Below are 43,234 nucleotides of genomic sequence, written 5' to 3' on the forward strand. Positions count from 1 at the left end.
TACCTCATTTCTATCGTTGATTCCATTATAACGAGGTTTTTTGATAAAAATACACAAAAACCCCGAATCATGGGGCTTTTTTTTAGTGTCCATGATTCGGGGTACAGTTCACCTATGGGATCTAGGTTTTTTTTTATAACTTAATTTGACATATACAGTCTAACTGTATAAAATCAAACTATACAGTTGAACTATATAGTTTAGCTATATATTTATCGTTACATTGGAGGTCTTTATGAATAGAGATAAAAATTTACCATTAACGGAAACGACGTATTACGTTCTTTTAGCTTTATTAGAGCCAGCACATGGTTATTTAATTATGCAAAAGGTGGAGGAACTGAGTAATCATCAAGTAAAAATCGCAGCGGGTACATTGTATGGGGCGGTTGAAAATTTATTAAAACAAGGGTTAATAGAATCGGTAAAAAGTGAAGATAAACGAAGAAAAGTGTATGTCATTACGGAACGCGGGAAAGAAGTATTGCATTTAGACTTTATGAGAATGCAGCACATTATTGAGGTTACAAAGAGTTTATTACACGTATAGTTAGGGGGAAACGATGATGTGGAGATTGAAATTCTTTTTAGACTTTGAGAAAGAGGAAAAATGGTTAGAAGAGATGGCTTGGAAAGGCTATCAACTAGAAAGCAATACATTTGGTTATACATTTAGATATACAGAGCCGGAAGATGCGACGATTAGAATAGACCATAGAGTATTTAGTAGAAAAAGTGAATTTATTAATTACTGCACGTTATTTGAAGATAGTGGCTGGGAGCATATAGCTGGTAATCGTTGGTCAGGTACGTACTATTTTAAAAAGGTAAATGAGGAAAGTGAAGATGACATTTTTTCAGATCAAATGTCACGAGCAGGGAAATATAAACGTCTATCTAAAACATTTTTAGAATTAGCTATATGCTCTATTCCGATATTAATCCTATTTATGTTTAATGACACGATTCGTTTAGGAGCACTTGCAAATCCGAAAGAACTATATTTTACGCCAGGACTATGGGATAAGCAAGGTGTATCATTTCTATGGTCATTCTTATTTGAAACACCATTTGCATTGATGAGAGGCTTTGCATGGTTGTTTATTCCTACTGCAATTGTTATGTATTTAATTTGCTCATATAAAGCACATCGGTTGTATGAAGAGAGAAGATGAAAACAAGCACTTATCAAGTAACATTAAGATAGGCAGAGAAGTATATATTTTTTCTACCAATATGTAGTTCCATTAGGAGATTGCTTATAATGGAATTTAATACATACACAGTAATGCTTATGTTCTTAGCCATTGTCTCAAGCAAGGACTTTTAGGTGTTATTACTACTATTGTTCTTTTGTTAATCGCTGTATGGACTACAAAAAGACCTCATACAGACAACCAGCACAAGTAAATTATTGTATTTCTCAATAAACAAAAATAACTTAACATGGTAAAATAATAGTTGGATGGGAGTCCAATACATATTATTAAAATTAAGATGGTTCAAGTCGGAGGAAGGCACCTTAGGGTGTCTTTTCTTTATTTTGCTAATGAATAGATTGTCCTCTTCTATATAACTCTTTAAAATATAAAATGTGCCATCTTTGCCCTTCCCTTAAGAAGGGAGGGACAGGAATGAAAAAACGTAAAAAAAAGGCGACCAAAAAGGCAAAATCCCAGTCTTTTGTAAGTAATCTAGCATCGTGGACGACAGTACTGAGAAATATTCATTACTTCTTCACGCAAAGCCAGTTTGTAAAACATATAATTCAATTCATCAAAGAACAAATTGGAATGTAAAAAAGTGCTGCTATGATTAGCAACACTCAACTCAAAACTAAAGTAGATGGAACACTGAGCTGAAAGTACTGACCATACTTTCTTCGCACAAGACCAAAGTGATTTAGAAGCGGCAAAGGTGTCAGTGTTCTATCTTCTACTAAGATTATATTTTATTTTGTCCATAATAGACCTATATATACGTTAATAAAAAAGAAATACCCCAGCGACCAACCGGGGTATTTCATGACCGATAGGAATGAAAAAACTTGGCGACCAAACCTAGCTTTTGTGTTATTCCCATAAAATTTAAAAACTAAGCAACATCTTGTTGCACTTTTATTGTATCATTATCTTTCTCTTATTGTAATACATTAGATTATTTTTTAGATAAGAGTCCAATACATATTATTAAAATTAAGATGGTTCAAGTCGGAGGAAGGCACTTTAGGGTGTCTTTTCTTTTTTCTAAAAGAGAGTTTTGCTTTCAAGAAGATACATTTTCAATGGATTACTACCATGAGTATATAGATAAAGTCCATCAAAACATGTATGTTCATGAATATGTAAAATTACATAAAATTTCCGAGAAAAAGAGAGTATACTTTCTTATTGTGTAATAAAGATAAAGCTCGCCTACGGAAATAGGCGAGCTTTTTTAACATATAAAGAAAAGACAACTTTTCAAGTACCTTTCTTTGAGTTGAAACATTTTACTAGGTTAAGTTTTGTGATGATTATTTCTTTTCATTTAAATGAACTAGAGTAGTACATCACTTTAGTTTTAAGCATCCTTCTCAACAAATATGAATATTTTCATTATCCTTTTCACTACAAAGGGTAGTAATTTAGAAGCTAAAAATGCAAGCACGAAAGCAATTGCCCATGTTTTTATCCATGATTTGAGAAATAAAGCTGTATACCCAACATTCATTGAAACCATGACGAAAGAGATAATACTAGATATACCTAAAATCATAAAGAGATTAAAAATTATCGGTTCAAATTTTTTATTGATTTTCAAAATTAACACCTATTTTCTATATATGCTTTGCTGTCCGATTTCACCAACATCTAATCTTACAGTTTGAAATCTATGTTGTCCAGCTTGTTGTACTTTTCTGCAATAGCAATTATTGAGATGTTAACTAGTTTGTCTGGGATGGGAACTCATGATATTGCTATCAAGCTAAGGTTGTATAAATGAACACTTTATCTTTTTTATAGCATTGAAGTTCATTTTGGGGGCGAATGTAATATTACATCATTAAAGTATTAGTTACACTTGAATCGCTGCATATCGCATGTCTTTTCCAATAGTTTTTTAGCAGAAGCAAGCAGCTCCAACGATGATTAATAAAATAAACAATACAACTAATAAAGCAAATCCTCCCGCGAAGCCATAACTATCACCAAAGCCGAGAACAATTCCTCCTTTAAATAGGAGGGGGAAAACAAAGGATCAATTATGTGTTTTAACGGATTCCATTTACTTTATGTATTTATGAATGGAGCAGGTTCTTTTCAAAATAGATTTATTGTTTGAAGGAGTTCAAGGGCAAAATAGGAGAATCTATATTGTTCTTTAAGAAGGAATAAATAAAAAACAAAATATCCAAAAATACAGATAGAAATCCGCTTTTATACCTTTCATTAAAATAATAATAGCATTATATATTGTAAGGAATACTTATCCTTAATTGTAAATGAAAGGGGGGATTGGTATGAGTTATGGCTATGATCATCCTCCTGAAAAACATCATAAACACCACAATGAAACTTTGTCAACGGGTGTATTACGTAGACATTCCGCTACGTTGTTTCTTACTGTGGAAGCTATGAATGTTGATCCAGATGATACTCATACAGTAACTGTTGAAATGTTTGATTGGTCATCGGGTTCTCCGGTATTGTTACCATTAGTAGACCCTTCAACACAGACATTGGCACCTAATCGACGTGTTACTTTTCGTTCAGCAGCTCTTCCTTCAGGTGTTTTTGCTTATGAAGTAAGAATCATTCGTTCGAAAGATAGAGATGTTGTTACGAATGTTTTTGGTCTTAGTGCAATAGTATTTAACCCACAAGAAGGAAATAATGTTTTACAACATGATTTAGCAAAATTAGATCTTAAATAGCTTTTATAAAAGTTTATTTATTGGACAAGATTAAAAAAGAGTAGGATTTTACATCCTACTCTTTTTTAACATCAATTATATTAAAATTTTAAAAGAAATCCTTCATCATTTTCACATCTTTAATATTCACTGTTACACCTTCAACCTTACCCTTCTTCTCATCTTTAGCAATCGTAATTTGCTCCTTATTATCAACCCACACAAGAAATTCTTCTTTTGTGTCATCTTTATATGTAACGGTAATAGTAGAATGTGCCGATTCTCGCTTTTTTTGATCTAAAGTGATTGTTTTAGGCGTGCCTTTTTGAACTGCGGAAACGATAGATTGTATCATTTCTTCGTTGTCTGTTTGAGATTTTGAAACGTTGTTATTTATTGTGCTAAGTATTTCAATGTCTGTAATATTTGCGGATTTTAATTGAAAGGTAGTTTGTGTATGTTCTTGCTTAGCTTGTGAAGCTTTATCTGTAGATAAGGTGCTTGTACAGCCTATTAAAGTGAAAGATAGAGCGGTTAGAGCGCATATAGATATAATTTTTTTCATAGTATCCCTCCTCACGTTTAATTGTAACAATTTTCTGTTAATTTAGGTAGTTATTGTAAGGAGAAGATGTTTTTAAAATGGTAAATGATGTTGTTCATTCTCTATTAAAAGCAAAATTCACATAACTTTTTTCATATTTTATGTTTAACATTTCGAAAATAGGTGTACTACATATAATATAACAAATAATTCATTTTAAAGGAGGAAGTTAAAGATGGAAACGAAGTATAGTAAACCTTTTGTATATGAATTTATTACGGAGAAAGAGGTCATGAATGCGGCGAATGATCTAGTGAAGAAAGGAATAGACCAAAAAGATATTTACGTATTAACACATGAGAAAGAAAGGACAGACAGAATTGCAGACAATGCAGACGTGAATACAATTGGAATAAAAGAGGAGGGGCTTGGGACAAGCATTATTAATGTCTTTCAAAAAACGGGAGATCAGTTAAGAAATAAGATGCAGGAGTTAGGGCTTAATGAAGAAGAAGCGAACTTCTACGAAGAAAAGCTAGATGAAGGGAAGATCTTGTTATTCGTTAAAGATTTAGAGAGAGTCGGTGAATGGTTACAAGAAAGAAGATGCACGTATTCTATTTAAATTTGTATCCTGTAAATCTATAAATCTATTACGAAAAGGAGATGGGAAATATGAGTGAGAGCGGACTAAAAGAACAAATTACTGGTAAAGTGGAAAAGACAAAGGGACAAGTAAAAGAAGGAATTGGTGAAGTTACAGAAGATAGAAAGTTGAAAAATGAAGGGAAGTGGGACAAGACGAAGGGAACGATAAAAGAAAAAGTCGGAAAAGTTAAACAAAAGATAAGTGATGGGTTGGATAATAAAGAATAATACATGTTTATCAAGCTTTGGTTACATACCAAAGCTTGATAAATCCAATATAAAACGAATATAGGAGGGTTAATTGTGGGACTTATTATTACGTGTATTGTAGGTGGACTTATTGGTGCGTTAGCTGGAATGATTACGGGAAAAGACTTTCCTTTAGGTATAGTTGGTAATGTGATTGCCGGATTAATCGGATCTTGGGTAGGTAGTGCGTTATTTGGTCATTGGGGTCCTGAATGGGGAGGCATCTTTATTCTTCCAGCGTTATTAGGTGCAATCGTCTTTATTTTAATTGTTACATTCTTCTCTAGAATGCTACGGAAAGCGTAAGGTCTATAATGAATAATAATCTTAAGTTTATTATATATAGCTATAAAGTTAAAAGAGTGATAAATATACATAAAAAAGCATCCAAATTAGTTTAATTGGATGCTTTTTTAATGTAATCTGCATAGGAATGAGCGGGAGATGAAGGTCCCCCGCTCATTGAAATTACACTTTCTATTATGTATTAAACCATCGTTACTTTCTTACAATTGTTTATTCTTACGACTTGCCTTGGTTCTATATGAGGTAAGTCCTCGCTATTACCTATATCCACTACAATCGTATTCGTTAGTATATTAATAATGGAACCAACTAATTTTGTAGCATGATCGTGTCGATAAGAAAATTGAACGAAATCTCCCTTTTTAAAGTTGTGCTCTTCCATAGATAGATCCCCCTAAAAATAATGTTTATACATTATACATACACAAATTTATAAGGTTTAAACATTTGGTATTATTTTTTACGTGTTAAGCCGAGAAAGGTGTGGAAAATTTATTTATAATAAAAATAAAAAAATATGTTTAAAACTAATTTTTATGGGTAATTAACATAGTAGTAGTTTGAGATAAGGGGGCGGAAATGATGAATTTGGGAATAAATATTTTGCAAAATGATGTAGGGTATACGGTACAGCTTAATGGTGAAATTGATGCATATACGGCATCAGATTTGAAAAATAAGATCATGCCTATTGCGAGCGAAAAAGAGGTTCATATGGTAGTAGATTTTACTGAGGTAGAGTATATGGATAGTACAGGTTTAGGTGTTTTTATAGCTCTATTAAAAGCGGTTAAGAAAAATAATGGAAAGCTAGAGTTTATTGGTGTATCTAAAAGACTAAAAAGATTATTTGATATTACAGGGTTAACAGAAATATTAAATTTGAATTCCGATTTTGAAAAAGTAGAAAGAAGGTGACTAGGGATGATGGAGAGATTTGAAAAGATAGAAATGAAAATTCCTGCAAAGGCAGAATATGTGGCTATTATTCGTTTAACGATGGCTGGTGTTGCGAATCGAATGGGCTTTGCTTATGACGATATAGAAGATATGAAAATTGCTATTAGTGAAGCATGTACAAATATTGTACAACATGCATACAAAGAAGACGTTGGAGAAATTGCAATTGTCTTTGGGCTATATGAAGATCGATTAGAAATTATGGTTGCGGATAATGGGGTTAGCTTTGATTTTAATAACTTAAAAAGGAAAGTTGGTCCGTATGATATTAGTAAACCAGTAGAACATTTGCCGGAAAATGGTTTAGGTTTATATTTAATCAATACGTTAATGGATGATATACAAATCATGCATGATGAGGGCATGACAGTTTTAATGACAAAATATATACAAAGAGAGCAGGTGGAGAATGATGGAAATCCAATCTCAACCTACGAATCTTACTAAAGAAGACGTTATGAAACTAATTGCAGAATTTCAACAAAACCAATGTGATGAAGCGCAAGAAAGGTTAGTTGAGCATTATAAAAATCTTGTCTATTCCATTGCATATCGCTATTCAAAAGGCGGGCCGATGCATGAGGATATTATACAAGTAGGCATGTTAGGGCTCTTAGGCGCAATAAGAAGGTATGATTATTCGATAGGGAATGCTTTTGAGCCTTTTGCAATACCTACGATAGTAGGGGAAATAAAGAAGTATTTGCGTGATAAAACTTGGGGCATTCACGTTCCAAGGCGAATTAAAGATTTAGGCGGAAAAATTAAACTTGCGATAGAGGAGTTAACAGATCACCTGCAACGTTCACCGAAGATTATAGAGATTGCAGACCATTTAGGACTATCCGAAGAGGAAGTACTAGAAATTATGGATGCGAAAAATAATTATCGAGTATCTTCCTTAGATGATGTAGTTGAAAATGCATCTGATGGAAGTTCGGTAGCGAGAATTGAATCTGTAGGTGAAGTAGAGCAAGGATATGAAGAGACAGAAAGGCGTCTCGTATTAAAAGATATTTTTAACGTATTAAATGAAACGGAAAAGAGTGTTATTCATTATATATTTGAAGAAAATTTAAATCAAAAAGATACAGGGGAACGGTTAGGTATTTCACAAATGCACGTTTCTCGTATTAAAAGACAAGCGATAAGTAAATTGAAGCAAGCCGCATTTTTAGATACATAAAAAATTTAAAATAATGATGTTTAAAACATGGGAAAAGGGGTACGTATTAAGTATAGGAGGAGATATAAAAATGTCACACGATGTGAAAGAACTAATCGAAGGATTGAATGAAGATTTAGCAGGAGAATACGCAGCAATTATTATGTATAACCATAATGCAGCAACAGTTTCTGGTATATATAGACAAGTGTTAAAACCTTTCTTTGAATCTGAAATTAGTGATGAACAAGGACATGCCCTATATTTAGCGGAGAAAATTAAGACGTTAGGTGGTACACCTACTACGATCCCTTTACCAGTGAAACAAGTAGAAGACGTTAGAGAAATGTTAGAAGAAGCTAGAAAGTCAGAATATGAAACAATTAAGCGTTATGAAAAGAGAAAAGAACAAGCAGCGAAATTAAATATGACAGAGTTAGTTGTAAAGTTAGAAGATATGATCGCAGATGAAACAAATCATATGGAAGAATTGGATCGTCTTTTAAGTGATAAAGCAATGGTGTTAAATTAAAAGTGGAAACTTATAGAGTGAAAGAACAAACTCTCATTTCTGGGGGTTTGTTCTTTTGCTATATAAAAAATATGTTTGAGTAGGAAATTTTCATTTTATAACTGAGTATGTAATACTAGAAAAATAGAAAATAATAATCGATTTACATTTTATATAAGAAAAGGGGAAATCACTTGTGTCCATTTTAATTGTAGATGATAATCCGGTGAATATCTTTGTAATTAAGAAGATTTTAAAACAAGCCGGATATCAGGATCTTGTATCACTTAATTCTGCACAAGAGCTTTTCGAATACATCCATTTTGGAAAAGATTCTTCCAGGCATAACGAAATAGATTTAATACTATTAGATATTATGATGCCTGAAATTGATGGACTTGAAGTTTGTAGGCGATTACAAAAAGAGGAGAAGTTTAAAGATATCCCTATTATTTTTGTTACAGCTTTAGAAGATGCGAATAAATTAGCTGAAGCACTTGATATAGGTGCAATGGATTATATTACAAAACCAATAAATAAGGTTGAATTGTTAGCGCGTATGCGTGTAGCACTACGCTTGAAATCGGAATTAAATTGGCATAAAGAACAGGAAGAAAATCTTCGGAATGAACTAGATTTAGCTACGCAAGTACAAAGAAACTTATTAAGTAGCCCATTAAGAGAAGAGCATATAAAAATCGAAGCAAGTTATTTACCTTCATTTAAACTAGCTGGAGATATGTATTACTGGTATAAAATCGATGAAAACCGCTACGGTATTATATTATTAGATGTGATGGGACATGGTGTATCCGCTTCCTTAGTTTGCATGTTCATTTCGTCTGTATTACGTGAAACGATTAAATGTTTAATCGATCCAGAACTCGTCATGAAAGACTTAAATAAATATATGACTCTTTTACATAATGAGAATGACAATATTCCATATTATTTTACAGCGATATACTTAGTAGTTAATACAGAAGATAGAACGATTGAATATGTAAATGCAGGACATCCTTCTGGATATGTTTTAGTTGATGAAACAAATGTAGTGGAACTAAATCGCGGGAGTTGTGCGGTAGGATTTTTTGATGAGATAAAAGTTGAAAAGACAGTTATACCTTTTGAGAAAAATGCTCAAATCGTATTGTTTACAGATGGTGTACTTGAAGCAATAGCAAATGATGAATTTGTGGCTGAAGAGAAATTACGTACTTTTACAGAAAGAAAATGGGGAGAGTTAGAAGAAGAGATAGAAGGGTTTTACAAGGAAGAACAGAAGGAAGCACAATCAGATGATATGTGTCTTATTATGATACAAGCGAATGCGAAATAAAAAGCGTATGAAATCCAAATAGAGGATTTCATACGCTTTTATTGTATTTTTTGATAGATTTGTTCGTGTGGATTAAATTGCGTATAATGCGGCATGATATCCGAGAAACGAAGAGTTTCTTTATTTCCTAAACATAGGAATCCATTGTGACTTAAACTTTCATAAAATAGTTGCTGTACTTGGTTTTGAAGTTTACTCGTAAAGTAAATTAAAACGTTACGGCAAAGGATAATATGAAATTCGTTAAAAGATTGATCGGTTACTAAATTATGTTGTGCAAAAATAATGTTTTGTAACAGTGAAGGATTAAAATAAGCAAAACGACTATCCGTTGAATAATAGTTAGAAAATGCTTGTGTACCGCCAGCTTGTAAATAATTTTTCGTATAAGTTTGCATTTTATTTAATGGAAGAATACCTTGTTTTGCTTTTTCTAACACATTTGTATTCATATCTGTTGCGTAAATAACAGCTTTTTCACTTAATCCTTCTTCATGAAGTAAGATGGACATGGATAATACTTCTTCACCAGTGGCACATCCAGCATGCCAAATTCTAATTTCAGGATGCTTTCTTAATTCAGGAATAACATGCTCTCTTAGCGCCTTAAAAAAGATAGGGTTACGGAACATCTCAGTTACATTGATCGAGAAATCATTTAATAACTGTTCTAAAACCCCTTCCTCATGAATTACTTTTTCAATTAACTTTGAAATGGTAGGGATATTAGAAATCTGCATTCGATTACAAATCCGCCTATAAATAGATGTGCGAGCGTATTGGCGAAAATCAAATCCTGATAGTTTAAATACCGCTTCTAATAGTAAGTCAATTTCTAAGTTCGTACGCTTATCCATATCTACTGATGGATCAAAATTATAATACTTATTTTCCACTGAAACGAAACCTCACTTATTTTATTAACCATACACTCATTACCGAATAGAGTTGATGTAAATTTAATGGTTTACTTATATAATCTGAAGCGCCAGCAGATAAACATTTTTCCTTATCATTTGGCATTGCTTTAGCAGTTAATGCGATAATAGGTATTTCATGTAACCCTAAGTTCATTCGGATATGTTCCATCGTTTCATAACCGTCCATATTTGGCATCATAATATCCATTAAAATAAGGTCGATATTTGTATTGTTTTTTAGTATTTCTAAACACTCTAGGCCGTTTTGTGCAGTAATGATATTGGCATGTTGTTTTTTTAATGCATTTTGTAATGCAAATATATTCCGATGATCATCATCGACAATTAAAATAGTTTTCTCTTGGAAGACGTTATTTGTTTCTGGAATCACGATAGTTTCCTCGACAACTTCAGCAGGAATAACTTCATCTACCGTTGCTGCGACTTCTAAATTAGATAACTGTATATCATGTAATCCATTTGGAAGGTTAGGAATATATACAGTGAAAGTACTACCTTCTCCTACATGACTTTCTAACGTAATCCAACCACCTAATAGTCTAGCAAACTCTTTACAAATAGATAAACCTAATCCTGTACCACCATACTTCCGAATCGTTGCGCCATCCGCCTGTTGAAAGGCTTCGAAAATAAGTTGATGCTGTTCTTTAGCGATACCGATACCAGTATCTTTTACTGAAATGGTTATCCAGTCTTTACTTATAGACTGCATATCATGACTCAAGTTGCTTGTTTCTATTGAATCGAAATGTAAAGAGACGGATCCTTTTTCCGTGAATTTAAATGCATTGGATAATAAGTTTTTAATAATTTGTTCAATCCGTTTTGCATCTGTATAAAACAGATCAGGAATCGTGTCACTGTCTTCAACAGTAAATTCAACATTTTTTTGTGCAGCGATATGTAAAAAGTTTTGCTGCATACTTGCTGCCATATCACTTATGTTCGTTGCTTCAAAAATGACATCTAGTTTTCCGGCTTCTACTTTCGATAAATCTAGTATGTCATTAATTAAAGTAAGTAAATCCTTCCCTGATGAATGAATGACGGTTGCCAATTCAATTTCATCATCGGATAAATGATTATCATGATTTTCTTTCAACATTTCAGATAATAGTAAAATACTATTTAACGGTGTGCGTAATTCATGAGACATATTTGCTAGAAATTCTGATTTGTATTTTGAGCTACGTAATAACTCACTTGCTTTTTCTTCTAATTCTGATTTAGTAATTTGTAAGTCAGCTGTCTTTTGCTCCGCCTCTTCCGTTCTAGACTCTAATTGTTCATTTGTAGTTCTTAATTCTTCGGCTTGCATTTGTAGTTCCTCAGCTTGCGTTTGCAATTCTTCTGATTGAACTTGTAGCTCTTCTGTCATTGCTTGTGATTCATGTAAAAGGGTTTGAATTCGCATACGTCCCATAATACTATGGATTGTTAAACCAAGGTTATCAACGGTTTGTTGAATTAAATCTTGATGTAAGTCTGAAATCTCAGTTACACTTACTAACTCCATTACTGCAATCACTTCATCCTCAAATAAGACAGGGATGACTAGTAAATTTTTAGGGCGTATTTCTAATAATCCAGTAGTAACGTAACGAAACTCTTCAGGTATGTCCCTAAGAATAAAACTTTTCTTCTCTAAAGCAGACTGTCCAATGAAACCTTCACCCATTTTAATGGATTGTTTTCCAATATCAATACCTTGATCGGCGAAAGAAGCTTTTTTCACAAAGTAGACAGTTTCTTCAACTTCTTCACGTACATAAAACGCGCCGCAAGAAGTTTGCGTTTTTTGTATAATGCCACTCAAAATTTTGTTACCTAACATCTCAATAGAAGATACACCTTGATACATTAAAATTAATTCTGCAATCTCCGTTTGTAACCACTCTCTTTTCGATATTTCGTCTAGCAGATGGTTCGTTGTATGAGCAAGATCTTTTATTTCATCATGTGTATTTACATGAATTCTTTCCGTAATTTTTTCTTTAGAAGAAATGGATTTAATAGCTTGAATTACATTTTTAATCGTTTTTGTAATGGAATTGGAAATATAAAGTGAAACGATAATGGCAACACAAGAAAGTAAGAACAATAAACTGTATAACCAAATCTCTAATTTATTATTTTCAATATCTAATTGTGCAGCTCTTTTTTTCGTTAATTGCTCCTCTACACTACGGAAGTCAGTTAGCTGCGACTGTAATGACTGAATTTGAGTTGTGTCGATTGCTTTTATGTTATTACTAGTATTGCTTGTAATTAGTGGGTGAATCTCTTTATTAATCCAACTAGTAATGTTTTCGTTAATCTGTCTTAATTTTTCTTGCTGAGAGGGGTTATCCTCTAATAGAGCAAAAAGATCATGATAATGTTTTTCGTAATCCTTTTCCGTAGCGTTAAGGGATTGAACATAATTTGCATCATTAGAAGTGATAAAGCCTTTCGCCTTATTTTCTATTGTTAGCAAGTCTTTTTCCACTTGGTTCGTTAAATTGAGAACTTTAAAATCGTGATCAATAATAAAATTACGAGATTTTTGTAAATTGGAAATCTGATTGTTTAACATAATAAAAGAAATAAGTAAAAACAAAATGATAACTAAATAACCAGCCATAATTTTGTAGCGAATACTAAATTTTGCTTTCGATTTCATTAAAAATTCCTACCTTCAAGGTTATTAAAAGTTTTCTATTTTAAAGAATGAAAAACGTAATATATATTATATCAGTTTTCATAAGGCCAAACTAGAAATCCCCCTATTGTATTAGGGGGTTCGTTTTGAATAGAGGAAATTATTTTGAAGTATAAAACTATATATGAAAAGTAACAATCGAGGGAATAGGGAGATAATAAAACCTTTAAGAAGGAAAGAGTGTTCTTAAAGCTCTTTTTGCATCTACTCCTTCAAATATAAATAATACAAGCTCCCTCTTTTTTACAGTAAGGAAAAATGATACTAATGTGCTTAAGTTTTTAATAGAAGTAAGTGTTCCTTGTTTACTTATAAATACATTTGTTTGAAATGTTGTCATTAAAGCATAAAAATGATGAATCTGCGTTATTGTAGGTGTTTCATTATAAGAAATAGTAGTAGAGTGAATGGCGTTCATCGTAATTTTCCTTTCCATATAATAAGCATAACAATATAAACGTACCCGTTTTAAAAAATGTTAAACATATAAAATTAAAAAAATATAATTATAGTTTTTTACGTTTAAAAAGGGATGGTAAGGGTATACATATACCATAAAGAGATTGACCGAAGATGGATTGTAAAGTTTTAGTCTATAAAAATATACTTGTACTTTAAATAAAAAGGAGACTGTTACATATGGATAAAATGATAACGGATATTACATTTGATTTCATTTACTTGTTAAGTAGTTCTCTTGTAGTCCTTTTATTGTTAGCGTTTTTCGTAAATGGGTATGTGAATAAAAAAATTAGTGTATATAAAAACGAAGAGTAATAAAGATACGTTATATAAAATTTTAGGAGGTTAATAGTTATGAATGTAGATAGAAAAATAGTAGGTGTTTTTCAAACAATTGATGATGCAGCACTCGTTATTAATGAATTAAAGGAAAAAGGATATTCGGCAGATAACATTTCAGCTATTGCGAAAGATCAAAAGGAAATTGAACATCTGGAAGAAAAATCGGGTGAAAAAGTGAATCATGAAACTGCACATAAAGCGGATATCTTTTCAGCGACAGGGCTTGTAGCAGGAGGAGTAGCAGGCGGACTCGGTGGTTTATTAACAGGTCTTGGTGTACTTGCTGTATCTGGACTAGGCCCAATTGTAGCAGCAGGACCTATCGCAGCAGCTATTGGAGGAGCCGGTATTGGCGGAGGAGCTGGAAGTTTAATAGGAGCATTTATAGGGTTAGGAATCCCTGAAGAACATGCTAAAAAGTATGAAGAATATATTTACGATGGAAATATATTAATTTTAGTAGATGCAAAATTAGATGATAAGTTAGAAATCTATGAAATATTTGATAAGCATAATGCTTATAACTCGGATTTCTTTAAATAAAATGTAAACAAAGTAAATATCGTTTTTGATCTTACAACTTTGGCGCGACCGAGGAGTCGTATGACTATAAGAGAGGAAGGGCTTATAGTAAAAGATCAAGTCTTACTATGATATTGAAAAGGGGAGAGGTGTCTTTTCGTGATTGTAAAAATATTAAAGGATAGTAGTAATAGTTTCCTTTGTACAGTTCAAAATAAAAACGGAGAGAAGTATGTGAAGAAATGGTTTCGTAAACATGAAAATAATGAAGAATTAGGGCGACCAACTTTTAAAGAAGTAGAACGCGACTGGAAAGAAAATAGAGAATCGTTTATGTATCCAAATGTTAAAGCGCTTTATTAAACATACTAGGCATTTTATTATTACAAAACTGTCACATTCCTGTAAGGTAATTCAATAGATTCGTTGCTTGTTCCATGCCATAATAAAGACATAAGAAAGCTAATCAAAAAATATAAGTTATAGGAGAGTGTCAGTCATGATTGTAACAACAACGTCTGGAATTCAAGGTAAAGAAATTATTGAGTATATTGATATCGTAAATGGTGAAGCTATTATGGGTGCAAATATTGTCCGCGATTTATTCGCATCTGTTCGTGATGTTGTCGGTGGTCGTGCTGGTTCTTACGAAAGCAAGCTAAAAGAAGCTCGTGATATCGCAATGGATGAAATGAAAGAACTTGCAAAACAAAAAGGTGCGAACGCTATCGTTGGCGTTGACGTAGATTATGAAGTTGTTCGTGATGGAATGTTAATGGTTGCTGTAAGTGGTACAGCTGTACGTATATAAGTAAATGAAAAACAGGCTCCCCCTTGAAGTTTATGCTTTGAGGGGATTTTTTTGTTTCATGACTAACGTTAAAATGAAGAAGAGTTGATGGAGTTTTATAAATGAGTCAAACGTTATTGTAAAAATGCTAGGATGCTCCTAGCATTTCGTGAGGGGTATTGTATGGGAATTTAAAATAAGCTGACACACTTGCTTATCTCAAATGTAGTATATATTGTTTTCAAAGGGAAAGGTAAGAAATACAACAATCTTTATATATGTTTAACGAAGGTGTTAACTTTATGACAAATAATAAAATTGTTATTTGAGGTAAGAAGAAAAATAATGGTATGAATAGCTTTAGAGAGTGTATAGTTGATAGAAATAAACGATTGAGCATGTAAAGCGTTGTATTACATAAAATTTAGAATGAATGGAGGCGATTACATTATGTTTTGGTTAGGGTGTTTTTTAGGCTATATTGTAGGTTCAGTTATTACATGTGCGCTACTTTACTATGGTTATAGATCTAGAGAAAATAAAAAAGCGGATATACGAGAGAGGGAGGAGAGGAAAATCAATAAAAAAGGTGTATAGGATGTGAAAGGTAAGGTGATAGTATCGATGCAAAAATAAAGGACAGTACATATTGTATATGACTACTATGTACTGTCCCGTTTATTCTTTTTGGATTAGGAAAAGTTGTTTCCTGTCTTACTATAAATTTCATAGGCGAAAAATCCAAATAAATAGCCTATGCCAGCTCCTAAACTAACGGAAAGCAGTGAGAAATCGGGGAAAAACATGCCGAAAATCAAACCGATTATACAGCCGACAAGCATTCCTATAGGTATGAAACTGTCTAATAAGTTTTGAGCTTCTTTTGATTTTTTCTTTCCTAATGTTTCTTCGTTATATTTACGTTCCATTCTCTTCATTACAAATACTACAATTCCACCAACTATTACAATAGGTGCGAGTGCCGAAATGAACCACATGTTAGAAGCTCCTTTCGTTTTTTAACTAAATTATACCATATATTAACATTTTTGATTTAAGCAGAGATAAGATCTTTCGCTTCACTTTTTCTTTTGTTCATAATTAAAGTTAATAGGAATAAAACGAAGCTTAAAAGTGCCATTATAATAAAAACTTGCGTATAACTATTAAAATAATCACGAGCGATTCCTGCTAGGACAGGAATGAATCCGCCCATAATATATCCTCCTGACTGCATCATAGCAGTCCATGCACTCGCATCTTCTGAAGTTTTTGTTTCATATAGCGGTAGCATAAGAGCGAGTGGAAATACACCGCCGAGCCCGATACCTAGTAAAATCGAAGGAATCCATGGTGTAGTTAATGGGTAAATCATAAGCGATAAACCTATGAGTACAAAGCATATGCTCCCTAATAACCAAAGTGCTCTGTTTTTATAATTATCCGCTAATGTCGGAATTAAAAAGCTACATATCATTTGAATCACTGTAAAAACAGTTATAAGAGTACCCGCTTGCTCGCTACTCACACCCATACTTTGATTTGCCGGCGCAAGCCAAGTCGTAATAGAGTAAAAGATTCCTGATTGTAGCCCGAAAAAGATTGTGAACACCCATGCTTTTTTATTTCTTAAAGGCAAGCCATTATTCTTTTTATTTTGTGTACGCGTATTCTTTTTTCGTTTCATAACTGGATACCAAAACATAATAGCGATAATAGTTAGTACACCCCAAAAAGCGAGTGCCATATTCCAAGATCCTTTTAACACATGTTGTAAAGGAATCGTTAACCCTGCACTTAAAGAAGCACCAGTTCCCATACCTACTGAGTATATGCCAATCATTAAGCCGATTTTCGTAGGGAATTTCTCTTTAATAAAACCTGATAGTAACGGACCTGCAAGTGCAATTCCAATACCGATAAATAAAGCACTCACGAATAATGTGGAAATAGAAAAGGTAAAAGCCCTCATACATGTTGCCAAGCCGATTAAAATAAGACAAGCCATAATTGATTTTTCTGCCCCATATTTTTTAATTACCTTTCCAGTCAGTAAGGCGAATGTCCCCATACAAAAAACAGGAATAGCTGTTAAAAAACTAACGGAAAAATTGCTTATATTTAAGTCTTGTCGGATTGTTTCTAATACAGGTGAAATTGATGTAATTCCGATACGCAAATTAATAGAAACAAAAAATAGTGCTAGTATATACAAATAAGTTCGTTTTTGATGTTTCAATTTCATTTTCTCCTCTCATAAACATCAGATGTTATTCAGTATATCATCTGATGTTTAAATGTAATAGATAAGGAGCTTATTTCAGCTCCAAATTTTGAACGGCGTATGTTCGTGCCTCTTCGGCATTTTGTTTTAAAATAGCTTGGAATAACTTTTCATGAATGTCTGAGTTATCTTCATAGTCCACTGTATTTAATATGAATTGGCTTAAAATGTGGCGAAGGGCAGGTACGAAAGATTGATACAAATCAAGTAGAACTTCGTTTTTGCTCGCCTTTGCAATGGCTAGATGAAACTGAATGTCTGCATCTATGTATGCTACATAATTTCCTTCTTGAAGGGCATTTTTTCTTTTACTCAAATGTCCTTTTAAGTATAAAAGATCCTCGTCACTTCGGCGATGTGCCGCTAACATTGCTACTTCTTTATCTAACATATTTCGTGCTTCATACACATGATGTATATTAGCTGCTTGCAGTCGTTTTTCAAATGAATCTTGCGTTGTATTGAGTGAAACAATACGAGTACCTTGTCCTTGGCGAACTTCTAATATGCCGGCATGTACTAATATTTTTATGCTCTCTCGCAATGTTGAACGTCCAACTCCTAACTCTTCCATTAATTGCGGCTCTGTAGGGAGGCGATCACCAACTTCATACTCGCCAGAAAAGATTTTCTCTTGTAGACGTTCCAGCACTTCATCGACTAATTTCCGCCGAGAAACTTTTGAAAAAGATTTCTTTTCGATCATATTCATCTGCTCATCTCCTGTTATATTCGTTTTTATGATAACCAATTTAAGTGCTGTTGACAATGTTATTTTTTAGGTAGTTGAAGCCAGGATACTAAAGTAGGGTTTATTAGACATAAAAAAATCTATTTTGAGAAAATCAATCAAAATAGATTTTTCAACTGCATTTAATAACTCGTCAAAAATACTTTCCCCTTCGTTTTCTCAGCAGACTGCACAACATCAACCGCCGTTTTCACATCCGCTAAATCATATGTAGAATGGACTTTCATAAAACGTAATTGCTTATTTTCTAATAAGCGAATTAAGTGACGAAACGTTTCTTGCCATTTATATGGTGATACTTCTTTATTCCAATGTCGTAAATGAAATATGTTCGCGTGCACTTTTGCTTTCGTGACAATCTCTGCCCAGTTCACTTGTATTCCTGAGAGAAGCCCGATCGTTAAAAAGTGCCCGTTTGGACGTAAGGAGAAAGCTAATGCATTTCCATCCGGTCCTCCGATAGAATCAATCGCAGCATCCGCACCGAGCCCGTTCGTTAATTCCATAACCGTTTCATAAAGCGGGGCAGTGGAAGTATCAATTACATATGCAGCACCAAGGCGCAGTAACTCTTCTGTATGCTTATTATTTCTTGTAACAGCAATTAATCGGAAGTTTAAAATTTGTGATAACTGCGCGAAAAGATGACCAATAGCGGATCCACAAGCGTTCACTAATAAAACGTCATTACTCTGTAAGTTTAACGTTTCTGTACAAGTAACCCACGCCGTAAGAGGATTAATATACATTTGTGCCGCTGTAAAATCATCGATGGAATCCGGAATAGGGACTACAAAATCAGCCGATGTCTTCACATACTCCTGCCAAGTACCTTCTCCGCGTAACGGTAAAACACGTTTACCGATAAGGTCTCTCGTAACGCCTGCACCTACATCTTCTACAATACCAACACCTTCATAACCAGGTATGTTAGGTAATGAGATTCTATGAGCGTACGCTCCGGTAATTGGAATTAAGTCAGATGGATTAATCGGCCTAACTAACATACGAACGAAAACTTCATTATCTTTTAATGGTTCTATATCTTTATATTCAACTTGTAATACATCTTTTGGGTTACCAAACTTGTGAAATTGAATGTGTTTTCCGTGCAAGATAAAAGTGCCCCCTTAGTTTGATTGGGTTTATTATAGCATTTTTGGTTGGAGTGATTATTTCGTTATCAAAAAATAAACGGGAACAGAAATTCGTCGTTTATCTATTTGATGAAATCGATTTCTCCTGAATATATAGTAATATAAGAAAAAGACGCCCTTGTGAGCGTCTTTTTCTAACTTGAGATAGATGCATTATTATTGTTTTACTAGGTTACATAGTTCTCGTATAAAGTTTTCTCACACAAATGATCTGTGTATCAATTTGTTTTTGATATACAGATCATTTGTATGATAATTATTATAGATAATTGCTGAATGATAACCTTACATGAATGCTTTTAAAAGTTCTTGAACTAATGGAATTACTCCACCTACAAATTTTAAAACTGCCATTGCGATTTCCATATGAGTGCCTCCTTTTTTAATGGTAAGATGCAATAAATCTTTATACACTTATTATAGTAAGCGCTTACAATTATATCAATGCATTTCGATATGCAATATTTCATATTTATATTCTGTAATGGGGATGGGAAAAAGCCCCTCTAATTAAAGTTTCACTTTATCAAAATGTAAGCTGCATCTTGTATAATATAATGGTGGAGGTCGAATATGAAAAAAATGAATTCAAATATAGACGTGGATACAAATGTATTGGAAGCGGTATTTATTCCAAGAAGGTTTATTGTTTTATGGATTACACTCGTATATATAGCTTCAATGCTTTTAGAATTTCGTAATAATATTCTCTCAATGGATAGTTTCTTCTTCACAATAATTATTGTTATTCATACTATCTTTCATTGGTATGCAAGTTCATTAAAGAATAGACAATTGTTGTATTTCTTTTTTGTACAACTCTTCATTGTGTTTCTTGCTGCATTTATTGTACCAAATGGTTCAATAGCTATTTTTGTTGGATTAACGCCTATTTTAATTGCCCAAAGTTTATATGTTTATAACAATATATTTAAAGTAATGGCGGTTTTTACTTTCATGTATGCCATATTTTGTACTGCGATTAGTATGAATTATGGTGTGAATAAAGTAGCTATTCTTATCTCTATGTTCCTTTTAGTACTAGCAATTATTATTCCTTTTTCTTATATTAATAAGCAGCAATATGATGCACGTAATCGTATACAGAGCTACATTCAAGAGTTAGAGTCTGCATATATGAGAGTAGAAGAATTGACATTAGCTAATGAAAGGCAGCGAATGGCAAGGGATTTACATGATACGTTAGCGCAAGGTGTAGCGAGCTTAATTATGCAATTGGAAGCAATAGACGCCCATATGCAAAAAGGGAATACAGGGCGATCTCAAGAGATTATGAAACAAACTATGATAAGAGCGAGACAAACTTTACATGACGCAAGGCTGGTTATTGATGATTTGCGTCATACTACTAATTCATTTAATAAAGCTGTAGAGGAAGAAGTTCAACGTTTTTCTGAGGCTACGTCTATACATGTGAGATTTACTATTCAAAGCCCCCCGCATATTTCAAGATTAGTAAAGGAACATTGTTTATATGTAATTAGTGAATGTTTAACGAATATCGCAAAACATTCGCAGGCAACAGATGTACATTTGAAAGTTGAATATAGCGATAACCTTGAAAAACTTACTATTGAAGTTGAAGATAATGGAATTGGTTTTGACACTGGATATATCGGTAAGAATCCTGGACATTACGGCTTAATTGGCTTAAATGAGCGAGTTCGATTGATTAATGGAGAAATATATATATTGAGTGAAAAGATGAAGGGTACGAAAGTGTGTATTCAAGTACCTATCAATAATGAAGGAGATAGCGATGAAGTATAACGTATTAATTGTGGATGATCATTTCGTTGTAAGAGAAGGTCTGAAATTAATAATAGAAACGAGTGATTCATTTCAAATTATAGGTGAGGCTGCAAACGGAGAAGAAGCCCTTTCTTTCATAGAAAAAAAGAAACCTGATGTTATTTTAATGGATTTAAATATGCCTAAAATGAGTGGTTTAGAAACAATTGAGGCTTTAAATAAAAAACAAAATCATACGCCGATTATTATATTAACTACTTATAACGAAGATGAATTAATGTTAAAGGGAATTGAGCTAGGAGCAAAAGGATATTTGCTAAAAGATACGGATCGTGAGAATTTGTTTCGAACATTGGAAGCGGCTATTCGAGGTGAGATTTTACTACAACCCAATATTATGGAAAAAATAGTGAATTATAAAAGGAAAGAAGTATATGCTGATAAGGTTGAAGAAAATAACTTAACAGAAAAAGAATTGTTTGTGTTGAAAGCTATTGCGCGTGGAAATAAGAATAAAGAAATTGCATTCGATATGGGAATAGCTGAGCGAACAGTAAAAGCGTATTTAACAAATATATACAATAAATTAGGTGTTAATTCAAGGTCAGAAGCAGTAGCTGTATCTATTGAAAGGAAGTTAATTCATTTTTAAAACATTATATATGCCCAATCGTACATTATAGGCTTGCCCTTTTGTACGATTTTTTTATTATTTTCTCATGTTATGCTTTAGAAAGTATGAGAGATTTAAGGACGCTCTAATTGCATTACACAGACGTTTTTAATGTGGGAAAGGAAGAAGAATACTTAAATGGCAACTTTGTTTTTAATTTCTGTAGTAATTTTGTTTATTTGGCTGCAAAGTAAACAAACAAAATTAAACTGGATACATATTATTACTTTTCTCCTGATGATAGGGATTATTACTTATACGGCGCCGCAACCAATGACTAGAGATTTACAAGCAGAGTTATTGGCAGTTACGCTTTTTTCTTTCGCTATTGGTGTTTGGCAAGGTGGAGGAATTACAGTTTGTTATGAGGGTGGAGTTTTATATATTACAAATGGAAAACAGTATTCCATTTCATGGATTCTTTTAATAATCGGCAACATAATTATTATTAACACATTTGAAGGTGGATTTACATTTAATGGATTGTGGATTATTTTGTGTAGCGTTGTCATTGCATCTGGGGTGAAAAATAGTATTCTATGTATTCTATACAAATTAACAGTGCGAAATTGAATGAAAAAATAATATTTTTTTATATTGATATATAAATTAGTGTTGTAAGTTCATCAAAAGATTGTAGTCGATAAAAACGAGAAGGAAGAATGGGGGAGTTAGCGTAGATGTTTCTACCTATTACTATATTTGATAGGTTTATTTGGCTGGGGAATGTTGCTGCCTCTTCAGAAAAGATTAACAGGAATCTGGCGTTTTCGAGGGCTGAAGAAAGTAATGTTAATTTGTGTAAAAAGAAATGTATAGGTTCAATTCATAATATGCATCAAAAAATCACAATAGCTTCTGTGGAATATGGTCATAATTTTGTGTTGGGTCGTGCAGAACCACATTCAACAATTATCATAACAAGTGGTAATATGTATGTTGGAAGCGGACGGGTTAATAAGTATGGGAAATTTAAAGTATGTACGAATGATTATCTAGAAAGAGATTTGGTAATAGAGATTCAGTTGATAATGGGTGGTTTTTATCAAGAGAGTATAATGGTAAAGATAGAACGTTAAGATAGGATTATTTCTTTTTTTCCACTATATAAAAAGGAAGCAACCAAAGTTGCTTCCTACATCTATTAAGCCGAAGCCTTCTTCATTCTCTCAAGTAAACTAGATAACACATGCGTACGATATGATTCTAGTTTTTTACCTTCATAAGTACGAATACCTAATTTTTTAAGTTCTTTTACATACCAACCTTTGCTTCCGAAATACATGTGATCGCTCCCCTTCAACTTTGTTTTTATTTGTTCTGATTGTACTTGGAGGTACAGGTAATATAATGAAGGAAATGAATTTCGCGCGAAAATGGTTAACTTTGTTGCAAAAGACATATATACTAAAGGTAGTATATAACGAGGTGGGCAAGACGTGATTATAGAGAAGCACGAAATTCAAATTGACCAAATTACGAGTGGTAAAGTGAATATCTTTACTTTCTACAGAAATAGAAAGCAAATTGATGATCATTTTTTACGATTGCAAGAACCATCGCTTACAGCAAACTACTTCTTCCATTTTCATTTTGATGCAGAGAGCTTGCATCTACTGCAGAAAGAGTTTCCAAGCGTATATCCGTACAATGGTAGTGAAACGATTCACGACTGGACGGAAAAGATGAAAGCAGAATTGCAACATCAGATCCAAACAGGAAAATGGAATAAGCGCGTACGTATCGGTAATCGCATTCTAGATGTGGTGTTTACGTGGTGTGACGAAGATATAGTAGAGTGAAAAAGAAGCGGATGACGCTTCTTTTTTTAGCGCTGGAATAAAACGAGCTTACCTGCAGAAGATGTGCAGCGATGTGTTTTCTCATACAATCCTTTTTCTCTTAAAATAGATTCACCTTTTGCTTTCGCTTCTTTTTCAGTTGCCGCCTCGAATGATTCGTCTAATGCTTTAGAACCATCTTTTTCAAAGACTGTTAGAACGTATACTCCCATGAAAATTCCCTCCAATAATAAAAATCAGAATCTTATAACTATTTTGGCATAAATCACTAGAATATGCAAAGAAATATATGACATTGCGTGTTACAATAAGGTGAAACTTTTGAAACATAGAAAGGATCGTTATTTGTGAAACAAGTGAAGTTTATACATGCGGCTGATTTGCATTTGGATAGTCCGTTTAAAGGGATGGGGATGAATGTACCGCAGTCTGTTTGGGAGAGAATGAAACAAAGTACGTTTGAATCGTTCGAACGTATTGTTGATAAAGCGATTCAAGAGCGCGTTGATTTCGTATTGCTAGCCGGGGATTTGTATGATGCGGAGACGAGAAGTTTGAGGGCGCAAGTGTTTGTGCGCGAACAAATGAAGAGACTGTCGCAGTACGATATCCCTATTTTTATTATTCACGGTAACCACGATCATTTAGGGGGAAGCTGGGCAGCAATTGAGTTTCCGGAAAATGTTCACGTGTTTACGGAGCCTTACGTAGAAGAGAAATCATTTTATAAAAATGGTGAGTTGTTAGCTTCTATTTACGGCTTTAGTTATTTGCAGCAAGCGGTAACGGATAATATGACAGCGCAGTATACGAAAATGAGTGATGCGCCTTTTCATATTGGCATGCTTCACGGAAGTGTGGAAGGAGATGCAGAGCATAATCGCTATGCACCGTTTCAAATTCGTGAGCTGAAAGAAAAGCAGTTTGATTATTGGGCTCTTGGCCATATACATAAACGTGAAATTTTATCAGAAGAGCCATACATCATTTATCCAGGTAATATACAAGGACGTCATCGTAAGGAAACGGGCGAGAAGGGTGCGTACTTGATTGAGCTTACGAAACAAGGAACGCATACTTCATTTTTCCATACGGCGGATGTTGTGTGGGATGAGATAGAAGTGAGCATCGATGGACTTGAAACTGTCGATGAACTTATGACGAGCGTATCAAGTGCGATGAATGAGTGCCGAAGAGAAGAGGAAGGAACGCTACTAACTGTCGTATTTACAGGACAAGGCCCACTTTCTCCGTATTTACGTGACGAAAAGCGTGTGGAAGAGATTTTTCATATTTTAGCAGCTGGCGAAGAGCGAAAAGATTTCGTGTATGCGATGAAGTGGAAAAATGAGACGGTCTCTTTTGCAGAAATCGAGCGTTTGAAAGAAGAAAATCATTTCGTCGGTAGTGTGCTAAAGGAGTTAGAAGCTTTCACAAATATGGACGGAGTATTGCGCACCATTTGGACATCTCCTGTAGCGCGTAATAGTATTGAATCTTTTACAGAGGAAGAGAAGAGAGAGATTCAAAAGGAAGCAGAAAATATTATTTTAGAACAATTATTCCAGCAAGAGAGGGATAAGAAATGAGAATGGAAAAACTCCATATTTATGGGTACGGAAAATTAGAAAATGTGGAAATGGATCTGTCAATGCTGACGGTGTTGTACGGTGAAAATGAAGCGGGAAAATCGACAATTCGCTCGTTTATGAAAAGTATTTTGTTCGGCTTTCCGACGAGAGGACAGCGCCGTTATGAACCGAAAGAAGGCGGCAAGTATGGCGGGGCGATCACTGTACAAACAGAGAAGTACGGCCGTTTGAAAATTGAACGATTGCCAAAGACGGCCGCTGGGGAGGTAACTGTTTATTTTGAAGACGGGAAAACGGGCGGCGAAGAAATTTTACACGATATATTAACCGGGATGAATGAAAGTTTATTTGAATCGGTCTTTTCTTTTGATATGCATGGCCTTCAAAATATTCATCAGCTCGGCGAAGCGGATATCGGAAATTATTTATTTTCAGCAAGCGCAGTCGGAAGTGATGCGTTATTACAGCTAGATAAAAAGCTAGAAAAAGAAATGGATCAGCGCTTTAAGCCGAGCGGGCGTAAACCGGAAATTAATGTGTCACTGCAAGAGATGAAGAAACTTGAAGAGAAGATGAAAGAGTGGCAAGGGAAAATTGGCACGTATGAAAAACAGGTCGAGCAGTTAAAAGAAAGTGAAGAGAAATTGGCGTTTGTTCGCGCAGAAAAAGAGAGTGCAGAAAAACGAAAGCAAGATTATGAAATATTAGCAGCGCTAGAGCCACTCGTTATTGAAAAACGTGCGCACGAGAAAGTGTTAGAAAACGAAAACGTGCAATTTCCTGTAAACGGAATGGCGCGTTATGAAGCGATTAAGGCGAAGATGGAGCCGCTCCAATTGCAAGTTGATTCGCTGCATAAAAAAATAGAGAATGTGCAGTCAGAAATAGAATCGATTCAAATAGATGAAGAGTTTTTACAAAAAGAAAGTTATGTAGAAGAACTTCGTATGCAGCATATGTCTTACGAAAATGCACACCAAGAAATGCGTAATTTGACAGGAACGATTACGAATATAAAAGAAGAACTGGCAGAACTAGAGCAACAAATTGGTGCTACTTTTGAAAAAGAAACAGTTCTGTCGTTTGATATGAGTTTGGCAACGAAAGAGTTAATTACGCAAACAGTGCAAAAGGCGCGCGAATTAGAAACGCAAAAAGCACAGCTTGATGATCGTTTTAAAGTAGCACAGGAGCAATTAGAAGAACAAGAGGAAAACATAAGACAGATTAAGCAGCAAATGTTAGCGGATGAAGAACGAAATGCGTTAGTTGAGAAAGAAAAATCGTTTCAAGATGCGGCGTTTATCGGTATGGGTGCTGAGAGAATGAAGCGTAAGTATGAGGAAAAAGCAGGAGCAGCGATGCAAAAGAAAAAGCAGTGGCAAAGAGTTTGTCTTCTGTTACTTCTTATTAACACAGGCGTTTTATTCACAAGTTTATTTATAGACAATCGCCTACTCTTATTTATTAGTGTCATTATTTTTGTAGGGATTGTTCTTGCCCTCGTTTTATATAAAGATCCATCAAGCGGATTACAAGAAGAGCTTCTTACTCTTCAGCAAAGTGCCGGCGGAAGACAAAGTGAAGAAGCGATGTCTGTACGCTACGAGTTAGAAAAAGATGCAGAGATACGGAAGCTATTTGAGCGTGAGTCATATAAATTACAACAAATGGAGCGAGCGTATGATAAAGTTGTTTCATCGTATGAGGAATGGGAAAGAGAAACGTTCCGCACGAGCGAACAAGTAAATGTGTATAAAAAGCGCTATACGTTCCCTGAGTTTTATACGTATGCGCACATATTACCGGCGTTTGAGCGTATGGAAAAGATGCAGCAATTATATCGTGATTTAGAGAAGAAAAGTGAGCGCAAATCTTCATTATTTGAAATGATTTCGCATTTTGAACATAAACTAGAAACTGTTATCGGTAGTGCAGAGTATAATAAGCTGCACGAGGCGCAAAGTCGTATGCAAAATGAGAAAGAGAAGCGCCAAACTTGTAAGCAGCTAAAAGAGAAACTAGCTGAATGGCAAGAAGAATATGCGTTCATGCAAAAACAATTAAAGCAATTAGTAGTAGAACGAGATAGTTTATGGCATATCGCAGAAGCTACAAATGAAGAGATGTTTTTAGAGGCAGGTAAACTAGCGGAAAAACGTGAAGATGCTGAGAAACAAGTGGGGCGCTTATTACCACAAATTGATCTGTTAGAACAACGTTTAACGAGTTTATCATTAGCGGAACATTATGAGGCTGACGGTTATGATGAAAAATTAAAGCAAGAAATGACAACCGCGCAAAACTGTCTTACAAAGGAAAAAGAACTGACAGAGCGCATTGCGAAACATCGTATGGAAATTGCGAATTTAGAAGAAGGAAGTACGTACGGTGATTTACTGCATGAATGGGAAATGAAAAAAGCACAAGTGCGTGAGCAAGTGAAGAAGTGGGCTGCGTATGCGGCTGCAAAGACAGTGTTAACGAAAACGAAGCAATATTATCATGAAGTACATCTTCCTCGTATTTTACAAAAATCAGAAGAGTACTTTGTGTATTTAACAGGCGGACGATATAGTAAAATCTTTTCACCGTCAGAGGCAGAGCCGTTCATCGTTGAGCGTAACGACGGTATGCGTTTTTACAGTCATGAACTGAGCCAAGCGACAGCGGAGCAGTTATATTTATCGCTGAGATTTGCATTAGCGAAAACATTTGAGCATAATTATCCGTTCATTATTGATGATAGCTTCGTGCATTTTGATGCGGTAAGGACGAATCGTACAATTGAACTCATAAAGGAAATTGCGCAAGATAGACAAGTCATCTTCTTTACATGCCATGCGCATTTATTAACGTATTTTACAGAAAAACAGATTATAAAATTAACGCATAAGCGTAAAGAAAATGAGTTGTAGTGTGCTATACTAAAAGTAACTGATTTGGTGGAGGAATTCGAATGAAAAAGAAAATCGCAGAATATGAAGTTGGTGAACAAGTCGATATTTTCTTGTTAATTAAAACAGCGACAAAAGGTATCGCAAGCAATGGAAAGCCATTTTTAACAGTAATCTTACAAGATCCAAGTGGAGATATTGAAGCGAAGTTATGGGACGTATCACCAGAAGTTGAGAAACAATATGTAGCGGAAACAATCGTTAAAGTAGCTGGTGATATTTTAAACTACAAAGGCCGTATTCAATTACGTGTGAAACAAATTCGTGTTGCGAATGAAAATGAAGTAACGGACATCTCAGACTTTGTAGAAAAAGCACCAGTGAAAAAAGAAGATATGGTTGAGAAAATTACGCAATACATATTTGAAATGAGAAACCCGAACATTCAACGTCTAACAAGACATTTATTAAATAAGCATCAAAACGAATTTTTAGACTATCCAGCAGCGACAAAGAACCATCATGAATTCGTATCTGGATTAGCGTATCACGTCGTATCGATGCTTGATTTAGCAAAAGCTATCTCAAATCTATACCCATCATTAGATAAAGACTTACTGTATGCAGGCGTTATTTTACACGACCTTGGTAAAGTAATCGAACTATCTGGCCCAATTTCTACAACGTATACGTTAGAAGGAAATTTACTAGGTCACATTTCGATTATGGTGAACGAAATTGGGAAAGCAGCAGATGAGCTGCAAATCGATGCAGAAGAAGTATTAATTCTTCAACACATCGTGCTTTCTCACCACGGAAAAGCAGAATGGGGTAGCCCAAAACCACCATTAGTAAAAGAAGCAGAAATTCTGCACTACATCGATAACTTAGATGCAAAAATGAACATGATGGACCGCGCATTAGGACGCACAAAACCAGGCGAATACACAGAGCGTGTCTTTGCACTTGATAATCGTTCGTTCTATAAACCGACGTTCCATAATTAATAGTGTGAATAAAGTGGCCTCATTAAGTGTTAATACGCTTAGTGGGGCTGTTTTTTATTGAAAATGAAATGAAATAGTTAAAAGGAAATAATTGAAGAAGAATCATTGAAAAGGGTAGGTTCTAAACATGTGAAAAAATGGGTTAGAACAGAAATTTTTACAAGAAGAGGTGTCAAAGGATTTATATAGTTTAAAGGATGGATTACCAAACGAATCGTATTGTTTCAATGAACAGAATGGAGTATGGGAAGTATATTATAGTGAGCGAGGGACAAAGAGTAATATTAAGATATTTAATTGTAAGACAGAAGCATGTGAATACTTCTATACTAGTTTAATTCATATGTTAAAAGGCATGGGTGTAATTTAAACCTGAAATAAAAGGGCATTTCCGTTTGGGGATGCTCTTTTATTTTGTTAGCTTAATTGCACATAGGTTTTATGTGCAATTAAGCAGATTTTATTTCACATAAACATTGTTATACTAATCTAAAATTTCTGCATTTACATTTTTTTCTTTTTATCTCATGATTTTAATTGGGGAAAGGGAGGAAAGAAATGGTTCAAATCAAAGTGACACCTGAAATGCTAGAAGAAGTTGCTAATCGTGCAAGTAATACCCGAATCGCATTAGAATCTATACATAATAATTTATGTAATGAAATTGATCATTTGTGTTTTCAATGGATTGGTGCCTCTAATCAACAATTCGTTCAAATGTTCAATGATGCGCGACCAAAAGCTTTTACATCTATCAGTTCACTTGTACAAGTAGAAGAAGATTTGAAACGAATTGCTGAAAAATTTCGCAATGCGGATGATCAAGATGTTACAATGGAAGAAGGTGCAATGTGCGGTAAAACATCTTCTGAAGAGAAAGGCTTTGATGGTGGGAAATTAGCTAGGGATATAGCTGGAGAAATAAGTGGTGAGTATGATGTTCGTCGTGTTTGGGATGGTATTGATCCATCTACTGGCGAAAAACTTTCGGGGTGGGAACGTGCTGGGGCAGGTGTCATGGCTGTAGCCGGCCTTACACCCTTTGGAAAGATAGCTAAAGTAGGTAAAGGAGTTAAAATGACTGCTAAGGCTACTGAGGCTGTAAATACAGCTAAAAAAGTACCTGTTGGAGGAGCCGATGTAGTTAAGGGTACGGGTAATAGTCGAATAGATTATTTACGTAATAAATATGGAAAATTTACTTCGAAAGAATTGAATTATAGGATTAACTTACGCGGCGAAACACTTAAGGAATTGCAAAAGTTAAAGGATACGGGGATAAGTAAGAAAAAAATTGGTCCAGCCTTTGCTGGAGTGCATGATAAAACAACTGGTAAAATTTATTATGCGATAAATGACTACGATGGAATATTGCCCGATTTCCATCCTTTAATAAAGTCAAGATATGATTCTATGCCACAAGAAGTTATTGATTCATATACATTTACAAAAGGTGCAGGTTCACACGCTGAAGTAATTGCCTTGAATAAAGCATTAAAGGCTAATCCAAGTGCTGGTTTGGATAATTTTGTTATCAATGTAATTCGTACGGGTCAAAATAGAACAAAACCAGCTGGAATGATGTTTCTAAGGTGTCCTCATTGTGCTTATCTTACAGATGAATTTGAAATAATCACGGAGGTTTCAAAAAATGTTAAATGATATATTAACGAAGGAATATATAATACAGAACGGCCTAGAGTTTGAGGAGTACTTAGAATACGGAGGGCCTTATGATTTAGGAATAGTAGAGTATACTGATGATGGAAAAGAAAAATTATTTACTGGATTAGCTTACGATATTTATGAAAATGGGAATATAGAAAGTTATTTCTACGTAGAAAATGGTGTTAAACAAGGAAAATATGTGGAATTTTATCCGAGTGGTAATATAAAAAGGATAGGAAATATGAATAAAAACTCGGCAGAAGGCTACCAGGTTGAATTCTTTGAAAACAGGGCTAAAAAGTATGAGTCTGAATGTATTGCCGGACGTGAGATGACTTTTAAAAAGTATGATGAACAAGGGAATATTATAGAACAAAAAACAGAACCAAGTGAATCAGATTTATTATATGCTAAAAAATTCAGTAGGGAGCCAAAAGTCTAATAAAGTAAATACTATACAAAATCAGTTGAAATGTTGAGTTGTAATTCATCAAATGAAGTATGGTTAGAAGACATACAGGAGGTATGCACTAAATTTGGTTTGAAAGTGGAGAGGGAAATATGAAGAGGAGTTTAAATAAGGCGATATGTTTATGTTGCGCTGAGTGGGATCAACAAGAATATATAAAAAAACAAAAGCTTGAATCAACCAAAGAGAATTTACTATTTATTAAAAAAATTTTACGCTGTGATTGCAATGGATAATTCTAAATTAAAACCTTTAATAGAGGAATTTAAAAATGAGCAGCGTGCATTCTTACCAAAAGTACAACTTAGAAATACCTTTCAATTAGAAGAAATACGATTTGTTGCAGGAGTAGATTTAGCATATTGGGAATTAAATGGTAAAACGTATGGTACATGTTGTATTGTAGTCATTGATTTTAGTACACATGAAGTTGTTGAAAAAGTGTACAGTTATGGAGAAATAACAATTCCGTATATTTCAGGTTTTCTTGCTTTTCGTGAGTTGCCTTTAATTAAAGCTGCAGCAAAAAAACTAACTAAGCAACCAGATATCTATATGTTTGATGGGAATGGTTATTTGCATTATCGACACATGGGTATTGCAACACATGCTTCTTTCTATTTAAATACACCAACAATTGGTGTAGCGAAAAGTTATTTAAAGATTAAAGGTGTAGATTTTACTATGCCTGAAAATCAAGAGGGATCGTATACGGATATTATCATTAATAATGAAATATATGGTCGAGCTTTAAGAACAACCAAAAGTGTAAAACCCATTTTTATTTCATGTGGTAACTGGATTGATTTAGAGACAAGTACTGAAATTGTCATGAGACTTATTAATAAAGAAAGTCGGTTACCCATACCTGTTAGATTAGCAGATTTAGAGACACATATAATGAGAAAAAAACTATGGGAAAATTATAAGTTATAGAGCTTAAACCTTGATAAGTTGAATACTTATCAAGGTTTTTATGTAACTGCTTTAAATAGAGTATTACGTGCAAGGATAGAATAGAAAAAGAAGTACGAGCTTAGGCGAAATGACATTTTACTGTGGGATGAATATAAACGCATGGAATTTATATTAAATTAACGAACTCGTACAAACTCGTAAGTTTTAACGTAGTAGTTGTCATGACATGTAAAAGGTGTCATTTTGTTACTACAAAACTTACAAATTTATGCTACTTAAAAATGGATGAACTTAAAGTACTTGATTGTCAATTAAAGGAAAAAGTGCTTTTTGCATTTTAGCGTAGAAATTTAAAAGAGCACTATAATTTTATAAGTGCATTAAGTGTTAAATTTTTATTGTTGTTTTATAGATTGTAATGGCTATGTACAGTGTACGACGATAGTAGAGAGAAAAATAAAGGGTTGTGTTATTTTTTGAAGTCATCGTAAAGTACGTTTTAACGGATGGACGTTATGCATACGTTATCCGCAAAAAACGGGTAAATGTTACAGGGACTTTAATTGCTGTAACGGGAAGGGACTCAATATTGAAAGGATGGAAAAATATGAATCAAAAAGAGCCTATTGAATTTATTGAAAAAGCTGGGGTCTGTATTGTTTCAAAAAATATAATAAATGAAACAGGAAAATTGAAATGGATATTGAGAGAGCAATCAATAGATGCGGTAGATAATGGTTGGAGATTTTTTTCAGAAATTGATGATGATGATTACATTAATAATCCTGATAATTTAGTAGTATGTGATTTTAATACTGTAGCAAATATTGAACCGGCTATTCTCGGAATATACGAACTACCAATAGGTAGTGATTTACAATTAGTTTCTGAAAATGGAAAAATAAGATTTGTTGATAATTTAACTGGTAAAGAAGTTTGATGAGGATACGAAAATCTAAAGACAACAAGGTAAAATGGTTCGATGAGATGTAAATTTAACAAGTGTGAGTTCATTAAATATCTTTGAAAAGAATGAGTGAAGTGAAATGAAATGGGAAGATACCCAACGATTACAATAATAAAAGAATTAGATAATAGCGAATATACGATTTATAGTTTTGGTCCTACTATTGAGATTTGCGAGCAATACCCAGAAATGTATGAAAGATGGCGTTTTAAAATTTTAAAAGATAAAATAAGCTTTGAAGAAGGCTATGTTTTACTTGATGATTTACCTAAGGAAGATTTTCAATTATTTTACAAGTGCGCCTTTAAGATATATAAGCAAATTGATGAACATGGTGGAATGGAGAATATTAAGAATATTGATTTACCAAATCAAATTTCATTTATTATTTAAAAGATATAATGGGGTAACCTAACCATGAAATAAAAGGGTTGTTCTATCTGGAGACGCCCTTTTATTTTACTAACATCCATTTTGCATATACTATTAATACATTTAGAGAACTTCCATATTGGATTTGTAAAAGAAGACTATACATTCCTAATAATTTCAAAATAGAAATTAGGGGATCATTTTTCTCAAATAAATCCAAACATAAAATTCAGCATAAATAAGGAGGTCTTTATATGGCAATATGTTTATTAATGAATAAAGAATTTGAAGATGAAGAGATAGTTGTATATCAATATTATCCATCTGAATCACCAGAAAAAGTTGGGAAAATGTATTTTCATAAAAAAGAGGAAATGTTTTATGATTTAGAACCTGTTCCAGAAGAATCAATCGGAACAAGAAAGCATTATTTTAATTGTGCGATTTCTAGGATAGTAATATGCCTGAGAAATGGTGGAGAATTTTTGGACGAAATGACATATGGAGTATAGAACAACAAACAAAGATATAAAAAAAACGGCTCAAATAAAGAATCGTTTTTTTCATACTGTTACTAGGTTAATAGACTTCATTTACAGTAACATTTTTACCCTGTCAAGAAGAGTATTATTAAAACGTAGATTATTAATCTATAAATCTTGCTGATTAATAATAGGAGGAAAAAATATGAAATACATGGCATATGTAGAAAAAATCGATGAGCTAATCGAAGAGGCAGTTACAATAAATATTAACGGTGTAGTGTTTACGGGATTCTCCACTATTTGTCCATATAAAATTGAAGAAGGAAAAAGTTATCCTGTTATTCTCGACATTACAGTTTTTGATGATATTGAAATAAATGAAGGAATAGATGGAGTGAAAAATTTAAAGAAAATGGATAATTCCTTCAAGTATCGTATCAGTGGAATATTAAATCGTTGGTTTATTGATGCAGGGATTATTATTATAGACGAAGATGAAATATTCCTGGAACATAGTGAATACTTTAACAAGTATGTTGAAATTGAAGTTGATAGAATCAATATTGAATTTGTAAAAGAAAGCTAGTCATTTTCCACAACTTCAAACTAAAAATCAGGAAATCATTTTCCTCGGACAACTCCAAACATGAAATTCAATATAAATAAAGGGGGCCTTATTTATGGCAATATGTTTATTAATGACTAAAGAATTTGAGAATGAAGAGATAGTTGTTTATCAATACTATCCTGCTGAATCACCCACTAAAATAGGTAAGATGCACTATAATAAAAAGGAACGAATGTTTTATGACATAGAGCAAGCTCCAGTGGATTCATTAAATATGAGAGAACATTATTTTAATTGTGCGTGTATTAGGATTGTGCGATGTCTTAGAAAGAACGAGGAATTTCCAGATAGCATGGCATATGAAGCATAATGAAACGAACATAAAAAAAGCCACCCACCAGGAAGGATCTTATCTTACTTAACCTCATACCACCAACATCTACGATCAAGGTATCTTTTCATTCCATTAAGTTGCCCATCAGGTGTTTCATAGGGTGAGAAAGCTCCTGATTTCATGATGTTTTGTTTTGCTGATGGCATTGCAACTTTAATCTAGATTGACGGTTCTTCTCTCCACTAATGTTTTTTTAATTTACTAAACCATTCTCTAGTCCAAAATGTTATGCAATAAAAAAATATCTCGAATTTGAGATAAATCACTTGCTTTTTTATCACTTGAGATGTAAAGTGATAGTAACGAAAGCGATTGAGTCATATGAAAAACATACACTCAGTTGCTTTCGACTTACAAAACAAAGTAACTTATGCAGTAAAAACTAAGATGAATTTACAAAAATATAATTAAGAATAAATTGAAACATTAAAAACCATATTAGTTGTGGAAAATGTCATTTTTTTAGTTATCACTTGACTAGTAAAACGAAACGGAGGAATAAACAATGTATGAAATTAAAGGGCATCATCACATTTCGATGGTTACGAAAAATGCAAATGAAAATAATCACTTTTATAAAAATGTACTTGGTTTACGTCGCGTGAAAATGACAGTAAACCAAGATGATCCATCAATGTATCACTTATTTTATGGAGATAAAACAGGAAGTCCAGGTACAGAATTATCATTTTTTGAAATTCCTTTAGTAGGAAAAACGTACCGTGGTACAAATGCAATTACGCGAATTGGATTACTCGTTCCTTCAGAGGAAAGCTTACATTACTGGAAAGAACGATTTGAGAAGTTTGGTGTAAAACATAGTGAAATAACAACATATGCAAATCGTCCTGCTTTACAATTTGAGGATGCTGAAGGTCTTCGCTTAGTATTACTCGTTTCAAACGGAGAAAAAGTAGAGCACTGGGAAACTTGGGAGAAATCAGAAGTTCCTGCAGAGCATCAAATTCAAGGAATGGGTTCTGTGGAAATGACAGTTCGTAGACTTGATAAAATGGCGAGCACACTTACAGAGATGTTTGGTTATACAGAGGTTAGCCGCAGCGAAGAGGAAGCAATTTTCCAGTCCATTAAAGGAGAGGCTTTTGGAGAAATCGTTGTGAAATATTTAGATGGTCCTACTGAAAAGCCAGGACGCGGTAGCATCCACCATTTAGCAATTCGTGTGAAAAACGATACAGAGCTTGCTTATTGGGAAGAACAGGTGATACAAAGAGGCTTCCAGTCTTCAGGAATCATCGACCGTTTCTATTTTAAAAGCTTATATTTCCGCGAATCAAACGGAATCCTATTTGAAATTGCGACAGATGGACCAGGATTTACAGTTGATGGAGATGTGGAACATTTAGGAGAAAAACTTGATTTACCACCGTTCTTAGAAGATCAGCGAGCAGAAATTGAAGCAAAATTAGCACCTATTGAAGAGAAGTAATAGAAGAGAAAATATAACTTTAAAAACCATTGGAGGAATATAAAATGAATCAATTAAAAGGAATTCACCACGTTACAGCAATTACAAGTAGTGCAGAAAAGAACTATGAGTTTTTCACTCACGTTTTAGGAATGCGTTTAGTTAAAAAAACAGTAAACCAAGATGATATTCAAACGTACCATTTATTCTTTGCAGATGATAAAGGTAGTGCAGGAACAGATATGACATTCTTTGACTTCCCAGGTATTCCAAAAGGAGTACACGGTACAAATGAAATTTCAAAAACTTCATTCCGAGTGCCGACTGATGCGGCGTTAGAGTATTGGGTGAAACGTTTTGATCGTCTTGCAGTAGAACATACAGGCATTAAAGAGCAATTCGGTAAGAAAACTCTTTCGTTCGTTGACTTTGACGATCAACACTATCAATTAATCTCAGATGAATTAGATAATGGAATAGAATCAGGTACACCGTGGCAAAACGGTCCAGTTCCATTAGAATACGCAATTACTGGTTTAGGCCCTGTATTTATCCGCATTGCAAACTTTAGTTTCTTCAAAGAAGTGTTAGAAAAAGTTCTATTATTTAAAGAGGTTGCGCAAGAAGGAGAATTCTATTTATTTGAAGTGAACAAAGGCGGAAACGGTGCATCTGTTATTGTAGAACATAATACGGTTCTTCCTGAAGCACAACAAGGATTTGGTACAGTGCACCATGCTGCATTCCGCGTAGAAGATCGCGCTGTATTAGAAGAATGGATTGAGAGAATCAGTAGCGTTGGACTTCCGTCATCTGGATATGTAGATCGTCACTTCTTCGAGTCATTATACGCAAGAGTAGCACCGCAAATTTTATTTGAATTTGCAACAGACGGCCCAGGATTTATGGGAGATGAGCCATACGAAACACTTGGCGAAAAATTATCGTTACCTCCGTTCCTAGAGCCAAAACGTGAAGAAATCGAAAAATTAGTTCGTCCAATTGATACAGTGAGAAGTACGAAGGAATTTATTAAAGAGTAACAATAATAAGTAGGAGAGCAAGTAGTTTTAGCTGATAGCTGGAATTGCTTGCTTTTTTATTTGGTCTATAAAATTTTCTGAAAAATGTTTCTCAAGTTTTAAAAATAGAAATATTTGGTATAATTTGTTTAAATTATAAATTTTCTGATAATTGTTTTTCAATACATAGAAAAGAGGTGATACTATACAATTTTGATAATTGTATAAATATCCTAATTTTGTAAGCTTAAGAAAAGGGGATGCGAGTGTATGGGAGCAGATGTAGTAACAAGGGAGCAAATGAAACATTCTTTAGATGATTGGTATCGTGTAATGTTGCAGCAAGATTTTCTGCAATCAAAATCTTTGAAAGAAGAGATTGAATCGAAAATTAATGATTTCAAAGAGGAAAAGAATATATCCTTGTTCTATTCTTTATTAGAATTTCGTTATCAAGTATTAGTAGATAGTCTAAGTGTTACAAATAGTAGCTTTGATAGAATTGATTCTTTATATATTGTTGATGATAATGTTTTAACATATTATTATCATTTCTTTAAAGCGATTAAAGAAACATTAGTGACGAATTATAAAGCTGCAAGTGAGGAATTTGAGAAAGCAGAATTAATGCTAGGGAATATTACAAATCCAGTAGAGCATGCGGAGTTTTATTATCGACTTGGCTATTATTACTATCAATCATATCAACCAATTTTAGGAATTGATAATGTGAATAAGGCAAGAGAAGAGTTTGAGAGGCATAGTGGGTATGAACTAAGTGTAGCACTTTGTAAAAATATATACGGGCTATGTAGTGTAGACTTAAAGCAATTTTCGCTAGCAGAAGAAAGTTTCGATTCTGCATTAAATATTTTCCAACATCAACAAGTAGAACGATACATTTTAATGGTGAAAAGTAATTTAGGATGGTTATATGGAAGTCAAAATCTTTCAGAATTATCAATTCGTCATATTTCTGAAGTTGTTGAAAAATCACCTAAGCATTATAAAGGAGTATTTACTTTAGCTGAAGAGAATTACAAACTAAACAGAGTAGAATTAGCGAATGAGTTTATCGAATTAGGATTAAAAGTTTGTAATGAATTGAAAAATCAAGAGTTTCAATATCGCTTTATGATTTTAAAAGAATTGAATAAAAAATCCAATACAGCAGAATTAGAAAGAGTGGTCTTAGAAGGAATTTCATATTTTGAAAAGGAATCATTATGGGACTGTGTAGAAGAATATACTGAAAAGTTAGCAATACGATTTTATGAGGAATCAAATGATTCTAAAGCTAGTGAATATTTTTATATGAGTAATAAAGCGAGTAAAAAATACTTAGAAAAAGGAGCTTTGAAATAATGAAAAAATTAGGTGTGATAGTAACAGGATTAATAACAACGACTGTTTTAGCATTTGGTTTAAGTAGTTTAGGTGATCAGAGCCAGGCTTTAAATCGTGGTGACGGAGGAGCGCCAGCAAGACCAGACTACGTTAACATTGGTGAAACAGGCGGAGCACCAGCAGATAATAGAGGCGATGGTGGCGGTATTAGTAAACAAGACTCACATGCTGACCATTTTTAGATTAAATAATAAAGTGAAGGGACCTCACAACGAGGTCCCTTTTCTTTTTACGACCAAAAAGAATTGACTTACTTTAAATATGTAACTATAATGGTTACAAAATAACCATCAGTAATAGAAGTAAGTAATATTTTTTTAATATAATTGTAACCGTTATAGTTACAATTAAAAATAATTATAAAACAACCAAAAAATGTAAAAACTTTAAATAGCAACAAGAGAAAGGAGACGGGAATGTTGAAACGGTTTAAGTTTTATATGATTAGCGGTATTGTGCTCGTTTTGCTTATCGTATGTAACTTCGTTGATAAGCCAATTGCGAAGGTTGGAGAAGTAAAAGATACTGTTATGATGAAGCTGAATACGAAAGAGAGTATGGCGCAAATTGACGGGCAGACGATTTATTTTAAGAAAATTGGTGAGGGGAAACCTCCTTTACTTATGCTACACGGGTTTGGTGGTTCATCTGATGGATTTAGTGATATTTATCCGGAACTTGCGCGAGATCACACGATTATTGCAGTAGATATTTTAGGATTTGGACGTTCTTCTAAGCCGATTGATTTCGAGTATTCGTTTCCTGCGCAAGTGAATTTATATTATAAGTTAATGAAGAAGCTTGGATACGATCAGTTTGCGGTGCTCGGTCATTCAATGGGCGGAGAGATGTCACTGAATTTAGCGTATTTATATCCGGACGCAGTGACGCATCTCATTTTAGCAGATTCTACAGGAATTGAGTCTTTCCAGCAAAAAGAAAGTTATGAAGTGCCGCCATTATCAACGGACTTACAAACTGTAACAGAGATTACGGATTATAATAAAAGTGAAGTGAAAAATAGTCGCGATGATAAAGAGCATTATGATCAGCTGACGAAAATGAGAGAGCGCCGCATTGCGATGGAAGCCGATAAAATTAAGGTGCCGACTTTAATTATATGGGGACGACACGATAAGAGCGTTTCTTGGAAAAATGGTGAACTGTATCATCAGCTATTTGCGAATAGCACGTTTCATATTATTGAAAAAGGATACCACGCACCGTTTCGTCAGGAACCAATCGAGTTTATGGAATATGTACAAGCGTTCTTCGCGAAGAATCCACAATGATAAAATTTTAAGCATAAATGTACTTCTTTCCTCATACAGTGAAACTAATAAGGCTTGTCTAAGGAAAGGAATGAAGTAGAGTGGAAACTTTACCATGGTGGGTGTATCTTGTAATCGTTGGAATCGTATTAAGTGGCTACATGGTTTTATATACTTCAAAAAAAGAGCAAGAGATGGATAATGAGTTTATTGAAAAAGAAGGCGAAGTGTATATGAAGCGTTTAGCAGAGGAACGAGAGAAACGTAATCAGGATAGTGATAAAGATTCGGTTTTGCTTTAATAGAAATTTTGAAAGACTACCATCTAGTAGAACTTTACATCTAGGTGGTAGTCTTTTTCTTTTTGGGAAGCATGTATACGAGATTCATCATGAACTTTTATTGAGGGCATTTATATACATGTTTCCTCATAAGAATGGAACTAGCGGGGTAATTTACTGGGGGGATTAACAATGCATAGGGATGAAACTTCATTACATCCGGATACAGGTGTTACATCTGTAATGTTTGTTGAGCATTCATTAAATGAAATTCGTTTTTGGTCTAGAATCATGAAGGAACATTCTCTTTTTCTTCGCTTAGGGTTTAGATGCGAGGATACGCAATTAATCGAAGAGGCGAATCAATTTTATCGATTGTTTGAACATATTGAACAAATAGCGCATTCCTACACAAATGAAACAGATCCTGAGCAAATCAAAAGATTTAATGCAGAAGTACAACAAGCTGCAACTAATATTTGGGGGTTTAAACGAAAGATTTTAGGGTTGATTCTCACATGTAAATTGCCGGGACAAAATAACTTTCCACTGTTAGTTGACCATACGAGTAGGGAAGCTGATTATTTTAGAAAACGTTTAATGGAATTAAATGAAGGAAAATTAGATGCTCTTCCTGATGCTATTATTAAAGAAAATGTTTTCTTTCTAAGGATTATGGCAGACCATGCTAAATTTATTGGCCATCTTCTTGATCCATCGGAAAGAAAGCTTGTAGATACAGCACGGAATTTTAGCAATGATTTTGATGCATTAATGTATCAAGCAATTGACTTAGAATCAATGAAACCACAATCCCAAACAGTCCCTCTTTTAGATCAATTTTTAGATCAAAATCGTGTATCGGTTGCATCTCTTCGGGATTTTAAGAAGACAGCACGTGATTTAATTGAGCAATGTAAAATAAAGAGTATCATTCACCCACTATTGGCAGACCATGTTTTCCGTGAAGCTGATAGATTTCTTGAAATCATTGATATGTATGATGTTCATCTTACAAATATTCAATCACAACATAGATATTAGAAGGTAAGGAAAGATACTATTTTGCTTTCAGTTGAGAAGTTAACAATGAATTGTTAGCTTCTTTTTTCGCGTAGAAATGTCTCTTTAAAAACTACATAATTCCCTTTGACCAAATATGTAATTCTCTGTAAAATGATATATATGGAAAGATTGTGAATATACAGGAAATCTATTCGTAGTAGATTCTAATAAATTATTCGGGGAAAATTTATTAATTAAGTATATTAATTTTTTCACAATCAATTTTACAACTAAAGGGGTAGTAGTAATCATGAAGGCAAAGAAATTAGTGAGTTTAGCATTACCAGTTATGTTATTGAGCGGTTGTATTACAATTGAAACGGATGGTAAGAAAGCTGATGAACCAAAGAAAGAAGAAACACAAAAGGTAGAGAAAGAGAATAAGGCTTCTGAAAAAGAGAGTAAGTCAACTGATAGCAAGAAAGAGGATAGCTCATCTGTAGCGAAAGGTGAAGGTACAAACAGTAGTTCATCAAGTAGTCAACAAAGTTCCTCTTCTAATTCTTCAACTGGTAAGGTAACTGGTTCGGATGTTGAAAGGTACAAGGCAGATATCATAAACAGTGCTACTCAAATTGAAGATACAATGAAATTAATTGAAGGAATAGCAAATTCAGACGTAAAATCATACAAACAAAAGAAAAGTGAAGTACAACTGAGTTTAGGTGGAGCGAAGGCAACAACGAAGAAACTGAAAAATTTACAAGCGCCTCCTGAATTACAGGGAGAACAAGCGAAGATAAAGCAATCGATGGAACTGTATGCGGATTGTTTCCAACTTCTCTTTGATGCATTAGACCAAGAAGACGAGAGTAAAATGCATCAATCATTAAGTAAAGCACAAGAAGGTTCAAAACTGTTTGAAGAAGCAGCGAAGAGTATCGGTAGTAAAACCAACTAAGAATAAATGGCTTAAAGGGCTATGAGGTATGAAAGTGAAGAAACTAATAGCTGCTGCAGTTCCAGTTGCTTTATTATTAAGTGGTTGTGTTACAGTAAAAGATTCGGCAAATAAAGAAGAAAAGACAGAAGAAACAAGTAAATCTAAGGCCTCTGAAACGAAGGGAAAATCAACTAATTCGAAAGAAGAAAGTAAAGATGTTCAAAAGGTTCGCGTTTTTGATGAAGATTATGCACATATTTATTAGACATTGAACAGGATATGTTAAGACGATTTGATTACTATGATGGAAACACATTACAAATTTATCATATGGACGATAACGTTCGTATTCGGTATGCAAAACAATAAATAATCGGCAAGAAACTCTGTAATAAATTTTACAGGTTTTTTTGTTCGTTCTAATTGTATTTCTTCATTATTTTCCTAGATACTAGTATAAGTTGGGAGATGAATAAAATGATTTTCTTTCTGGAAAATGATAAGAAGGGGAATCGGGATAGTGATAAGGATTCGGTTTTATTATAATTATGGGAGCGTGGATAACGTACTGTTATCCACTGTTTTATTTCCTAAAATATATCAACGATTTTTCAAATATATCGATGATGTATAAAAGTATGTGTAAACATTTTTAGGCAAAAAATAAGGCAAAGTACCCCCTAGGTTTATCCAGAACCTAAAATGAAAGGAGACTTTGCCTCAT

At 33.8% G+C, this 43,234-nt stretch carries 53 protein-coding genes and 3 pseudogenes; 41 read left to right on the forward strand and 15 right to left on the reverse strand.

What is annotated here, in order from left to right:
• Nucleotides 1–235 precede the first annotated feature (235 nt).
• The 3 genes from ACTFSI_RS26570 to ACTFSI_RS26580 all read left to right on the forward strand — a co-directional run bounded on the left by ACTFSI_RS26570 (nucleotide 236) and on the right by ACTFSI_RS26580 (nucleotide 1,799).
• Nucleotides 236–550 (forward strand): PadR family transcriptional regulator, encoded by a 315-nt coding sequence (locus tag ACTFSI_RS26570; RefSeq protein WP_001078066.1) that lies wholly within the window; start codon nucleotides 236–238, stop codon nucleotides 548–550.
• Nucleotides 551–563: 13 nt separating this feature from the next.
• Nucleotides 564–1,175, forward strand: a complete 612-nt coding sequence (locus ACTFSI_RS26575; protein WP_044792626.1) for a DUF2812 domain-containing protein — start codon at nucleotides 564–566, stop codon at nucleotides 1,173–1,175.
• 459 nt (nucleotides 1,176–1,634) lie between these two features.
• On the forward strand, nucleotides 1,635–1,799 hold the full coding sequence (locus ACTFSI_RS26580) for a hypothetical protein (RefSeq protein ID WP_000746318.1): 165 nt from the start codon (nucleotides 1,635–1,637) through the stop codon (nucleotides 1,797–1,799).
• A 763-nt stretch (nucleotides 1,800–2,562) separates the two neighbouring features.
• Here ACTFSI_RS26580 and ACTFSI_RS26585 read toward each other — a convergent pair.
• The gene (locus ACTFSI_RS26585; protein ID WP_000700215.1) at nucleotides 2,563–2,802 is read right to left on the reverse strand and encodes a DUF2798 domain-containing protein; all 240 of its coding nucleotides are present in this window, start codon (nucleotides 2,800–2,802) and stop codon (nucleotides 2,563–2,565) included.
• Nucleotides 2,803–3,102: 300 nt separating this feature from the next.
• Nucleotides 3,103–3,207: a YjcZ family sporulation protein gene (locus tag ACTFSI_RS26590; RefSeq protein WP_080776522.1), complete on the reverse strand. Its 105-nt coding sequence runs from the start codon at nucleotides 3,205–3,207 to the stop codon at nucleotides 3,103–3,105.
• 295 nt (nucleotides 3,208–3,502) lie between these two features.
• Here ACTFSI_RS26590 and ACTFSI_RS26595 point away from each other — a divergent pair, with 295 nt between their 5' ends.
• Nucleotides 3,503–3,916: a hypothetical protein gene (locus ACTFSI_RS26595; protein ID WP_000120198.1), complete on the forward strand. Its 414-nt coding sequence runs from the start codon at nucleotides 3,503–3,505 to the stop codon at nucleotides 3,914–3,916.
• 88 nt (nucleotides 3,917–4,004) lie between these two features.
• On the opposite strand, the gene ACTFSI_RS26600 is transcribed toward ACTFSI_RS26595, so the two are convergent.
• Nucleotides 4,005–4,460 (reverse strand): hypothetical protein, encoded by a 456-nt coding sequence (locus ACTFSI_RS26600; protein WP_440045756.1) that lies wholly within the window; start codon nucleotides 4,458–4,460, stop codon nucleotides 4,005–4,007.
• Between the two features lie 214 nt (nucleotides 4,461–4,674).
• On the opposite strand from ACTFSI_RS26600, the gene ACTFSI_RS26605 reads away from it, so the two are divergent.
• The 3 genes from ACTFSI_RS26605 (at nucleotide 4,675) to ACTFSI_RS26615 (ending at nucleotide 5,642) form a co-directional block, all read left to right on the forward strand.
• A complete protein-coding gene (locus ACTFSI_RS26605) occupies nucleotides 4,675–5,064 on the forward strand; it encodes a general stress protein (protein ID WP_000448809.1) in 390 nt (129 codons plus the stop codon).
• Between the two features lie 50 nt (nucleotides 5,065–5,114).
• A complete protein-coding gene (locus ACTFSI_RS26610) occupies nucleotides 5,115–5,315 on the forward strand; it encodes a CsbD family protein (RefSeq protein ID WP_000004269.1) in 201 nt (66 codons plus the stop codon).
• A 75-nt stretch (nucleotides 5,316–5,390) separates the two neighbouring features.
• Entirely contained in the window at nucleotides 5,391–5,642 is a 252-nt protein-coding gene (locus tag ACTFSI_RS26615) for a GlsB/YeaQ/YmgE family stress response membrane protein (RefSeq protein WP_000522902.1), read from the forward strand.
• Nucleotides 5,643–5,823: 181 nt separating this feature from the next.
• On the opposite strand, the gene ACTFSI_RS26620 is transcribed toward ACTFSI_RS26615, so the two are convergent.
• Complete coding sequence (locus ACTFSI_RS26620; RefSeq protein ID WP_000391006.1) at nucleotides 5,824–6,024, reverse strand: hypothetical protein; 201 nt, start codon at nucleotides 6,022–6,024, stop codon at nucleotides 5,824–5,826.
• A gap of 197 nt (nucleotides 6,025–6,221) precedes the next feature.
• Between ACTFSI_RS26620 and rsbV the strand changes: the two genes are divergently transcribed.
• From rsbV to ACTFSI_RS26645, 5 genes are all read left to right on the forward strand, one after another.
• Complete coding sequence (gene rsbV / locus ACTFSI_RS26625; protein WP_042515077.1) at nucleotides 6,222–6,560, forward strand: anti sigma b factor antagonist RsbV; 339 nt, start codon at nucleotides 6,222–6,224, stop codon at nucleotides 6,558–6,560.
• Nucleotides 6,561–6,566: 6 nt separating this feature from the next.
• Nucleotides 6,567–7,049 carry an anti-sigma B factor RsbW gene (rsbW, locus tag ACTFSI_RS26630; protein ID WP_000970573.1) on the forward strand — a complete coding sequence of 161 codons (483 nt, stop codon included), beginning with the start codon at nucleotides 6,567–6,569 and terminating at the stop codon, nucleotides 7,047–7,049.
• Nucleotides 7,012–7,788 (forward strand): RNA polymerase sigma factor SigB, encoded by a 777-nt coding sequence (gene sigB / locus ACTFSI_RS26635; RefSeq protein ID WP_041184079.1) that lies wholly within the window; start codon nucleotides 7,012–7,014, stop codon nucleotides 7,786–7,788. Before rsbW ends, sigB begins: the two co-directional genes overlap by 38 nt.
• Nucleotides 7,789–7,858: 70 nt before the next feature.
• Nucleotides 7,859–8,299 (forward strand): ferritin-like domain-containing protein, encoded by a 441-nt coding sequence (locus tag ACTFSI_RS26640; RefSeq protein ID WP_000017740.1) that lies wholly within the window; start codon nucleotides 7,859–7,861, stop codon nucleotides 8,297–8,299.
• A 175-nt stretch (nucleotides 8,300–8,474) separates the two neighbouring features.
• Nucleotides 8,475–9,617, forward strand: a complete 1,143-nt coding sequence (locus ACTFSI_RS26645; protein WP_000025553.1) for a fused response regulator/phosphatase — start codon at nucleotides 8,475–8,477, stop codon at nucleotides 9,615–9,617.
• A gap of 38 nt (nucleotides 9,618–9,655) precedes the next feature.
• Here the strand turns inward: ACTFSI_RS26645 and ACTFSI_RS26650 are convergent, their stop codons facing one another.
• From ACTFSI_RS26650 to ACTFSI_RS26660, 3 genes are all read right to left on the reverse strand, one after another.
• Entirely contained in the window at nucleotides 9,656–10,513 is an 858-nt protein-coding gene (locus ACTFSI_RS26650; protein ID WP_017560539.1) for a CheR family methyltransferase, read from the reverse strand.
• A 16-nt stretch (nucleotides 10,514–10,529) separates the two neighbouring features.
• Nucleotides 10,530–13,220 (reverse strand): ATP-binding protein, encoded by a 2,691-nt coding sequence (locus ACTFSI_RS26655; RefSeq protein WP_440045757.1) that lies wholly within the window; start codon nucleotides 13,218–13,220, stop codon nucleotides 10,530–10,532.
• 205 nt (nucleotides 13,221–13,425) lie between these two features.
• Entirely contained in the window at nucleotides 13,426–13,677 is a 252-nt protein-coding gene (locus tag ACTFSI_RS26660; protein ID WP_138322379.1) for a hypothetical protein, read from the reverse strand.
• 221 nt (nucleotides 13,678–13,898) lie between these two features.
• Here ACTFSI_RS26660 and ACTFSI_RS26665 point away from each other — a divergent pair, with 221 nt between their 5' ends.
• The 4 genes from ACTFSI_RS26665 (at nucleotide 13,899) to ACTFSI_RS26680 (ending at nucleotide 15,396) form a co-directional block, all read left to right on the forward strand.
• On the forward strand, nucleotides 13,899–14,036 hold the full coding sequence (locus tag ACTFSI_RS26665; protein WP_000359816.1) for a hypothetical protein: 138 nt from the start codon (nucleotides 13,899–13,901) through the stop codon (nucleotides 14,034–14,036).
• Nucleotides 14,037–14,075: 39 nt separating this feature from the next.
• Nucleotides 14,076–14,606, forward strand: coding sequence for a general stress protein (locus ACTFSI_RS26670; RefSeq protein ID WP_001100077.1), 531 nt, complete (start codon nucleotides 14,076–14,078; stop codon nucleotides 14,604–14,606).
• A gap of 138 nt (nucleotides 14,607–14,744) precedes the next feature.
• Nucleotides 14,745–14,948, forward strand: coding sequence for a DUF4028 family protein (locus tag ACTFSI_RS26675; protein WP_000635855.1), 204 nt, complete (start codon nucleotides 14,745–14,747; stop codon nucleotides 14,946–14,948).
• A 136-nt stretch (nucleotides 14,949–15,084) separates the two neighbouring features.
• Nucleotides 15,085–15,396, forward strand: coding sequence for a YbjQ family protein (locus ACTFSI_RS26680; protein WP_000637511.1), 312 nt, complete (start codon nucleotides 15,085–15,087; stop codon nucleotides 15,394–15,396).
• Between the two features lie 671 nt (nucleotides 15,397–16,067).
• Here ACTFSI_RS26680 and ACTFSI_RS26685 read toward each other — a convergent pair.
• The 5 genes and pseudogenes from ACTFSI_RS26685 to ACTFSI_RS26705 all read right to left on the reverse strand — a co-directional run bounded on the left by ACTFSI_RS26685 (nucleotide 16,068) and on the right by ACTFSI_RS26705 (nucleotide 20,037).
• Nucleotides 16,068–16,373: a hypothetical protein gene (locus ACTFSI_RS26685; RefSeq protein ID WP_087957599.1), complete on the reverse strand. Its 306-nt coding sequence runs from the start codon at nucleotides 16,371–16,373 to the stop codon at nucleotides 16,068–16,070.
• Nucleotides 16,374–16,429: 56 nt separating this feature from the next.
• Nucleotides 16,430–17,620 (reverse strand): MFS transporter, encoded by a 1,191-nt coding sequence (locus ACTFSI_RS26690; protein WP_087957600.1) that lies wholly within the window; start codon nucleotides 17,618–17,620, stop codon nucleotides 16,430–16,432.
• Between the two features lie 70 nt (nucleotides 17,621–17,690).
• A complete protein-coding gene (locus tag ACTFSI_RS26695; RefSeq protein WP_087957601.1) occupies nucleotides 17,691–18,371 on the reverse strand; it encodes a FadR/GntR family transcriptional regulator in 681 nt (226 codons plus the stop codon).
• Nucleotides 18,372–18,532: 161 nt separating this feature from the next.
• The gene (locus tag ACTFSI_RS26700) at nucleotides 18,533–19,528 is read right to left on the reverse strand and encodes a zinc-dependent alcohol dehydrogenase family protein (RefSeq protein ID WP_087957602.1); all 996 of its coding nucleotides are present in this window, start codon (nucleotides 19,526–19,528) and stop codon (nucleotides 18,533–18,535) included.
• 324 nt (nucleotides 19,529–19,852) lie between these two features.
• Nucleotides 19,853–20,037, reverse strand: a pseudogene (locus tag ACTFSI_RS26705) (hypothetical protein).
• Nucleotides 20,038–20,140: 103 nt separating this feature from the next.
• Between ACTFSI_RS26705 and ACTFSI_RS26710 the strand changes: the two are divergent.
• The 4 genes from ACTFSI_RS26710 to ACTFSI_RS26725 all read left to right on the forward strand — a co-directional run bounded on the left by ACTFSI_RS26710 (nucleotide 20,141) and on the right by ACTFSI_RS26725 (nucleotide 23,092).
• Nucleotides 20,141–21,358, forward strand: a complete 1,218-nt coding sequence (locus tag ACTFSI_RS26710; RefSeq protein WP_087957603.1) for a sensor histidine kinase — start codon at nucleotides 20,141–20,143, stop codon at nucleotides 21,356–21,358.
• Nucleotides 21,348–21,992, forward strand: a complete 645-nt coding sequence (locus tag ACTFSI_RS26715) for a response regulator (RefSeq protein ID WP_000876838.1) — start codon at nucleotides 21,348–21,350, stop codon at nucleotides 21,990–21,992. The genes ACTFSI_RS26710 and ACTFSI_RS26715 overlap by 11 nt, the downstream gene beginning before the upstream one ends.
• A gap of 159 nt (nucleotides 21,993–22,151) precedes the next feature.
• Nucleotides 22,152–22,586 carry a hypothetical protein gene (locus tag ACTFSI_RS26720; RefSeq protein WP_138322378.1) on the forward strand — a complete coding sequence of 145 codons (435 nt, stop codon included), beginning with the start codon at nucleotides 22,152–22,154 and terminating at the stop codon, nucleotides 22,584–22,586.
• A 107-nt stretch (nucleotides 22,587–22,693) separates the two neighbouring features.
• The gene (locus ACTFSI_RS26725) at nucleotides 22,694–23,092 is read left to right on the forward strand and encodes a hypothetical protein (RefSeq protein WP_138322377.1); all 399 of its coding nucleotides are present in this window, start codon (nucleotides 22,694–22,696) and stop codon (nucleotides 23,090–23,092) included.
• Nucleotides 23,093–23,157: 65 nt separating this feature from the next.
• Here the strand turns inward: ACTFSI_RS26725 and ACTFSI_RS26730 are convergent, their stop codons facing one another.
• Entirely contained in the window at nucleotides 23,158–23,298 is a 141-nt protein-coding gene (locus ACTFSI_RS26730; RefSeq protein ID WP_000273536.1) for a YflJ family protein, read from the reverse strand.
• A gap of 154 nt (nucleotides 23,299–23,452) precedes the next feature.
• On the opposite strand from ACTFSI_RS26730, the gene ACTFSI_RS26735 reads away from it, so the two are divergent.
• Complete coding sequence (locus ACTFSI_RS26735) at nucleotides 23,453–23,815, forward strand: hypothetical protein (RefSeq protein ID WP_087957606.1); 363 nt, start codon at nucleotides 23,453–23,455, stop codon at nucleotides 23,813–23,815.
• 26 nt (nucleotides 23,816–23,841) lie between these two features.
• Here the strand turns inward: ACTFSI_RS26735 and ACTFSI_RS26740 are convergent, their stop codons facing one another.
• Nucleotides 23,842–24,027, reverse strand: coding sequence for a YhzD family protein (locus ACTFSI_RS26740; RefSeq protein WP_000539553.1), 186 nt, complete (start codon nucleotides 24,025–24,027; stop codon nucleotides 23,842–23,844).
• Between the two features lie 135 nt (nucleotides 24,028–24,162).
• On the opposite strand from ACTFSI_RS26740, the gene ACTFSI_RS26745 reads away from it, so the two are divergent.
• The 11 genes from ACTFSI_RS26745 (at nucleotide 24,163) to ACTFSI_RS26795 (ending at nucleotide 35,128) form a co-directional block, all read left to right on the forward strand.
• A complete protein-coding gene (locus ACTFSI_RS26745) occupies nucleotides 24,163–25,404 on the forward strand; it encodes a metallophosphoesterase family protein (RefSeq protein WP_000815734.1) in 1,242 nt (413 codons plus the stop codon).
• Nucleotides 25,401–28,325 carry an AAA family ATPase gene (locus tag ACTFSI_RS26750; RefSeq protein ID WP_440045758.1) on the forward strand — a complete coding sequence of 975 codons (2,925 nt, stop codon included), beginning with the start codon at nucleotides 25,401–25,403 and terminating at the stop codon, nucleotides 28,323–28,325. The genes ACTFSI_RS26745 and ACTFSI_RS26750 overlap by 4 nt, the downstream gene beginning before the upstream one ends.
• A gap of 41 nt (nucleotides 28,326–28,366) precedes the next feature.
• The gene (yhaM, locus tag ACTFSI_RS26755; RefSeq protein ID WP_000726639.1) at nucleotides 28,367–29,311 is read left to right on the forward strand and encodes a 3'-5' exoribonuclease YhaM; all 945 of its coding nucleotides are present in this window, start codon (nucleotides 28,367–28,369) and stop codon (nucleotides 29,309–29,311) included.
• Between the two features lie 558 nt (nucleotides 29,312–29,869).
• Complete coding sequence (locus tag ACTFSI_RS26760; protein WP_138322375.1) at nucleotides 29,870–30,973, forward strand: WXG100 family type VII secretion target; 1,104 nt, start codon at nucleotides 29,870–29,872, stop codon at nucleotides 30,971–30,973.
• Nucleotides 30,963–31,421: a toxin-antitoxin system YwqK family antitoxin gene (locus ACTFSI_RS26765; protein WP_000930862.1), complete on the forward strand. Its 459-nt coding sequence runs from the start codon at nucleotides 30,963–30,965 to the stop codon at nucleotides 31,419–31,421. The genes ACTFSI_RS26760 and ACTFSI_RS26765 overlap by 11 nt, the downstream gene beginning before the upstream one ends.
• A gap of 255 nt (nucleotides 31,422–31,676) precedes the next feature.
• Nucleotides 31,677–32,384: an endonuclease V gene (locus ACTFSI_RS26770; protein ID WP_029437732.1), complete on the forward strand. Its 708-nt coding sequence runs from the start codon at nucleotides 31,677–31,679 to the stop codon at nucleotides 32,382–32,384.
• Nucleotides 32,385–32,973: 589 nt separating this feature from the next.
• Nucleotides 32,974–33,306 (forward strand): DUF2185 domain-containing protein, encoded by a 333-nt coding sequence (locus ACTFSI_RS26775; protein ID WP_138322620.1) that lies wholly within the window; start codon nucleotides 32,974–32,976, stop codon nucleotides 33,304–33,306.
• A gap of 111 nt (nucleotides 33,307–33,417) precedes the next feature.
• On the forward strand, nucleotides 33,418–33,726 hold the full coding sequence (locus ACTFSI_RS26780; protein WP_000534161.1) for a hypothetical protein: 309 nt from the start codon (nucleotides 33,418–33,420) through the stop codon (nucleotides 33,724–33,726).
• Nucleotides 33,727–33,959: 233 nt separating this feature from the next.
• Complete coding sequence (locus tag ACTFSI_RS26785) at nucleotides 33,960–34,217, forward strand: hypothetical protein (RefSeq protein WP_044792637.1); 258 nt, start codon at nucleotides 33,960–33,962, stop codon at nucleotides 34,215–34,217.
• A gap of 175 nt (nucleotides 34,218–34,392) precedes the next feature.
• Nucleotides 34,393–34,776 carry a hypothetical protein gene (locus ACTFSI_RS26790; protein WP_044792638.1) on the forward strand — a complete coding sequence of 128 codons (384 nt, stop codon included), beginning with the start codon at nucleotides 34,393–34,395 and terminating at the stop codon, nucleotides 34,774–34,776.
• A 94-nt stretch (nucleotides 34,777–34,870) separates the two neighbouring features.
• Nucleotides 34,871–35,128: a hypothetical protein gene (locus tag ACTFSI_RS26795; protein WP_044792639.1), complete on the forward strand. Its 258-nt coding sequence runs from the start codon at nucleotides 34,871–34,873 to the stop codon at nucleotides 35,126–35,128.
• Nucleotides 35,129–35,172: 44 nt separating this feature from the next.
• On the opposite strand, the pseudogene ACTFSI_RS26800 reads toward ACTFSI_RS26795, so the two are convergent.
• Nucleotides 35,173–35,289: pseudogene (locus ACTFSI_RS26800) on the reverse strand (N-acetylmuramoyl-L-alanine amidase C-terminal domain-containing protein); the annotation flags it as partial.
• A 368-nt stretch (nucleotides 35,290–35,657) separates the two neighbouring features.
• Between ACTFSI_RS26800 and ACTFSI_RS26805 the strand changes: the two are divergent.
• The 9 genes and pseudogenes from ACTFSI_RS26805 to ACTFSI_RS26845 all read left to right on the forward strand — a co-directional run.
• Entirely contained in the window at nucleotides 35,658–36,602 is a 945-nt protein-coding gene (locus tag ACTFSI_RS26805) for a ring-cleaving dioxygenase (protein ID WP_138322373.1), read from the forward strand.
• Nucleotides 36,603–36,646: 44 nt separating this feature from the next.
• Entirely contained in the window at nucleotides 36,647–37,624 is a 978-nt protein-coding gene (locus ACTFSI_RS26810) for a ring-cleaving dioxygenase (RefSeq protein ID WP_138322372.1), read from the forward strand.
• A 249-nt stretch (nucleotides 37,625–37,873) separates the two neighbouring features.
• Nucleotides 37,874–38,968 carry a RapH N-terminal domain-containing protein gene (locus tag ACTFSI_RS26815; RefSeq protein ID WP_044792642.1) on the forward strand — a complete coding sequence of 365 codons (1,095 nt, stop codon included), beginning with the start codon at nucleotides 37,874–37,876 and terminating at the stop codon, nucleotides 38,966–38,968.
• Nucleotides 38,968–39,192 (forward strand): Phr family secreted Rap phosphatase inhibitor, encoded by a 225-nt coding sequence (locus ACTFSI_RS26820; protein ID WP_044792643.1) that lies wholly within the window; start codon nucleotides 38,968–38,970, stop codon nucleotides 39,190–39,192. Before ACTFSI_RS26815 ends, ACTFSI_RS26820 begins: the two co-directional genes overlap by 1 nt.
• A gap of 237 nt (nucleotides 39,193–39,429) precedes the next feature.
• On the forward strand, nucleotides 39,430–40,302 hold the full coding sequence (locus ACTFSI_RS26825) for an alpha/beta fold hydrolase (protein ID WP_138322619.1): 873 nt from the start codon (nucleotides 39,430–39,432) through the stop codon (nucleotides 40,300–40,302).
• Between the two features lie 80 nt (nucleotides 40,303–40,382).
• A complete protein-coding gene (locus tag ACTFSI_RS26830; protein ID WP_000449227.1) occupies nucleotides 40,383–40,583 on the forward strand; it encodes a sporulation YhaL family protein in 201 nt (66 codons plus the stop codon).
• A 171-nt stretch (nucleotides 40,584–40,754) separates the two neighbouring features.
• Complete coding sequence (locus tag ACTFSI_RS26835) at nucleotides 40,755–41,606, forward strand: DUF2935 domain-containing protein (RefSeq protein WP_197225468.1); 852 nt, start codon at nucleotides 40,755–40,757, stop codon at nucleotides 41,604–41,606.
• A 271-nt stretch (nucleotides 41,607–41,877) separates the two neighbouring features.
• Nucleotides 41,878–42,528 carry a DUF7018 domain-containing (lipo)protein gene (locus tag ACTFSI_RS26840; RefSeq protein ID WP_000644827.1) on the forward strand — a complete coding sequence of 217 codons (651 nt, stop codon included), beginning with the start codon at nucleotides 41,878–41,880 and terminating at the stop codon, nucleotides 42,526–42,528.
• Nucleotides 42,529–42,556: 28 nt separating this feature from the next.
• A pseudogene (locus tag ACTFSI_RS26845) lies at nucleotides 42,557–42,822 on the forward strand (DUF3994 domain-containing protein); the annotation flags it as partial.
• Nucleotides 42,823–43,234: the final 412 nt, after the last annotated feature.

This window comes from Bacillus cereus group sp. MYBK101-2, assembly GCF_051918845.1.
In the GTDB taxonomy this organism is placed as follows: Bacteria; Bacillota; Bacilli; order Bacillales; family Bacillaceae_G; genus Bacillus_A; species Bacillus_A paranthracis.

Excerpts from the sequence above, each read along its gene's own strand:
- ACTFSI_RS26740 (WP_000539553.1), bottom strand. The coding sequence starts at position 24,027 with ATGGGAGTATACGTTCTAACAGTCTTTGAAAAAGATGGTTCTAAAGCA.
- ACTFSI_RS26815 (WP_044792642.1), top strand. The coding sequence starts at position 37,874 with ATGGGAGCAGATGTAGTAACAAGGGAGCAAATGAAACATTCTTTAGAT.
- ACTFSI_RS26835 (WP_197225468.1), top strand. The coding sequence starts at position 40,755 with ATGCATAGGGATGAAACTTCATTACATCCGGATACAGGTGTTACATCT.
- ACTFSI_RS26715 (WP_000876838.1), top strand. The coding sequence starts at position 21,348 with ATGAAGTATAACGTATTAATTGTGGATGATCATTTCGTTGTAAGAGAA.
- ACTFSI_RS26670 (WP_001100077.1), top strand. The coding sequence starts at position 14,076 with ATGAATGTAGATAGAAAAATAGTAGGTGTTTTTCAAACAATTGATGAT.
- ACTFSI_RS26595 (WP_000120198.1), top strand. The coding sequence starts at position 3,503 with ATGAGTTATGGCTATGATCATCCTCCTGAAAAACATCATAAACACCAC.
- sigB (WP_041184079.1), top strand. The coding sequence starts at position 7,012 with ATGATGGAAATCCAATCTCAACCTACGAATCTTACTAAAGAAGACGTT.
- ACTFSI_RS26580 (WP_000746318.1), top strand. The coding sequence starts at position 1,635 with ATGAAAAAACGTAAAAAAAAGGCGACCAAAAAGGCAAAATCCCAGTCT.
- ACTFSI_RS26795 (WP_044792639.1), top strand. The coding sequence starts at position 34,871 with ATGGCAATATGTTTATTAATGACTAAAGAATTTGAGAATGAAGAGATA.
- ACTFSI_RS26770 (WP_029437732.1), top strand. The coding sequence starts at position 31,677 with ATGGATAATTCTAAATTAAAACCTTTAATAGAGGAATTTAAAAATGAG.
- ACTFSI_RS26695 (WP_087957601.1), bottom strand. The coding sequence starts at position 18,371 with ATGAATATGATCGAAAAGAAATCTTTTTCAAAAGTTTCTCGGCGGAAA.
- ACTFSI_RS26620 (WP_000391006.1), bottom strand. The coding sequence starts at position 6,024 with ATGGAAGAGCACAACTTTAAAAAGGGAGATTTCGTTCAATTTTCTTAT.
- ACTFSI_RS26810 (WP_138322372.1), top strand. The coding sequence starts at position 36,647 with ATGAATCAATTAAAAGGAATTCACCACGTTACAGCAATTACAAGTAGT.
- ACTFSI_RS26790 (WP_044792638.1), top strand. The coding sequence starts at position 34,393 with ATGAAATACATGGCATATGTAGAAAAAATCGATGAGCTAATCGAAGAG.
- ACTFSI_RS26600 (WP_440045756.1), bottom strand. The coding sequence starts at position 4,460 with ATGAAAAAAATTATATCTATATGCGCTCTAACCGCTCTATCTTTCACT.
- ACTFSI_RS26785 (WP_044792637.1), top strand. The coding sequence starts at position 33,960 with ATGGCAATATGTTTATTAATGAATAAAGAATTTGAAGATGAAGAGATA.
- ACTFSI_RS26760 (WP_138322375.1), top strand. The coding sequence starts at position 29,870 with ATGGTTCAAATCAAAGTGACACCTGAAATGCTAGAAGAAGTTGCTAAT.
- ACTFSI_RS26640 (WP_000017740.1), top strand. The coding sequence starts at position 7,859 with ATGTCACACGATGTGAAAGAACTAATCGAAGGATTGAATGAAGATTTA.
- ACTFSI_RS26720 (WP_138322378.1), top strand. The coding sequence starts at position 22,152 with ATGGCAACTTTGTTTTTAATTTCTGTAGTAATTTTGTTTATTTGGCTG.
- ACTFSI_RS26665 (WP_000359816.1), top strand. The coding sequence starts at position 13,899 with ATGGATAAAATGATAACGGATATTACATTTGATTTCATTTACTTGTTA.
- ACTFSI_RS26840 (WP_000644827.1), top strand. The coding sequence starts at position 41,878 with ATGAAGGCAAAGAAATTAGTGAGTTTAGCATTACCAGTTATGTTATTG.
- ACTFSI_RS26730 (WP_000273536.1), bottom strand. The coding sequence starts at position 23,298 with ATGTATTTCGGAAGCAAAGGTTGGTATGTAAAAGAACTTAAAAAATTA.
- ACTFSI_RS26690 (WP_087957600.1), bottom strand. The coding sequence starts at position 17,620 with ATGAAATTGAAACATCAAAAACGAACTTATTTGTATATACTAGCACTA.
- ACTFSI_RS26660 (WP_138322379.1), bottom strand. The coding sequence starts at position 13,677 with ATGAACGCCATTCACTCTACTACTATTTCTTATAATGAAACACCTACA.
- ACTFSI_RS26680 (WP_000637511.1), top strand. The coding sequence starts at position 15,085 with ATGATTGTAACAACAACGTCTGGAATTCAAGGTAAAGAAATTATTGAG.
- rsbW (WP_000970573.1), top strand. The coding sequence starts at position 6,567 with ATGATGGAGAGATTTGAAAAGATAGAAATGAAAATTCCTGCAAAGGCA.
- ACTFSI_RS26765 (WP_000930862.1), top strand. The coding sequence starts at position 30,963 with ATGTTAAATGATATATTAACGAAGGAATATATAATACAGAACGGCCTA.
- ACTFSI_RS26575 (WP_044792626.1), top strand. The coding sequence starts at position 564 with ATGATGTGGAGATTGAAATTCTTTTTAGACTTTGAGAAAGAGGAAAAA.
- ACTFSI_RS26725 (WP_138322377.1), top strand. The coding sequence starts at position 22,694 with ATGTTTCTACCTATTACTATATTTGATAGGTTTATTTGGCTGGGGAAT.
- yhaM (WP_000726639.1), top strand. The coding sequence starts at position 28,367 with ATGAAAAAGAAAATCGCAGAATATGAAGTTGGTGAACAAGTCGATATT.
- ACTFSI_RS26805 (WP_138322373.1), top strand. The coding sequence starts at position 35,658 with ATGTATGAAATTAAAGGGCATCATCACATTTCGATGGTTACGAAAAAT.
- ACTFSI_RS26750 (WP_440045758.1), top strand. The coding sequence starts at position 25,401 with ATGAGAATGGAAAAACTCCATATTTATGGGTACGGAAAATTAGAAAAT.
- ACTFSI_RS26610 (WP_000004269.1), top strand. The coding sequence starts at position 5,115 with ATGAGTGAGAGCGGACTAAAAGAACAAATTACTGGTAAAGTGGAAAAG.
- ACTFSI_RS26775 (WP_138322620.1), top strand. The coding sequence starts at position 32,974 with ATGAATCAAAAAGAGCCTATTGAATTTATTGAAAAAGCTGGGGTCTGT.
- ACTFSI_RS26605 (WP_000448809.1), top strand. The coding sequence starts at position 4,675 with ATGGAAACGAAGTATAGTAAACCTTTTGTATATGAATTTATTACGGAG.
- ACTFSI_RS26710 (WP_087957603.1), top strand. The coding sequence starts at position 20,141 with ATGAAAAAAATGAATTCAAATATAGACGTGGATACAAATGTATTGGAA.
- ACTFSI_RS26570 (WP_001078066.1), top strand. The coding sequence starts at position 236 with ATGAATAGAGATAAAAATTTACCATTAACGGAAACGACGTATTACGTT.
- ACTFSI_RS26820 (WP_044792643.1), top strand. The coding sequence starts at position 38,968 with ATGAAAAAATTAGGTGTGATAGTAACAGGATTAATAACAACGACTGTT.
- ACTFSI_RS26780 (WP_000534161.1), top strand. The coding sequence starts at position 33,418 with ATGGGAAGATACCCAACGATTACAATAATAAAAGAATTAGATAATAGC.
- ACTFSI_RS26685 (WP_087957599.1), bottom strand. The coding sequence starts at position 16,373 with ATGTGGTTCATTTCGGCACTCGCACCTATTGTAATAGTTGGTGGAATT.
- rsbV (WP_042515077.1), top strand. The coding sequence starts at position 6,222 with ATGATGAATTTGGGAATAAATATTTTGCAAAATGATGTAGGGTATACG.
- ACTFSI_RS26655 (WP_440045757.1), bottom strand. The coding sequence starts at position 13,220 with ATGAAATCGAAAGCAAAATTTAGTATTCGCTACAAAATTATGGCTGGT.